General features: G+C 61.5%; 51 protein-coding genes (2 of these 51 only partly in view). 30 read left to right on the plus strand and 21 right to left on the minus strand.

Annotated elements, in window-relative coordinates; all coding sequences use genetic code 11:
• Positions 1–1,103, minus strand: partial view of an ATP-binding protein gene (locus AB1E42_RS03980; protein ID WP_368345708.1) — the 5' end (the start) only. Its footprint begins 1,510 nt before the window's first position; the window shows 1,103 of its 2,613 coding nt (coding positions 1–1,103); its start codon is at positions 1,101–1,103; its stop codon lies off the left edge, out of view.
• A gap of 60 nt (positions 1,104–1,163) precedes the next feature.
• Positions 1,164–1,697 (minus strand): oxidoreductase, encoded by a 534-nt coding sequence (locus tag AB1E42_RS03985; protein ID WP_368345709.1) that lies wholly within the window; start codon positions 1,695–1,697, stop codon positions 1,164–1,166.
• A 327-nt stretch (positions 1,698–2,024) separates the two neighbouring features.
• On the opposite strand from AB1E42_RS03985, the gene AB1E42_RS03990 reads away from it, so the two are divergent.
• Complete coding sequence (locus AB1E42_RS03990; protein WP_368345710.1) at positions 2,025–2,627, plus strand: response regulator; 603 nt, start codon at positions 2,025–2,027, stop codon at positions 2,625–2,627.
• A gap of 54 nt (positions 2,628–2,681) precedes the next feature.
• On the opposite strand, the gene AB1E42_RS03995 is transcribed toward AB1E42_RS03990, so the two are convergent.
• Positions 2,682–3,647: a hypothetical protein gene (locus tag AB1E42_RS03995; RefSeq protein ID WP_368345711.1), complete on the minus strand. Its 966-nt coding sequence runs from the start codon at positions 3,645–3,647 to the stop codon at positions 2,682–2,684.
• A 103-nt stretch (positions 3,648–3,750) separates the two neighbouring features.
• On the opposite strand from AB1E42_RS03995, the gene flgB reads away from it, so the two are divergent.
• From flgB to AB1E42_RS04055, 12 genes are all read left to right on the plus strand, one after another.
• Positions 3,751–4,125, plus strand: coding sequence for a flagellar basal body rod protein FlgB (gene flgB / locus AB1E42_RS04000; RefSeq protein ID WP_368346361.1), 375 nt, complete (start codon positions 3,751–3,753; stop codon positions 4,123–4,125).
• A 2-nt stretch (positions 4,126–4,127) separates the two neighbouring features.
• A complete protein-coding gene (gene flgC / locus AB1E42_RS04005; RefSeq protein ID WP_368345712.1) occupies positions 4,128–4,538 on the plus strand; it encodes a flagellar basal body rod protein FlgC in 411 nt (136 codons plus the stop codon).
• 11 nt (positions 4,539–4,549) lie between these two features.
• Positions 4,550–5,230: a flagellar hook assembly protein FlgD gene (locus AB1E42_RS04010; protein WP_368345713.1), complete on the plus strand. Its 681-nt coding sequence runs from the start codon at positions 4,550–4,552 to the stop codon at positions 5,228–5,230.
• A 24-nt stretch (positions 5,231–5,254) separates the two neighbouring features.
• Positions 5,255–6,535, plus strand: coding sequence for a flagellar hook protein FlgE (locus tag AB1E42_RS04015; protein ID WP_368345714.1), 1,281 nt, complete (start codon positions 5,255–5,257; stop codon positions 6,533–6,535).
• Positions 6,536–6,560: 25 nt separating this feature from the next.
• Positions 6,561–7,319, plus strand: coding sequence for a flagellar basal body rod C-terminal domain-containing protein (locus tag AB1E42_RS04020; RefSeq protein ID WP_368345715.1), 759 nt, complete (start codon positions 6,561–6,563; stop codon positions 7,317–7,319).
• 75 nt (positions 7,320–7,394) lie between these two features.
• Positions 7,395–8,183 carry a flagellar basal-body rod protein FlgG gene (gene flgG, locus AB1E42_RS04025; RefSeq protein WP_368345716.1) on the plus strand — a complete coding sequence of 263 codons (789 nt, stop codon included), beginning with the start codon at positions 7,395–7,397 and terminating at the stop codon, positions 8,181–8,183.
• 12 nt (positions 8,184–8,195) lie between these two features.
• Complete coding sequence (locus AB1E42_RS04030) at positions 8,196–8,873, plus strand: flagellar basal body L-ring protein FlgH (RefSeq protein WP_368345717.1); 678 nt, start codon at positions 8,196–8,198, stop codon at positions 8,871–8,873.
• A complete protein-coding gene (locus AB1E42_RS04035; RefSeq protein ID WP_368345718.1) occupies positions 8,870–9,991 on the plus strand; it encodes a flagellar basal body P-ring protein FlgI in 1,122 nt (373 codons plus the stop codon). The genes AB1E42_RS04030 and AB1E42_RS04035 overlap by 4 nt, the downstream gene beginning before the upstream one ends.
• Positions 9,992–10,000: 9 nt before the next feature.
• The gene (locus AB1E42_RS04040; protein WP_368345719.1) at positions 10,001–10,345 is read left to right on the plus strand and encodes a rod-binding protein; all 345 of its coding nucleotides are present in this window, start codon (positions 10,001–10,003) and stop codon (positions 10,343–10,345) included.
• Positions 10,345–14,451, plus strand: a complete 4,107-nt coding sequence (gene flgK / locus AB1E42_RS04045; RefSeq protein ID WP_368345720.1) for a flagellar hook-associated protein FlgK — start codon at positions 10,345–10,347, stop codon at positions 14,449–14,451. Before AB1E42_RS04040 ends, flgK begins: the two co-directional genes overlap by 1 nt.
• Before the next feature lie 7 nt (positions 14,452–14,458).
• Positions 14,459–15,724, plus strand: coding sequence for a flagellar hook-associated protein FlgL (gene flgL, locus AB1E42_RS04050; protein ID WP_368345721.1), 1,266 nt, complete (start codon positions 14,459–14,461; stop codon positions 15,722–15,724).
• Positions 15,725–15,751: 27 nt separating this feature from the next.
• Positions 15,752–16,522 carry a lytic transglycosylase domain-containing protein gene (locus AB1E42_RS04055; protein WP_368345722.1) on the plus strand — a complete coding sequence of 257 codons (771 nt, stop codon included), beginning with the start codon at positions 15,752–15,754 and terminating at the stop codon, positions 16,520–16,522.
• A 9-nt stretch (positions 16,523–16,531) separates the two neighbouring features.
• On the opposite strand, the gene AB1E42_RS04060 is transcribed toward AB1E42_RS04055, so the two are convergent.
• Positions 16,532–17,965, minus strand: a complete 1,434-nt coding sequence (locus AB1E42_RS04060; protein WP_368345723.1) for a cupin domain-containing protein — start codon at positions 17,963–17,965, stop codon at positions 16,532–16,534.
• A 295-nt stretch (positions 17,966–18,260) separates the two neighbouring features.
• Positions 18,261–19,820 (minus strand): 2-isopropylmalate synthase, encoded by a 1,560-nt coding sequence (locus tag AB1E42_RS04065; protein WP_368345724.1) that lies wholly within the window; start codon positions 19,818–19,820, stop codon positions 18,261–18,263.
• Positions 19,821–20,099: 279 nt separating this feature from the next.
• On the opposite strand from AB1E42_RS04065, the gene AB1E42_RS04070 reads away from it, so the two are divergent.
• Entirely contained in the window at positions 20,100–20,765 is a 666-nt protein-coding gene (locus AB1E42_RS04070) for an SDR family NAD(P)-dependent oxidoreductase (protein ID WP_368345725.1), read from the plus strand.
• On the plus strand, positions 20,762–22,288 hold the full coding sequence (locus AB1E42_RS04075) for a cryptochrome/photolyase family protein (protein ID WP_368345726.1): 1,527 nt from the start codon (positions 20,762–20,764) through the stop codon (positions 22,286–22,288). The genes AB1E42_RS04070 and AB1E42_RS04075 overlap by 4 nt, the downstream gene beginning before the upstream one ends.
• 136 nt (positions 22,289–22,424) lie before the next feature.
• Here AB1E42_RS04075 and AB1E42_RS04080 read toward each other — a convergent pair whose 3' ends face one another.
• Positions 22,425–23,789, minus strand: coding sequence for an MORN repeat-containing protein (locus tag AB1E42_RS04080; RefSeq protein WP_368346362.1), 1,365 nt, complete (start codon positions 23,787–23,789; stop codon positions 22,425–22,427).
• 252 nt (positions 23,790–24,041) lie between these two features.
• On the opposite strand from AB1E42_RS04080, the gene AB1E42_RS04085 reads away from it, so the two are divergent.
• The gene (locus AB1E42_RS04085; RefSeq protein WP_368345727.1) at positions 24,042–25,709 is read left to right on the plus strand and encodes an NAD+ synthase; all 1,668 of its coding nucleotides are present in this window, start codon (positions 24,042–24,044) and stop codon (positions 25,707–25,709) included.
• A 30-nt stretch (positions 25,710–25,739) separates the two neighbouring features.
• On the opposite strand, the gene AB1E42_RS04090 is transcribed toward AB1E42_RS04085, so the two are convergent.
• Positions 25,740–26,264, minus strand: coding sequence for a GNAT family N-acetyltransferase (locus AB1E42_RS04090; protein WP_368345728.1), 525 nt, complete (start codon positions 26,262–26,264; stop codon positions 25,740–25,742).
• Positions 26,265–26,413: 149 nt separating this feature from the next.
• Here AB1E42_RS04090 and AB1E42_RS04095 point away from each other — a divergent pair, with 149 nt between their 5' ends.
• Positions 26,414–26,965: a 2OG-Fe(II) oxygenase gene (locus AB1E42_RS04095; protein ID WP_368345729.1), complete on the plus strand. Its 552-nt coding sequence runs from the start codon at positions 26,414–26,416 to the stop codon at positions 26,963–26,965.
• Positions 26,966–27,028: 63 nt separating this feature from the next.
• The gene (locus tag AB1E42_RS04100; RefSeq protein WP_368345730.1) at positions 27,029–27,457 is read left to right on the plus strand and encodes a DUF1801 domain-containing protein; all 429 of its coding nucleotides are present in this window, start codon (positions 27,029–27,031) and stop codon (positions 27,455–27,457) included.
• A gap of 3 nt (positions 27,458–27,460) precedes the next feature.
• Here the strand turns inward: AB1E42_RS04100 and AB1E42_RS04105 are convergent, their stop codons facing one another.
• Positions 27,461–27,856, minus strand: a complete 396-nt coding sequence (locus tag AB1E42_RS04105) for a metallopeptidase family protein (protein WP_368345731.1) — start codon at positions 27,854–27,856, stop codon at positions 27,461–27,463.
• Between the two features lie 66 nt (positions 27,857–27,922).
• Between AB1E42_RS04105 and gltX the strand changes: the two genes are divergently transcribed.
• Positions 27,923–29,254 (plus strand): glutamate--tRNA ligase, encoded by a 1,332-nt coding sequence (gltX, locus tag AB1E42_RS04110; RefSeq protein ID WP_368345732.1) that lies wholly within the window; start codon positions 27,923–27,925, stop codon positions 29,252–29,254.
• A 161-nt stretch (positions 29,255–29,415) separates the two neighbouring features.
• Here the strand turns inward: gltX and AB1E42_RS04115 are convergent, their stop codons facing one another.
• From AB1E42_RS04115 to AB1E42_RS04125, 3 genes are read right to left on the minus strand one after another with little or no spacing between them, the layout of a single operon-like run.
• Positions 29,416–29,985 (minus strand): gamma-glutamylcyclotransferase family protein, encoded by a 570-nt coding sequence (locus AB1E42_RS04115; RefSeq protein ID WP_368345733.1) that lies wholly within the window; start codon positions 29,983–29,985, stop codon positions 29,416–29,418.
• A complete protein-coding gene (locus tag AB1E42_RS04120; RefSeq protein ID WP_368345734.1) occupies positions 29,982–32,510 on the minus strand; it encodes an ABC transporter permease in 2,529 nt (842 codons plus the stop codon). The genes AB1E42_RS04115 and AB1E42_RS04120 overlap by 4 nt, the downstream gene beginning before the upstream one ends.
• Positions 32,507–33,202, minus strand: coding sequence for an ABC transporter ATP-binding protein (locus tag AB1E42_RS04125; protein ID WP_368345735.1), 696 nt, complete (start codon positions 33,200–33,202; stop codon positions 32,507–32,509). The genes AB1E42_RS04120 and AB1E42_RS04125 overlap by 4 nt, the downstream gene beginning before the upstream one ends.
• A 52-nt stretch (positions 33,203–33,254) precedes the next feature.
• On the opposite strand from AB1E42_RS04125, the gene AB1E42_RS04130 reads away from it, so the two are divergent.
• Positions 33,255–33,911 (plus strand): arylesterase, encoded by a 657-nt coding sequence (locus AB1E42_RS04130; RefSeq protein ID WP_368346363.1) that lies wholly within the window; start codon positions 33,255–33,257, stop codon positions 33,909–33,911.
• 75 nt (positions 33,912–33,986) lie between these two features.
• Here the strand turns inward: AB1E42_RS04130 and AB1E42_RS04135 are convergent, their stop codons facing one another.
• Positions 33,987–34,193 (minus strand): cold-shock protein, encoded by a 207-nt coding sequence (locus AB1E42_RS04135; protein ID WP_368345736.1) that lies wholly within the window; start codon positions 34,191–34,193, stop codon positions 33,987–33,989.
• Positions 34,194–34,443: 250 nt separating this feature from the next.
• On the opposite strand from AB1E42_RS04135, the gene trxC reads away from it, so the two are divergent.
• Positions 34,444–34,869, plus strand: a complete 426-nt coding sequence (trxC, locus tag AB1E42_RS04140) for a thioredoxin TrxC (RefSeq protein ID WP_368345737.1) — start codon at positions 34,444–34,446, stop codon at positions 34,867–34,869.
• A gap of 20 nt (positions 34,870–34,889) precedes the next feature.
• Here trxC and AB1E42_RS04145 read toward each other — a convergent pair whose 3' ends face one another.
• Positions 34,890–35,276 carry a DUF302 domain-containing protein gene (locus AB1E42_RS04145; RefSeq protein ID WP_368345738.1) on the minus strand — a complete coding sequence of 129 codons (387 nt, stop codon included), beginning with the start codon at positions 35,274–35,276 and terminating at the stop codon, positions 34,890–34,892.
• A 116-nt stretch (positions 35,277–35,392) separates the two neighbouring features.
• Between AB1E42_RS04145 and AB1E42_RS04150 the strand changes: the two genes are divergently transcribed.
• Positions 35,393–35,869, plus strand: coding sequence for a DUF2938 domain-containing protein (locus tag AB1E42_RS04150; RefSeq protein WP_368345739.1), 477 nt, complete (start codon positions 35,393–35,395; stop codon positions 35,867–35,869).
• Positions 35,870–36,054: 185 nt separating this feature from the next.
• Here the strand turns inward: AB1E42_RS04150 and ettA are convergent, their stop codons facing one another.
• The gene (gene ettA, locus AB1E42_RS04155) at positions 36,055–37,710 is read right to left on the minus strand and encodes an energy-dependent translational throttle protein EttA (protein WP_368345740.1); all 1,656 of its coding nucleotides are present in this window, start codon (positions 37,708–37,710) and stop codon (positions 36,055–36,057) included.
• A gap of 148 nt (positions 37,711–37,858) precedes the next feature.
• On the opposite strand from ettA, the gene AB1E42_RS04160 reads away from it, so the two are divergent.
• Together AB1E42_RS04160 and dacB are read left to right on the plus strand one after the other, a co-directional pair.
• Positions 37,859–38,485: a nicotinate-nucleotide adenylyltransferase gene (locus AB1E42_RS04160; protein WP_368346364.1), complete on the plus strand. Its 627-nt coding sequence runs from the start codon at positions 37,859–37,861 to the stop codon at positions 38,483–38,485.
• Complete coding sequence (dacB, locus tag AB1E42_RS04165; protein WP_368345741.1) at positions 38,482–39,975, plus strand: D-alanyl-D-alanine carboxypeptidase/D-alanyl-D-alanine-endopeptidase; 1,494 nt, start codon at positions 38,482–38,484, stop codon at positions 39,973–39,975. Before AB1E42_RS04160 ends, dacB begins: the two co-directional genes overlap by 4 nt.
• A 10-nt stretch (positions 39,976–39,985) precedes the next feature.
• On the opposite strand, the gene AB1E42_RS04170 is transcribed toward dacB, so the two are convergent.
• Complete coding sequence (locus AB1E42_RS04170; RefSeq protein WP_368345742.1) at positions 39,986–40,405, minus strand: tellurite resistance TerB family protein; 420 nt, start codon at positions 40,403–40,405, stop codon at positions 39,986–39,988.
• A gap of 111 nt (positions 40,406–40,516) precedes the next feature.
• Between AB1E42_RS04170 and AB1E42_RS04175 the strand changes: the two genes are divergently transcribed.
• From AB1E42_RS04175 to AB1E42_RS04185, 3 genes are all read left to right on the plus strand, one after another.
• Complete coding sequence (locus AB1E42_RS04175) at positions 40,517–42,166, plus strand: lysine--tRNA ligase (protein ID WP_368345743.1); 1,650 nt, start codon at positions 40,517–40,519, stop codon at positions 42,164–42,166.
• A 68-nt stretch (positions 42,167–42,234) separates the two neighbouring features.
• The gene (locus tag AB1E42_RS04180; RefSeq protein ID WP_368345744.1) at positions 42,235–42,639 is read left to right on the plus strand and encodes a DUF4864 domain-containing protein; all 405 of its coding nucleotides are present in this window, start codon (positions 42,235–42,237) and stop codon (positions 42,637–42,639) included.
• Between the two features lie 96 nt (positions 42,640–42,735).
• Positions 42,736–45,021: a glycosyl hydrolase family 28-related protein gene (locus tag AB1E42_RS04185; RefSeq protein WP_368345745.1), complete on the plus strand. Its 2,286-nt coding sequence runs from the start codon at positions 42,736–42,738 to the stop codon at positions 45,019–45,021.
• Here the strand turns inward: AB1E42_RS04185 and AB1E42_RS04190 are convergent.
• Positions 45,018–46,223 (minus strand): CaiB/BaiF CoA transferase family protein, encoded by a 1,206-nt coding sequence (locus AB1E42_RS04190; protein WP_368345746.1) that lies wholly within the window; start codon positions 46,221–46,223, stop codon positions 45,018–45,020. The genes AB1E42_RS04185 and AB1E42_RS04190 overlap by 4 nt on opposite strands.
• 161 nt (positions 46,224–46,384) lie before the next feature.
• Between AB1E42_RS04190 and AB1E42_RS04195 the strand changes: the two genes are divergently transcribed.
• Positions 46,385–47,365 carry a LysR family transcriptional regulator gene (locus AB1E42_RS04195; protein ID WP_368345747.1) on the plus strand — a complete coding sequence of 327 codons (981 nt, stop codon included), beginning with the start codon at positions 46,385–46,387 and terminating at the stop codon, positions 47,363–47,365.
• A 7-nt stretch (positions 47,366–47,372) separates the two neighbouring features.
• Here the strand turns inward: AB1E42_RS04195 and AB1E42_RS04200 are convergent, their stop codons facing one another.
• Positions 47,373–48,902, minus strand: coding sequence for a trimethylamine methyltransferase family protein (locus AB1E42_RS04200; protein ID WP_368345748.1), 1,530 nt, complete (start codon positions 48,900–48,902; stop codon positions 47,373–47,375).
• Between the two features lie 174 nt (positions 48,903–49,076).
• Here AB1E42_RS04200 and AB1E42_RS04205 point away from each other — a divergent pair, with 174 nt between their 5' ends.
• Entirely contained in the window at positions 49,077–51,506 is a 2,430-nt protein-coding gene (locus AB1E42_RS04205; RefSeq protein ID WP_368345749.1) for an FAD-dependent oxidoreductase, read from the plus strand.
• 3 nt (positions 51,507–51,509) lie between these two features.
• Here the strand turns inward: AB1E42_RS04205 and AB1E42_RS04210 are convergent, their stop codons facing one another.
• Both AB1E42_RS04210 and AB1E42_RS04215 read right to left on the minus strand, forming a co-directional pair.
• Entirely contained in the window at positions 51,510–51,884 is a 375-nt protein-coding gene (locus AB1E42_RS04210) for a DUF3307 domain-containing protein (protein WP_368345750.1), read from the minus strand.
• A gap of 16 nt (positions 51,885–51,900) precedes the next feature.
• Entirely contained in the window at positions 51,901–52,611 is a 711-nt protein-coding gene (locus AB1E42_RS04215; protein ID WP_368345751.1) for a cyclic nucleotide-binding domain-containing protein, read from the minus strand.
• Positions 52,612–52,803: 192 nt separating this feature from the next.
• Here AB1E42_RS04215 and AB1E42_RS04220 point away from each other — a divergent pair, with 192 nt between their 5' ends.
• Complete coding sequence (locus AB1E42_RS04220) at positions 52,804–54,045, plus strand: glycosyltransferase family 4 protein (RefSeq protein WP_368345752.1); 1,242 nt, start codon at positions 52,804–52,806, stop codon at positions 54,043–54,045.
• Here AB1E42_RS04220 and xrtD read toward each other — a convergent pair.
• Both xrtD and AB1E42_RS04230 read right to left on the minus strand, forming a co-directional pair.
• Positions 54,042–55,655 carry a VPLPA-CTERM-specific exosortase XrtD gene (gene xrtD, locus AB1E42_RS04225; RefSeq protein WP_368345753.1) on the minus strand — a complete coding sequence of 538 codons (1,614 nt, stop codon included), beginning with the start codon at positions 55,653–55,655 and terminating at the stop codon, positions 54,042–54,044. The two genes, AB1E42_RS04220 and xrtD, sit on opposite strands and share 4 nt — an antisense overlap.
• Position 55,656: 1 nt before the next feature.
• On the minus strand, positions 55,657–56,018 hold the 3' end of the coding sequence (locus AB1E42_RS04230; protein WP_368345754.1) for a tetratricopeptide repeat protein. It continues 2,053 nt past the right edge of the window; the window shows 362 of its 2,415 coding nt (coding positions 2,054–2,415); its start codon lies beyond the right edge, outside the window; the stop codon is at positions 55,657–55,659.

The following is a 56,018-nucleotide window of genomic DNA, read 5'->3' on the forward strand; positions in this document are numbered from 1 at the left end:
GCGCGTTCGCTGGCAAGGGCTTCGTCGCGGGCTTTGAGGAGCTCTTTCTCCGCGTCCACTTGACTTGATATGTCACGAAGGAAGGACACGAACATTTCGTTTGGCCCTGTGCCGGTGGAGGAGATCGAAAATTCACACGGGAATTCGCTACCATCCTTGCGCAGCGCTTCGAGCTGGACGCGCCCTTTGTTGACGACCCTGCGGCGGCCCGTCGATTTAAAGCGCATCATCCCGTCTTCGTGCGCGCGGCGGTAGCGCGGGGGGATGATCAGGTCGGAAATCGGAGAGCCGACGGCCTCTTCTGCGGTATGGCCGAAGATATCCTCCGCTGCGCCGTTGAATTCGACAATGATACCGTCCCGATCCGCGACGATCACAGCGTCGAGCGTGGAAGATACCATAGCGGACAGGCGGGCGTTGGTTTCGGCTTTCTCTCCGGCGACTTGGGTTGCGATCCGGTAGAGGCGGAAAATCGCGTAAGACACGCTCAGCAGGGATACCACCAGAGCAACCGTCACCACTGCGAGGCGGATCAGGGTCATCTTGATTTCATTGCGCTTGTCCGCGGCGATAGCCCCAAAGTGGTCAACCCCGATCAATGACATATCGCGCACCTCGGGGAGCGTCGCATCAAGGGAAAGGCGCAGATCGGAAAGCCCCTCGGACAATTGCGCGTTGTTGCCGTCGATCAAAGGGATGTGGTCATCGAGCGTGTTGCGGATCAAGCGGGCGTGATCAACGAAATTCGGCTGTTCAGAGCGCAAATCCGCATAAATTTCGCCGTTCCAAAAGATCATCATGCGGCTGTAGAAGACGTCGAACCTGCGCCGGAGTTCGTCGAGGGTCGGACCGTCGTTAGGTTGCGCTGCGTCCGCTGCTTGTTGCAGGCGCAGGAACTCCACTTCCAGCTGCGAGAGGTTCCACTGCACGTTATCGGATGTTGCGGTGGAATGTTCCTCGATCTTGCTTTGAACGTCAAAACCCAGAAACCCGATCGTCCCGATGCAGAGAGACAAGACGACACCAAGGGCGGCCAGCTTAAGCCAGCTGCCGCTCTCGACTGAAAGAAATTGGCTCTCTAGGCGGTTCACTTTGGTACTCAATCTATCGTCTTCGGTTCGTCGGTATCTGTCGCGCTGCGCACCTGCGCAGGGCGTATTGGGTTATTCTACGATCTCGATCCGGTCCAACTGCCAGATGCTGCGCGAATAATATTCCTCGTTCTGGAATTTGGGCTCATCGTCGAAGGGGAAGATAAGCCAGACCGGGCCTTTGTCACGAACGGACATGGTTTCTCCGTTACGGAGATAGGCCAGTAGGGGGCCGTCTTCCAATCCGTCTGCGACGGGAAATTCGATTGCGTAATCGTTGATAGCAGTCGCGCGAAGCGTGCCGTCCTCGACCCCGAGAAACGCGAGAAAATCTTTTAGAGCGACGCCTGTGTATTCATTGATACCTTCGGTCCAGATCGTCGTCGTAGAGATGGTGAGATTCGGGAGAGCGGCAAGCATTTCCTGATCGAACGCTGCTGTGGCGCCGATGTTTGTCATCTCGATATCGCCAGACACCGTGAGCATGACGTCGCCAGCAGGTGCGGCAAGGCCTTCAGCTTGCGCGGAAAAGGGAAGTGCAACGGCGGCACTCATCACGAGACTAGCAACTACAGTGCGGACTTTGAGAAATGCCAATTGCAACATTTGTCTCCTTTATTAGGTATACTGTCATGCATAGTTGCATGCTGGGATTGTTAATCGGCTAATGTATTGCATCTTTTGGAATAGCGTTCATGAACTCATGAGGATGTAGAGCAATACTTTAGTATAGTATTTATAGCTAAAAGGGTTTCAAATTATGCCTCAGGTTGTCTGTTTTAGAGGTGTAATCACGTTTAACCCTTCTTCCGGTCCGAAAGATTCAACTTTTGTGATAGGCGAGTCGCTGGAGGGTGTCCGGGCCGCGAAAATTGATGCAAACTAGTCGCAATAGTGTGTAGGCTATATATACGAAATAGGGGTGATTACCGCATGAGAGTTCTAATCGCAGACGACCACGACCTGGTTAGGGAAACGATTGGCGCGTTTTTGTTGGCTGAAGGGATTTCAGAAGTAAAAACAGCAGCCTCGCTTGATGAGGCGCTGGTGATTGCGGACGAAACGGGGAGCTTTGACGTTGTATTGCTCGACTACAACATGCCGGGCATGAACGGGCTAGAGGGGCTCAAGCGCATGCGCGAAGCGAATGATGACCGCCCTGTTGCGATTATCTCCGGTACAGCGACCCGTGACGTGGCCGATGCGGCGTTGAGCGGTGGTGCGTCCGGCTTTGTACCCAAGACACTGGCATCCAAGTCGATGGTAACGGCGATCCGCTTCATGGCGGCGGGTGAAATTTATGCGCCGTTCGGCTTTATGCAGGAAACACCCGCAGCGGGTGACGGGCTGCTGACCAAGCGGGAAGTGGATGTGTTGCGCGGAATTTGCGAAGGGAAGTCCAACAAAGAGATCGCGCGCGATCTGGATTTGCAGGAAGTGACTGTTAAGCTGCATGTGAAGACGCTCAGCCGCAAGCTTGATGCACGCAACCGCACACATGCTGCGATGATCGCACGGGACCGCAACCTCGTCTAGCGACCAAATAACAGACTGATTTGAAAAGCGCGTTTCACGCGCTTTTTTTACGTCTCATGATTGGTTGTCGTCGTCTTCTTCGGCGGGTTGGGGTGTGCCAAGTTCGCCCAGAGCCGCGAATGCGCTTTCTAGTGAGGCATCTGGTTCGCTGGGTTCTGCCACCGTTGGATTTTCTTCCGACGAATTATCTAGCGTATCGAGTGCCGCATAGGCATCGGTGAGGGCGTTTTCGTTCTCACCTTGAGGCGTATCGGCTGAAGTGGAAGGTTCGCCTGCGCCTGCGCCTGCGCCTGCGTCTGCGTTAAGCGCGGTCAATTCCGCGAAGGCATCATCTAGCGCGTTCGCTGCGTTTTTGCCTTCTGGCTCTGGCAGGGTGTCCAACGTGGCAAATGCGTCAGATAGAGCCTCCTCGACGGCTGTATTCTCCGCTTCGGCACCCTCTGTAGCGGTGTCGTCGTCTGCGTCCGAGGCCGCGAATGCGGTGGACAGAGCGTCATCTTCCGGTTTGTCGGTGGGGGAAATCTCTGACGGCGCCGTCTCTTCGGGTTCTGCGTCGGGGAGGCTTTCAAGCTCCGCGAATGCGTTGGTCAGCGCTGCGGAACTGTCCTCCGCAGCCGTGGTTTCCTCTTCAGGCGTTTCGTCAGGGTCGCTGGAGGCGAACTGGAGCATCATCGCCGCATCGGACAGGTCCAACATGCGGGTGCGGGCTTCACGGGCCGGTTTTTTGGGTGGCGGCGGTGCTTCCTCGACGATCGGATCAGGCTCTGGTGGTGGGGTCGGATCGACTTTGCGGAAGGTTTTGGGCTTCTTGGTTTGGCCTTTCTCGGCGATCACTTGCAGCAATGTGGCGCGAATGGCGCGGCGTTCCAGCGGGGTGTTTGCGGCCTCGTAGCGAGAAAAAAGATGATCTTCGGGGTCGCCCTTTTTTGCGCGCCGAAATGCCGAGAACATGGCTTTCGACGCGGATGAGAGGCGCGTATCGCGCGGTTTGAGGCGCTGTTTTGAAGATGTTTTCGCCATTTTTGACCCACCGTTTGCAGTTGGCATCCAACTTGCAGAACTCAATTCCGCAAATGGAAGAACGGCGAAAAAACGGGAGCGTATAGTCGTGGCTGGCAATTTCATGGATAGCATAGGCGTACATGCCGAGGCTCTGAAACTTCGTGAGCAGCGCAACAACCTCCTATTGTCCAACATCGCGAATGCGGCGACGCCGAACTACAAGGCGCGGGATCTCGATTTTGAAACGGCGCTGAAATCTGCAACCGGAGGTGGCGCGATGCGGGTGTCGGACAGCAGGCACATTGCAACCGCTGCAACCGCTGGCGCGAGCGGGCCGGGCTATCGGGTGCCGGTGATGCCGTCGGCTGATGGCAATACGGTGGATATGGCAGTCGAGCAGATGGCCTTTGCGGAAAACAGCGTCCGTTATCAGGCCAGCTTGGACCTGATTAACCGGCGGATTTCTGGCCTGATGTCCGCAATCAAGGGTGAATAGGGATGAGTGACGTCAACAATATCTTCGATGTCGGGATGCGGGCGATGTCTGCGCAGATGGTGCGGATGAACACCGTCGCCAGTAACCTCGCCAATGTAGGGACTGTCTCCAGCTCGGCTGAGACGGCCTATCGGGCGATCCGTCCGGTATTCGAGACGGTCTATTCCAGCGAAGTCGATAGCCTTTCAACTGCGGCTGCGACGTCCATCCAGCAGCTCGACCGGGAGCCGGAAAAGATGTTCCGTCCTGATCACCCTGCCGCCGATGCGGAGGGGTTTGTCTATAAATCGACTGTCAATCCCGAAGAGGAGATGGTCGAGATGATGGAAGCCAGCCGACAGTATCAGAACACGCTCGAAGCGCTCTCGACCATGCGGGAGCTGATGGCGCGGACGATGAGCATGGGTAAATAGGGGCGATATGAATGACTGAGATCAGCACGGACTTTTCCCGCTTTGCGCCCGCGAGCACCGCGACGGATACCGGCAGTGCGGGCCGCGAGGGCGGGGTTCTGGCGCAGCAGGACTTTCTTGCGCTTCTGACGGCGCAGCTAAAGAACCAAGACCCATTGAAGCCGATGGATAACGGGCAGTTCCTTGCGCAGATGGCGCAGTTCTCGACCGTTGAAGGCATTGGCGAGATGAACGACACGCTGAAAGCCGTTGGTGAGGGCTTTTGGGCGAACCGCGTTTCCGCCGCCGCGAACCTGCTGGGGCATTCGGTACTGGTGCCGGGTGGCCTTGCGCGGCCTGATGCAGAAGGTGCGGTGCATGGCGCGATCGATCTGCCCGAGGGCGCGAAATCGGTGACAGTCTCTTATCTCGACCCGATGACTGACACGGTGCTGCATACCGAACGCTATGGCGCGCAGACAGCGGGCCAGATGACATTTAGCTGGACCGAAGTGCCTGAGAGCCTCGTCTCCGCGCGCGGACAAGTGCGGCTCTCGGTTCAGGCCGAGACCCTGGACGGCACCCAGATCATTCCCACATCCGTTTATGGCAAGGTGACATCCGCTCAAGGCGGGCCGACCAGCGACGGAATTACCCTAGAAATCGAAGATTACGGCACGATCGACAGTATCGAAGTGACGGCCTTCCGCTAATCCCTGCTTTGAAAGGAAAAACCCATGTCGATGAGCATCTCTCTTGGTGGCTTGAACGCGGCGCAGACCGATATTTCCACCACATCGAACAACATCGCCAACGTTGGTTCGACCGGCTTTCGTAAGAGCCGGACCGAATTTTCGGACGAATTTTACGCTGACCCGATGAAGGACACGAAAAAGACGGTCGGCGCCGGTGTGACCATTCAGCGGGTGGCCGCGCAGTTTTCGCAAGGCAACCTGCAGACGACCGGGAACCTGCTTGATCTGGCGATCGGTGGTCAGGGATTTTTCGCGGTAGCCCCTGCAGAAGGCTTCGAGACCGGCAATAGCGAAGTTACCTATACACGTGCAGGTGCATTCGGCCTCAACAAGGACGGGCGCGTAGTAAACGGGGCTGGGCAGGCGCTGATGTCATTCCCGGTTGCGGCCGATGGCTCAACCCGTAGCGGCACAACTGAAAGCCTGCAGCCGGTGGATGTGCCACAGGTTATGGGTCAACCCAGGGCGACGGAGACGGTGGAGCTTGATCTGCGGTTGCCGTCCGACTCTGCAATGTTGAACCAGCAGGACGCTGTCCCGCCAACCAATCCTTTCGATGCCGCCGATCCGACGACCTGGGCAACCCGGACGCCGGTTCCGCTGACGGATGAAAACGGCGCGCCGGTGGAAGGCGAAGCGTATTTCATCAAGACTGTCGAGCCGTCGGCAGGGTCGACGACGACCGTTTACGATATGCGTATTCTTGTTGATGGTGTGGAAGTTCCGGCAAACGGCGGCTTTGGCACCGCGACATTGAGCTTTGACGAACTTGGTCAGTTCATCCCCGGATCGGGGCCGTTGAACTTCCAGGACAACAGCACAAACCTGAATTTCGACGTCTCCGGCTCGGTCATGCGTGACGACACGTTCCAGGTGCTGCGCAGTGAGCACGACGGGCAGGTCCCCGCCGGCCTGAACAGTCTGCAAGTCGACTCATCTGGCACGATCTGGGCTGCCTATGGTGGCGATGATCCAATCGCATTGGGGCGCGTGGCTGTTGCCAATTTCACGAACCCGCAAGGGCTTCGTCCACTTGGCGGCGCAACATATGGCTATGCCAATGACGCAGGTGAAACCAATCTCGGCGTTGCCGGTATGGGCGGGATGGGTCTGATCCGCTCCGGTTCCCTTGAGCGGTCGAACGTGGACCTGACCGAAGAGCTGGTGAATCTGATCACCGCGCAGCGGAACTATCAGGCAAACGCCAAGGCGCTGGAGACTTCTGCGTCGCTGATGCAGACGGTGATGAACATTCGCGGCTAAACGTTAGGCTGACGGAGGGCAGAATATGGACCGTATGATCCACACGGTGATGAATTCCATCGCCAGTATGCAGGAGAAGCGCACGATTTCGGCGCAGAACCTTGCGAACCAGAACGTGCCGGGATTCCGGCGCGACCTGCCCACCGATGGCGAAGCGCGGTTTGTTACCGAGTTTGAATCGCTGGACGCGCGGGCCTTTCAGACCGTGCGTGCGGCGGCGCAGTTTTCTGATGCGCAGGGATTTCTTGATGCGACCGGCAATCCGTTCGATCTGGCGATTGCGGAAGAGGGCTATTTTTACGCGCAACGCGAAGGCGGCGCGCCGGGATTGAGTCGCCGTGGTGATATGCGCGTTGGGTCAGATGGCACGCTGCGCGATGGCGCGGGGCAGATGATGCTGGATGCCGATCTGCAACCGATCGTCCTGCCGCCAAACCAAGGGTTTCAGGTATCTGAAGTGGGGCAGATCTTTATCGAGCCGCTTGGCGCGCAGCCCGGTGAGCGGTTGGAGGTCGCTCTGCTCGCCACGATGGTGCCTGCCGACGGGCTGCGGCTCGAAAAGGGCTTGGACGGTTTGATCCGCCCCGTGGATGCAGAGATGCCGCCACCCGATCAGGGGGCCAAGATCCTGCAAGGCTCTCTTGAAGGCAGCAATGTGAATGCCACCGAGGAATTGATTACCTCTATCGAGATGCAGCGCGAGTTCGAGCTGAACATCCGGTTGATCGCGCAGGCGAAGGAACTGGACGAGGCGGGCGCGTCTTTGATGCGGTTGCCGACCTAAAACCGCCCCCGTCCCAAAAGTTGGCATGGGGGTTGCAGGTGAATTGCGAACGGAAATTCCGAGGAGCAATCCGCCATGTCGACCAACTCAATGCATGTGGCAAAGACCGGCCTGAACGCGCAGCAAACGCGGATGCAGGTGATCGCCAACAACCTTGCCAACGTGAACACCACCGGTTTCAAGCGGGATCGGGCGAATTTCGAAACGCTGCTGTATCAGGTTTCACGCCCCGGCGGAGAACAGACATCCGAAGGCACGACGCTGACCTCTCCGCTGGCGGTGGGCACGGGCGTGCGGGTGGTGAGCACCGACAAGATGCACACCCAAGGCACGTTGGCCGAGACGGGCAATCCGCTTGACGTGGGTATCAATGGGCAGGGCTTTTTCCAAGTGCTGCTGCCGGACGGACGGATTGGCTACACCCGCGACGGGACGTTCTCGATGGCGCCGGATGGGACGCTGACGACGACCTCGGGTTATGTATTGCAGCCGCAGATCACGGTGCCGCAGGGCGCGAGCAGCGTTGGGATTTCGGCGGATGGGATCGTTTCGGTGATGATGCCGGGGCAGACCGATCCGCAGGAAATCGGGCAGATCACATTGGCCAATTTCTCCAATCCGCGCGGGCTTCAGCCGATTGGGGAGAACTTCCTCGTCGAAACACCGGCGAGCGGCGAGGCGATTGTATCGGCGCCGCAGAACAATGGTGCGGGGCAGTTGGCGCAAGGGACGTTGGAAGGCTCTAACGTCAACGTGGTGCAGGAACTGGTCGATATGATCGAGACGCAGCGCGCCTATGAAATCAATTCGAAGTCGATCTCGGCCTCTGACGAGATGCTGCGCTTCCTCTCCAACAAGCTGTAAAGGGGTCTGCAAATGAAACGTATGATCGCAAGTGCTGCGTTGTTGGCCGGATTGTCGGCCTGTTCGTCTTATGTGCAGAATCAGGCATCGCGCGCATACGATCCGGTTTATCCGGTCGCCTCGGAGTTTACGGTAGAGGCGCCGAACAACGGTGGAATTTATTCGACCTCGAACCGTGGGCTGTTCGTCAGTGATCGCCGTGCGGCGCAGGTGGGTGATGTGCTGACCGTGGAGCTGGACGAGCAGTTTTCGGCCTCCAAATCGCAATCGGCAAGTGGGTCGCGCTCCAATGCGTTTGACGTGGATCTGCCGCTGGTCATGACCTCGCGGATGACGGATGCCGGATTTGACGATGCGCGGCTGGGCAGCGGCACGGACCAGTCCTTTAACGGGCAAGGCGCGGCGCAGCAGTCCAACACGCTGAGCGGACGGATGACGGTGACGGTCGTACGGGTGCTGCCCGGTGGCAACCTCGAAATCATGGGCCAGAAGCGGCTGCGGCTGAACAATGGCGACGAATATGTGCGGCTGACGGGCGTTGTGCGCTCCGAGGACATCAGCGCGGATAATGTGGTGACATCGGACCGGATTGCCAATGCGGATATCCATTATATCGGCGCGGGTGACGTGGCCGATACCGCGCGGCCCGGCTGGTGGTTCCGCGCGCTCAGCTCGGTGTCGCCGCTATGATTGGACGGGTGTTCATCTCGCTGCTTGTCGGCCTCGTGATGGCGGGGAGTGCGCAGGCGGACAGGTTGAAGGATCTGGCCTCTGTCGCCGGTGTGCGTTCGAACCCTTTGGTGGGCTATGGCGTGGTGGTCGGGCTTTCGGGCACGGGCGATGGCAATTCGGGGCTGACGCTGCAATCCATGCAGTCGCTCCTGTCGCGGATGGGATTGTCGGTCGATACGGGCGACATCAACGCGCGTAACGCTGCGGCGGTCATGGTGACGGCGGAGCTGTCGCCGTTCATGAAAACGGGCCAGGAATTCGATGTCACGGTTTCGACCGTTGGGCAGGCGAAATCGCTTCAGGGCGGGACGCTATTGATGACGCCCTTAATGGGTGCCGATGGCGAGATTTATGCAATTGCGCAAGGTAATCTGGTTGTTGGCGGTATGGGTGTCGAGGGGGCGGATGGTTCCTCGATCACGATCAACCTACCGACCGTTGGGCGGGTGCCGAATGGCGCCACGGTTGAGCGGATGGTGGATTCGCCCTTCCTTGATACCGAATACATGGTGGTCAACCTCAATCGCGCGGATTTTTCAACGGCCGCGCGGACGGCCGAAGCGATCAACGAGGTGTTCGGCCCCGATGTGGCTGTTCCTATTGACGGTGCGTCGGTGCGGGTCCGAGGGCCGGCCGACCCTGCGCAGCGCGTCGCATTCATGGGGCTTTTGGAAAACGTGGAAGTGACCCCTGACCGCCCTGCGGCGAAGGTCGTGGTGAACTCGCGCACCGGCACGGTGGTGATCGGTGGTGACGTGAAAGTGACGCCAGCGGCGGTGACGCATGGGCGGCTGACGGTGCGGGTGAATGAGGATTTCAACGTCGACCAGGGCGCAACGGTGGTGAATGGCGCGGATGGTGCCGTTGTCGTGCCGGGTGAAGCGACCGTGACGCCGGACAGTGGTATCTCGGTCGAGGAACAGAACGCGCGGGCGTTCCTGTTTGACCCGGGCGTGTCTTTGTCGTCGCTTGTAGATGCGATCAACGGTGTGGGCGCAAGCCCCGGCGATCTGGTGGCGATCCTTGAGGCGCTGCGCGAAGCGGGCGCCCTGCGCGCTGATCTCGTGATCATCTAGGAGAGCGTGATGGATTCTGCGGGCCTGAGCCAAACTGCAATGTTAAACCTGATGCCCGGCCAGACGCGGCTGCGCGAGGGGGCGGCGACAGAAACAGCTTCCGCCAATGATGACGCCGCGAAGCTGCGGCAGGCGGCGGAAGGGTTCGAGGCGTTGTTCCTCAACACCATGCTCAAGACAGCGCGGCAGACTAAGCTGGGCGAGGATATTCTGGGCGGTAAGGGCGTTGAGTCGATGCAGGCGATGCTCGACACCGAGCTGGCGCAGATGTCCGCCGCGCGGTCGCGGCTGGGGATCGCGGACGCTATCGAACGGCAATTCAGCGGATTTGTCCGCAATGACGGGAGTGAGTGATGTCGAATATTCTGGATATCGCCTCCTCAGCCCTGTTGACCTACCGCGCGGGGTTGGCCGCGACGGGTGAGAATATTGCCAATGTGGATACCGAAGGCTACCGCCGCCGTGATCTGACGACCTCGACCTTGGGTGGCGCGCAGATGACGCCCACTTCGCTGCCGACCGGCGCGCAGGGGGTGCAGATCGACGAAGTCAGACGGTCGTTTGACAGCTTTCTGGCGCAGAAGGTGTCAACCACCACATCGGACAAGACATCGGCAGAGACATTTGCGCAGGCAGTGAGCCGGATGGAGGATCTCTTCGTTCCTGAATCCGGCGGGATCGCCGCGAATATGGATGATTTCTTTGCGTCAGCTGGCCGTTTGGCGACGAACCCGACCGATATTGCGCTGCGGCGGGTGATGATGGAGTCGGGCAAGGCGCTCGCTGCAGGGGTTGCGGATACGGCGCTTTCTCTACAATCGCTTGGCAACGACCTTCAGGCGCAGGCCACGACCGCGACGCGTCAGGTTACGAATTGGCTGAGTGATCTGGCGACGCTCAACGAGCGGATCATTGATACGCCAAACCTGCTCGGCACCCAGCATGCGCTGCTGGATGAGCGCGACAGGCTGATCAATAAGATTGGTGAAATGGTCGCCATTCGGGCCAATTACGATGAACGCGGCACCGCGAAGGTGACGCTGGGTGATCTGGAAGGTGGGCCGGTCCTTGTTGATCGTGGGCGGTTTGCGCAAGTCGAGGTGAATACCGACGGCGCGATGCAGTTGCGGCTCAGTCGCGACGGGGCGACCTCCACCAGCACCCAGATCACCGGAGGGGTAATGGAAGGGCTTGCCCGCGCCATTGATGCGGTGCGGGACACCACTGCGCAGTTCGATGCGCTGGCGCGCCGTTTGGTCACTGACATGAACTTCGTGCATGCGCAGGGGCTGGATATGAACGGCGAGCAAGGGGGCGACATGTTCTCGCTCGACGGTTGGCGCGCGGTGCCGTTGATGACCAATCGCGGCAGCGCACAGGTATTGGCCGAGACGATTGACCCAGCGCAGGCGGACTCGCTCGGCGATGTGACGCTGGTACACGATCAGGTGCGCGGCGTTTGGATGGCGCAAGATGCGGACGGCGTGACGCTCGATGAAGGGGCATCCGTTCTTGAGTTCAACGGCGTGCGCATGACGCTTACCGGCGCGGCAGCAAATGGCGACCGCATCGTCATGCGGCAGACCGATACCGAGGCGCGGCACATGCGCTTTGTCCTTGATACTCCGCAGGATATCGCGGCGGCGGCTGCGAGCCTTGTTACAGCGAGCGCCAGCAACGCGGGCAGCGGCGCGGCGCAGATGAACGCGCTGCCCTACGCGCCGCCCGCATTGACCCCAATTGGCGATTTCATCGGCACCGGCGATGGCGCGGCGGATGCCGTGGACCTGCTGAAAAGCGGCGTGGTTGGCTACATTCCGGCTGGCACCGAGGAGGCCAGCTTTGCGGCGCTTGGGCGGCAGGCGACATTGCGTTTTGCGCAAGCCGATACGACAGCCGGTGCGCGCGCGACCGCGCTTGACTTTCAGATCGGGACCGAGGCGCATCGGTTCGATCTGAGCGCAAGCGGTGCGGCGACATTGAGTGAACTGGCGGATGCGCTGAATTCAGGAGCGCTGCTGTCGGCTGAGGGTGACAGTCTTGCTGCCTTGGGCGTGTCTGCCGTGGCCGATGGCGACGGGCTTACCCTCGCGCTGGGGCAGGGGGATTTTGCCACGAGCGGGAGCTTTGCCGGAACGGATTTCAGCGTTGCGGGGGTGCCAACCGCATCGCAACCCGCAGGCGGGGCAATCCAGATATTCACCCGAGAAGGGGTGCAGATTTCAGGCCCGATGTTCGATGCGGCTTCGGCGGCAGCTTTGCTGACCGAGGAAAACGGGTTCTGGCAAGGGGCGACCTATGACCCGAGCCAGCTATCGCTTAGCGGAACAGACGGTTATCGCGGCTTAAACATTGACCGTACAATTGCGGCGGGGCCGGAGGTGATCCGCTTCGGCGCAATCGATCCGATTAAATGGACGGGTACTGGTCCGGCACCGGCGGCAGATGCCTATTCGGTCGTCGTCAGTGATGCGTTCGGTCTGGCGACGGAAGTGACCGTGCCGGAAGGGGGATCGGCACGTCAAGCGGCCGCGCTGATGACGGATGCGCTGGACGGGAGCGACGTGACGGCGCGAACTGATCTCATGCTTTCCAACGTCGCGGATGGGGGGGTGTCTTTCCGCATCGTTGGGCAAAATGCGGAGCCGGTGCTGATCAATGCGCAGGTTGTGGGTGGACGGCTTGATGCGCTGGCGCAGGCGGTGAATGCGAAATCCGCAGCAACTGGTGTGACGGCGGGCCTGTCCGGTGATGGCAAGCGGGTGATGCTGACCCATGCGACGGGTGAAACGATAGAGTTGCGCGATCTGGTGCATGTTGCAGGCGGCACCATTGATGCGCAAGCGGTCGATCGCAACGGAACGGCGCTTGGTGCCGTGAACAGCCTGAGCACCGGAGAGAATTTGCGGGTAACAGGGCAGGTACAACTTGCGTCGGAAACCAGCTTTGGCGTGATCTCCGACGGGGTATCTTATATTTCTGCCAATGAACCGGAGTTGGGAGGGTTGTTTACGCGCACTCCCAGCGCTGCGGGCAGTGCTCAAACGGTACGCTTTTCACTAGATGCCGCGTTGGATGGCGCCGATCTGAGCGCGGACGGCACCGAAGCTGCTGGACCGGGCGCAGTGGTGTCGCTCCAGTTCGAGGGGGAGACTTTCACGGCGCCGCTGTCGCGGACCGGCGCAGCAGATGCCGCGATTGCCGCGGCGGCTGCTTTGCGTGACGGGCTTGTTCAGCCTGCGATGAGCGGTACGGCTTTGGGCAGTATCCCACCGGACGGTGCCTCAACGAGCGTGATGCTGGGTGATGAAACTTATGTGCTGACCATGGTAAGTGGCGCGGTGCAGGTAAGCGGCCCCGAGACGGGACGCCTGAGCGCCAGCTTTGACGCCAGCAACCAGCTTCAGGTCACGGTGAATGGCGGCGGCACTGGCGACGGTGCGGCGTTGAGAATCCCCGCAGGAACAGCAGGCCGCGAGCTTTTTGGTTTGGGCGCAGGCGCGACGACGACCCTTACCGGCCAGGAGTTTGATCCGGCTGATCTGCCCGCGAGCTTCAACGTTTCGGTGGGCGGGACAGACCACTCAGTGACCCTAACCAGCGGGGGCGTGACGACGGCAACGGGCTTTCCGGGCGATGCGCGGGTCATCGACGGCAAGTTGGAGCTGTCTTTTGCCAGTGACACTGGGCCCGTTACCGTTGCGGCGCAAGAGGGTGCCGCGCAGGCAGGAATGGTGACGCGCGATGCCACGATCAGCGCGGCGACCGGCGCCCTGACGCTGCGTGCAGCAGACGGCCGCGTGTTGGATCTGACGGTAGAGGTGGCGGCCCATGCGGCGGACCGCGTGACGCTCAGCAACTTGCCAAACGAGGATCTGATCATCGTCATGCAGGGTGAAGGGGCGTTGCGGCTGACAGGGCAAACGGTCGAAGGGGCGCGCGATCTTGCGGTTCCTGCAGTGGAAGCGCGTGTTGAAAATGCCGAATCCGGCGAAGTGGCGCTCTATGACACGCTGAGTGGCGACCGCATTGGCAGCAGCATTCTGGACGCCCAAGGGCGCGCGACGATCGGGGGGGTGCAGTTTTCGATCACCGGCCAGTTTGTCACTGGCGATGCTTTCCGACTGTCGCCGAACAGCGCAGGTCGTGGTGACAGCCGCAACCTTGATGCGCTGACGGCCTTGCGCGTGGCTGACACCTCAACCGGCAAGGGCGGGTTCGCGGAAATATTCGCGGCGCTCCAAAGCGAAAAGGGCGCACAGGTCGCGGCGGCGAAATCCCGTGTCAATGTGGCCGATGCGGCGCAGGAAGCGGCGATGCGGGTATGGTCGGAGCAGGGGGAGGTCGATCTGGACCGTGAAGCTGCCCGACTGTTGGAACAACAGCAAGCCTATCAAGCCAACGCGCAGGTTCTCTCAACCGCGTCGCGCTTGTTTGATACGCTTCTAAATTCATTGTGAGGCTGATATGACTATTGGAACATCCTACTTTGGTGATCTTGCGATCCGCTCATTCAGCCGGTTGCAAGGCGATGTGGCGGATATTCAAGGACAGATTTCATCTGGTAAGAATGATCCGCGCCCGTCGGCCGACCCGCTCCGCGCGGCGCAGCTTTCGGCGCTGGCCGAGCAGCGCGGATCATTGAAAATGTTCCAAGCCAATGCGGAAGAAGCGGCAAATAAGCTGGCGCTGACCGATCAGGCGCTGGGCGCGGCGAATGATATCATGCAGCAGATGCAAGAGATCGCCCTACAAGCGGCCAACGATATCTTGCCCGCCGAAGGTTATGCGGGTTTGCGCGCCAAGGCAGTAGCGCTGCGCGACGCGATGATCGAAACGGCGAACCGCCGCGACTCGCTCGGGCAGCCGCTGTTTTCGGGCTATGGCGACGAGGCGTTCCGCACCATTGACGGCAAGACGACCTATGTGGGCGATGAAGGTCATAATGTGCTGAAGCTTTCGGAGACGCTGAACCAGCAGGTCAGCCTGAACGGGGCAGAAGTGTTTGGCGTTGTGAAAACCCCGAAAGGCCCGATCTCGGCATTCGAGGCTATCGATAACCTGATCGCCTCTTTGCAGCCGGCGCTTGCGGGGGCGAATGAGGCATGGGCGTCGGAGGGTGGGATGGAGCTGACCCTAAACACCACGCGGCAGGCGCAGCCGTTTTCGATGCAGCTAAAGGGGCCGTTGGGCGTGGCGGAGATCAGCGCCGATGTTGTGCGCGACGTGCCGGGGCCGTTGGTTGACGCTGTGAATGCCGTATCTGAGCGAACCGGCGTTACGGCGCGAATTGCGGACGACGGTGTTGGTGTGATCCTTGAAACCATTCGTGGCAGCGATGTGGTTGTCTCTGATCTGAAGCTGGATGTGCAGCCGGGGCAATTGGCAGGGTATGCGCGTGATCTCGATGAATCGGGCGCGCCGAAAAGTGATATTCATACGTTGCTGCCGGTCGCTTACAGCAATGCAAATGTGTTGGAAGGTATTCAAGCCACGACGGGCCATATGGCGGTGCAACGAGCAACCGCCGGTTCGCTGGCGGCGGCTGTTGACAGTCAGGCGGAAGCGCTGGAGTTCCGTTCGATCCAGATTGAGAAGGCGGTTGCCGGATTGGAGGATTTGGACATAGCCGCGGCGGTGACGCGCTTGCAGGAACTGCTGTTGTCCCAAGAGGCAAGCCAGCAAACATTCGTGCGGATCACCCAGACAAGTCTCTTCGATTATATCCGGTAACTGGCGCGATGCTTGCAGAACTGCGGCATGGGATTTTGGAAGAACATAGTCTTGACGGCCGCGCTATGCAGCGGCGCGACGATGGTTGCGGCAAGCACCGTTGATTGTGAGGCCTTGGCCGAGGCGGCTGCCGCCGAAGTGGGTGTGCCGGCAGGTGTACTTTCGGCAATTGCGCGGATGGAATCGGGGCATGCGCCAAATGGCGGTGCACGGCGGGCTTGGCCCTGGACGATCAACCTTGCGGGCGATGGCAGTTACCATGAAACGCCTGAAGATGCGCTCCGGCGTGCCCGTACGGCGATTGCCGACGGGCGCAGTAATATCGATCTTGGATGTATGCAGATCAATTACCGTTGGCACGGAGATGCGTTTGCCTCGCTAGAGGCGATCATCGAGCCGCGCGCCAATACGCGCTATGCGGCCCGTTTTTTGCGTGACCTATACCAGCGTCACGGAAGCTGGGCCGAGGCAGTGGCGCATTATCATTCGGCAGACCCCGAGCGCGGGGCGTGGTATCTTGCAAAAGTGCGGGAGACAATGGCGCAAGTCGCGGCTGGTGCGCCATCGGAGAGCGTGGCATCCGCTGCCGATAATGCAGCCTCAGAGCCACAAGCCAACCCAGATCAGAGAATAGACGGACTATTGGCGGGAGCGGCGAGGCCGTTGATCGCGGCGACGGGGGCGGCCCCACAGGCAACCGGCGATGCCGAATTTACCGCGCGCATTGCCCGCTTGCCCGAAGGACGGATGCCTGATTTGGAACGCGCGCGGGCGCGGTCGCAACCGCGCCGACGCTAGGGCGAGAGCTTAGTGATTTGTGAAAACCGGCTCTTCCTGTGTGATCGCTTCCTGATCGTCGTCACCGAGGTAAGACCCGACGATAACCTGCAAGAGCCGCGCTGGAACCTTGCCGGGGTTTTCGAGGGTATGGGCCTCGCCGGGGCGGACGAAACCGGATTCCCCTTCTGTCAGGTAAATAAGCTCGCCGCCCGTGACCAGGCGCGCGGTGCCTTCGAGCACCTGATAGCTTTCGGTCCGGTTGGCGTGCCGCTCCAGGGGGATGCTCTTGCCGGGTTTCAGCTCGATCATGCGCAGTTTGTGCCGCTTGCCGCGATCAATGGTTTCGTGCCGGCCCCAAGAATGGGTCTGGGTTGGCATCTCAGTTACTTGGCTGAGATTCAGACCTGCCAGCTGGTCAACAGTGGCGGGTAAATCGTCAACCGCGTTCATATCAGCGATCAGAACAGCATCGGGCGTGACGACGCCGACGATGTTCTCTAGCCCGAGGCCAACGAGCTGAATGCCGGGGGCCGTGTTGTGCAGAAGGCTGTTTCGGCTGCTGTTGGCAACCGCTGCGCCCTTGATCGCGACACCTGAATCGTCTTGCTCGGCTTCGCGCCAGAAATCCCGCCACGAATTCATGTTGCGGGAGGTTTGCTCGATCGGTACGACCATGCCTTCTTCGTGCTGCAGAACTGCTTGGGTGAAGGAAGACGCATCGCAGCCGGTGAAGCTGTTGCCGAGGCTGTAGATACCGCGATCGCTGTTCCCTTCGCGCAGGGAACGACGCACCGCGGCGCGGGTGCTGCCCGCGTGGCGGCCAAATGCGGCGCGGAGTGTCTTGGCCGAAGCCAGCACCAGATCCGCGCTCCACAGGTAGCGGTTGGTTTCGTGCATGGCCGCGAGCGCTTGCGGGTCGGGCTGCTGGATGAAGTGTGTGAAGGCTTGGGCAACTGGTGTATCAGCCGCGCCGTGCAGAAGCTCGATATAGTCGCGGCTTGCGTCTTCTTCGATTGGATGCTGGCCGAAGAGGACCAACTGACCTTCAAGCGCGGGTCCGCGCGCGATGGAGAGGGCGCTGCGGAAGCTTTCCTGATCAAATCTGAGGTTTTCTGAAAGGATGATCAGCAACAGCGCATCAGGTTCTTTCTGGGCGACCAGCTCTGTCGCGGCACAAATGGATGCAGCCCCTCCACGATGGAGCGGCTCCAGAATGGTTGCACGCGAGGGCATCGCGATTTCGCGCAGTTGTTCTTCGATCAGGAAGAGGCTCTCGTTCTCGGCCACCAAGACAGGTTCTGCCATCCGCAGGTCACGCGATCCTTGGAGGAAGATCTGAAACGGGCTGCGGCCATTGCTCAAGCGAGACAGCTGACGAGGGAACGCTTTGCGTGAAACGGGCCAGAACGAACGCCCTTGTCCTGACAGGCAAATGACGGGGTAAACATCCCTGAGTTGCATAACGGCTCCAGCTTTGTACGGATTACCCGAAATACATTGCCAAAAAAGAAGGAAAAGTCAGACCGCACCGACGCATAGCGCAGAAGGATTTCGCCTATAAGTTTATACGAAAGGATATTTTTGGAGTAAAAATAATACTTTATATGTAAATCAATATCCCTTTGGCGGCGAGGGTGTGGCTGCGGCACAGAGGCAACGCGGAGCAGTCGATTGATCCTGGGCGACGCTGCAATCTGGCCAAAGAAAAAACCCCCGAAACGGGTTCGGGGGTTTTGATTTACTGGTGCCGCAAAACTCAGTTTGCGTCGGTGTAGCGAATCTCTTTCGTATCCTCCCCCGGCGCGGAACGTTCGCGGCGAATGATGAGACGGTTGAGCGCGTTCAGGTAGGCTTTGACGCTGGCCACAACGGTGTCAGTGTCAGCCGACTGGCCCGTCGCAATGCGGCCGTCCTCTTCGAGCCGGACGGACACGGTGGCCTGAGCATCGGTGCCTTCGGTGACGGCATGCACTTGGTAGAGCTGCAAGCGTGCCTGATGGGCGAAAAGCGCTTTCACGGCGTTGAAGGCCGAGTCCACTGGGCCGTCACCTGTGGCGGTGATGTTCGCCTCGGTGCCATCGATGATCAAGGTCATGTCCGCCGTGGCGGGGCCGCCGGTACCGCAGACGACTTTCAGCTCTTGCAAGCGGAGGTGATCTTCGATCGTATCGGACTGACGGACCAACGCCAGAACGTCCTCGTCGAAGACTTCCTTTTTGCGATCAGCCAGATCTTTAAAGCGGACGAAGATGTCATTGAGCTGGTTGTCGGCCAGTTCATATCCCAAGTCTTTCAGCTTTGCCCGCAGCGCTGCGCGGCCGGAGTGCTTGCCTAAGGGCAGGCTGGAGGCCGAGAGGCCGATGTCTGCTGGGCGCATGATCTCGAAGGTTTCGGCGTTCTTCAGCATGCCGTCCTGATGGATGCCGCTTTCGTGGGCAAAAGCATTCTTGCCGACAATCGCCTTGTTAAACTGGACGGGGAAGCCCGAAACAGTAGCGACGCGACGGGAGATGTGCATGATCTTCGTGGTGTCGATCTGCGTCTCGAAAGGCATGATGTCGCCGCGCACCTTGAGGGCCATGACGACCTCTTCCAGAGCGGTGTTGCCGGCACGCTCGCCGAGGCCGTTGATAGTACATTCGATCTGGCGTGCGCCACCTTCAACAGCGGCCAGAGCATTGGCCGTGGCCATGCCGAGATCGTTGTGGCAGTGGGTGGCGAAGATCACGTCATCGGCACCCGGAACCTCGGCAATCAGGCGCTCGATCAGCCTCGCGCTTTCGCGCGGCGCTGTGTAGCCAACCGTGTCAGGGATATTGATCGTGGTAGCACCTGCCTTAATCGCAATCTCGACGACGCGGGCGAGGTAATCCCATTCGGTGCGGGTGGCATCCATTGGCGACCACTGGACGTTATCACAGAGGTTACGCGCGTGGGTGACGGTGTCGTGAATGCGCTCGGCCATCTCATCCATCGTCATGTTCGGGATTGCGCGGTGCAGTGGCGACGTGCCGATAAACGTATGAATTCGTGGCGATTTCGCGTTTTTTACAGCCTCCCAGCAGCGGTCGATGTCCTTGTAGTTTGCGCGAGCGAGGCCACAGATCGTTGAGGTCTTTGCCAGCTTCGCAATCTCGGACACGGCGCGGAAGTCGCCCTCGGAGGCGATGGGGAAACCGGCTTCAATAATATCGACGCCCATTTCATCGAGCAGCTGGGCGATTTCCAGCTTTTCTTCGTGGGTCATCGTGGCGCCGGGGGATTGCTCACCGTCGCGCAGGGTTGTGTCGAAGATCAACACGCGGTCTTTGGTCATGGGTCTGTTCCTTGTCTGTCCTTAGCTTTGAAAATCCGGCGCTGGTTCCCCCTGAGCGGTCGCGCCGAATGGCACGCTCAGAGGCGGCTAAGGAGTAGGCTAAGGCCGAGCAGGCGCAGGCCGTTGCCGGCGCGGGAAATGATATGTGCCTGTCTCGTCATGGGAGCGGACTATATCGGCGTTTTCGGCCGTGAAAAGAGGAAATTAGCCGATTTATGCAATAAAATTCAGTCGCTGTGTGGGGTGGTCAGCAGTGGGAGGTGGATTAGATCGGGGCTTATGGAACATGCATTGATCATTGGGGCATCCGGCGGGATCGGCGCGGCAGTGGCTGCGGCGTTGGAGGACGAGGGCGTGAATGTGCGGCGCGTGTCGCGGCGGGATGATGGGCTGGAGGTCACTGATCCGGCATCTGTGGCGCAGGTGATGGGCGCAATAGAAGGGGAATTTGACCTTATTTTTATAGCGATTGGTGTTTTGAGCGCTGATGGAGGTGCGCCGGAAAAGATGCTCTCCGCGATAACGGCGGATGCGATGGCGGGGGCGATGGCGGTGAACGCGATTGGGCCTGCGCTGATCCTCCAGCATGTGCCGCGCCTGTTGCGGCGGCGGGGGCCATCCGTTTGCGCGGTGCTGTCGGCGCGAGTGGGGTCGATCGGCGATAACCGTTTGGGAGGTTGGTATTCCTATCGGGCCAGCAAGGCGGCGCTGAACCAGATCGTGCATGGCGCGGCGATCGAGATCGGTCGCAAACGGAAGGAAGCGGCGGTCGTGGCGCTGCATCCGGGAACGGTGGCGACGCCGTTTACAGAGGACTATGCCGCGCGGCACAAGACCGTGCCACCGGAGGAGGCGGCGCGGAATTTGATCACTGTTATCAAGGGGCTAACCCCTGAGCAGAACGGCGGATTTTACGATTATGCCGGACGGGAGATCGTCTGGTGACGCGGCTTGTCCTGATCCTTGGCGATCAGCTTTCACCAAATATTAACGCTTTGCAGACCGCCGATCGCGCGGGGGATGTGATCGTGATGGCGGAGGTGATGGATGAGGCGGGGTATGTGCATCATCATCCGAAAAAGATCGCGTTCCTCTTTGCTGCGATGCGGAAATTTGCCACGCGGTTGGAAGCTGACGGGTGGCGCGTGGCCTATAGCCGGCTTGATGATGAGGATAACCCGCAAGCGATTGACAAAATCCTACTGCAAAGGGCCGCCGAACACGGTGCGGACGCGGTTATCGTCACCGAACCGGGGGAGTGGCGGCTGATCCGGTTGTTGCAGGAGGTGCCGCTCACGGTGCGGATGCTGCCGGATACCCGCTTCATTGCCTCACATCAGGAATTTGAAAGTTGGGCCAAGGGGCGCAAGCAGTTGCGGATGGAGTATTTCTACCGTGACATGCGCCGCAAGACTGAGTTGCTGATGGAGGGAGATGCCCCTGCTGGCGGGCAGTGGAACTACGACCATGAGAACCGTAAACCGGCACCGGATACGGTGACATTCGCGGGGCCGCGCCATTTTGTGCCAGATGCGGAAACGGAGGCCGTTCTGGCGCTGGTGGAGGCGCGGTTCGGGCAGCATTTTGGGGACGTGCGCCCGTTCTGGTTTGCCACAGATGCGGAGCAAGCGCAGGCGCATCTGGAAGCATGGATTGCGGAAGGGTTGCCGCTCTTTGGGGATTATCAGGACGCGATGCTGGAGGGGCAGAAGTTCCTCTATCATGCGGTGATCGGGCTATACCTCAATGCGGGGTTGTTGGACCCGTTGGAGACTTGCAAAGCCGTTGAAACCGCATGGAAAAACGGCCATGCGCCGCTCAATGCGGTGGAAGGGTTCATCCGGCAGATCATCGGTTGGCGGGAATATGTGCGGGGGATTTATTTCCGCGAAGGGCCGGAATACACGCAGCGCAATGTGCTCGGCCATCATCGCCCGCTGCCAGCACTGTATTGGGGCGCAGACACCAAGATGAATTGCATGCAGGCGACGGTGGAACAGACCCGCACCGAAGCCTATGCGCATCACATCCAACGGCTGATGGTGACGGGCAATTTCGCGCTGTTGGCGGGCATTGACCCCGCGCAGGTGCATGAATGGTATCTGGCGGTTTATGCGGACGCCTATGAGTGGGTCGAAGCGCCGAATGTGATTGGCATGAGCCAGTTCGCGGATGGCGGGATCGTGGCCTCAAAGCCCTATGTTTCGAGCGGCAACTACATCGACCGGATGTCGGATTATTGCAAGAACTGCGCCTACAAGGTGAAAGAGAAAACTGGCGAAAAAGCCTGCCCGTTTAACCTGCTTTACTGGCATTTCCTAATCCGGCACCGTGAGCGCTTTGCTGGCAATCCGCGCATGGCGCAGATGTACCGGACATGGGATAGAATGGCCGAGGAACGGCGCGAAACCGTGCTGAACGATGCGGAAAAATGGCTCGAAAAGCTGGATGAAGGCGCGGTGGTTTAGGTGGTTTGTAGGTGCAGAAAAACGCGCTGAAATCGCCAAAAAGCGCGATGCACAATCCATGCACAACTGATGCACATCTTATGCATATCGCACCTGCAGCAAAGTTAACGGAACGTTACCAAAACCGAGAGAAGGCTCACTGGCTCTCGCTGTTTGCGTCTCCGCCGACATAGGTGCCGTCTTCCCACGCGCCATCTTCGACCGCGCCGTCGGCGTAGCGCATGGTGCCTTCGCCCTGACGCTGGCCGTTGCGGAAGGTGCCTTCGTAGACGTCACCATTGGCGTAAGTGGCGGTGCCGCGACCGGAGATTTCGCCGCTGTCCCATTCGCCATCGTAGCTGAAACCGCCGGGCATGGTGATTTTGCCGGTGCCGTGGCGCTGGCCGTTGCGGAAGCCGCCGACATAGATGGTCCCGTCGGCATAGGTGGCGGTGCCTTGGCCGTTGCGCTGGCCGTCGGACCAATCGCCTTCGTAGCTGTAGCCGTCGGCATAGGTCATTTTGCCGGTGCCGTGGTTCTTGTTGTTCTTGAACTCGCCCTCATAGACGAGGCCGTTGGAATAACGCGCGATGCCGCTGCCCTCGATCACGCCATCGACCCAGTCGCCCTCGTAAGTGGAGCCGTCTGTATAGGTGATCTTGCCGGTGCCATGTGCCAAATCGTTACGGAAGCTGCCCGCGTAGACGGAGCCATCGGCATAGGTGACGCGGCCTTCGCCCTCGATCTTGCCCTCGACCCATTCACCGACATAAGTGTAGCCGTTGGCGGCGCGGAAGGTGCCTTGGCCGTGGCGGAGATCATTGGCGAAGCTGCCCTGATAGACATCGCCATTGGCGTAGGTAACGGTGCCTTCGCCCTGTCGCTTGCCGGCGATGAGCGTGCCCTCGTAGATGTCGCCATTGGCCTGCACGAGACGGCCTTCGCCTTCGATCTTACCGTTGACCCATGTGCCCTCGTAGGTGAGGCCATCGGGCATGGTGAGCGTGCCTTCGCCATCGCGCTCGCCATTGACAAGCATCCCGTCGTAAACGGCGCCATCGGGGTAGGTAACGCGGCCCTGACCTTCTTTCACGCCATTGATCCACGGGCCTTCGTAGATATAGCCGGAGGGGGCTGTCATCGTGCCTTGACCGTGGTGCATGGCGTTGCGGAATTCGCCTTCGTAAACGATGCCGTTGGCGTAGCGGGCGATGCCGGAGCCGGTGATCTGCCCATCGACCCAAGTACCCTCATAGGTGCCGCCATCGGCAAAGGTGATCTTGCCGGTGCCGTTAGGCTTGCCAGCGGCAAACGCGCCCTCATAGACGGAGCCATTGGGGAAGCGGGCGCGACCCTCGCCGCGAATCTCGCCTTCGAACCATTCGCCGGTGTATTCGTAACCATTGGGCAGGCGGTAGGTGCCGATGCCGTGCTGCTTGCCATTGAGGAAGCTGCCCTCGTAGACGCCGCCATCTTCGTATTGCTTTGTCTGCACCGATTGCGCGGCGGCTGGAAGCGCCATTGCAGCGGCCAGAGCGGTGGCCAATGCGGTGGACAGGAGGAGACTGCTCTGCGGTGCCCGTTTCCGAGTCATGTTGTGAATACCCTTCTATCAGCGAGGGCGAGACTAGTTGCTGGGGGCCGACCTGACAACGGCTTTGCAGGGGCAGGGGCAGGGTTTTGGCCGATTTCCACCCATGCGGAGGGCTGCAAGACGGCTTCCCCTTGCCGGTTGATCTGGTAAACGGGGCTGAACCGCCTATTTGGGGACATCATGACAGATCGTTTTCGCCTCAGCCTCGCACAACTGAACCCGACGGTGGGTGACCTTGAAGGCAATGCCGCCCGCGCCTATGCGGCTTGGGCCACGGCCAAGGATGCCGGTGCCGATATGGTGGCGCTGCCGGAGATGTTTATCACCGGCTATCAGGCGCAAGACCTGATCGTGAAGCCTGCCTTTTATCGTGAGGCGATGGCGGCGGTCGAGACGCTGGCGCGGGACTGCGCGGATGGGCCGGTGCTGGCGATTGGTGGGCCGTATGCCGAGGACGGCAAGCTGTACAACGCCTATTTCATTTGCAAGGGTGGCGCTGTGGTGGCGCGGATGCTCAAGCACCATCTGCCGAATTACGACGTGTTCGACGAGCGCCGCCATTTCAGCCGTGGGCCGATACAGGGGCCATATAGCGTTGGGCCAGTGCGGATCGGCTCGCCGATCTGCGAGGACTCGTGGTTCCCCGATGTGTGCGAAACAATGGTGGAGAGCGGCGCGGAGATCCTTCTGGTGCCGAACGGCTCGCCCTATTTCCGTGGGAAATACGCGGTGCGGATGAACCAGATGGTGGCGCGGGTCGTGGAGAATGACGTGCCGCTCGTCTACCTCAACATGGTTGGCGGGCAGGACGATCAGGTGTTTGACGGTGGCTCCTTCGTGTTGAACCCCGGCGGGCAATTGGCGGTGGCGTTGCAGGTGTTCGACAGCGCCGTCGTGCATGTGGATTTCCAGCGGACGGAAGAGGGCTGGCGCGCGCTGGAAGGTGAACGCGCCGTTTACCCCAAGACGATCGAGCAGGATTATCGCGCGATGGTCGAGGGCCTGCGCGATTATGTGGGCAAGAGCGGCTTCAAGAAAGTTCTGCTTGGCCTCTCGGGCGGGATCGACAGTGCGCTGGTCGCGGCGATTGCGGTGGATGCGCTGGGGCGCGAAGCAGTGCGCTGTGTGATGCTGCCCTCGGACTATACCTCGCCTGAATCGCTCGAAGACGCGGCGGGCGTGGCGCGGGCGCTTGGCTGCCGCTTGGACGAGGTGAAAATCGGCGGGCCGAAAGCGGCGGTGGAGAAGGTGCTCAAGCCCCTGTTCGCGGGGTTGGAGCCGGACCTGACGGAAGAAAACATCCAGTCGCGGTTGCGGGGGCTGCTGCTGATGGCGCAGTCCAACAAGCTGGGCGAGATGCTGCTGACCACCGGCAACAAATCCGAGGTCGCAGTGGGCTATGCGACGATCTATGGCGATATGGCGGGGGGCTATAACCCGATCAAAGACCTTTACAAAACGCGGGTTTTCGCAACTTCGGCGTGGCGCAACGAGCACCACCGCCAGTGGATGCGCGGCCCTGCGGGGATGGTGATGCCGCAGCGGGTGATCGACAAGCCACCATCGGCCGAGTTGCGCCCCGACCAGAAGGACGAGGACAGCCTGCCGCCCTATGACGTGCTGGATGGCATTCTGGAGATGCTGGTGGATGATGATGCCAGCGTCGCTGATTGCGTGGCGAAGGGCTATGATCGGGACACGGTCAAGAAGATCGAGAGCCTGCTTTATACCAGCGAATACAAGCGCTTCCAGTCGGCCCCGGGTGTGCGGTTGACGCGGCAGGCATTCTGGCTGGACCGGCGTTATCCGATCGTCAATCGCTGGCGGGATCGTTCCGGCGCGGAGTAGACATCGCGCTTGGCTTAGTGGGTCACCGTGTCAGGGCAGGGTGCGTTCGTAGAGGGCTGTTTCCATATCGGAGAGGTCATCGCGCCGCGTGAAGCCGCATTTTTTGAGAACGCGGGCGGAGGCTGGATTGGCAGTATCGACGCCGCCGCGCAAGGTGAGTGCGGTGTCGCGGCTTTGCGCTGAAATAAAACCGCCTACGATCTCTGTTGCATAGCCTTGCCCCCACGCGGTTTCGCGCAGGAGATAGCCCAGATGCAGCACCGGCGGCTGCGTTGCCGCGGGGCTGGGGGCGAGGATCATCAGGCCAATCAACATCCCGTCCTGCTGCTGGCTGACGGTGAGGACATCGCTTTCGGCGTCACGGGCGGTGATCCAATCGGTAAGGCTGTCCTTGCGGTTTAGGAGTTGGAGCGAGGGTGGCAAATGCGCGAGGACCGGTGGTGTCAGGAGGTCCAGAAGTGCGTTTTCCAACGCCTTGCGTTCGGTTTGGATGGCACGCGCAGTGCGCCAATGGGCGATCCGCAGGCGCGGGGTGGTGAACTCGGTTTGGACCATTCTTGCAGTGTATAACGGTGCCTTTGCCGAGGCAAAGCGGAGATGCGGTGCGCGCGGAATATAGTCGCTTTCGGGCGGGGCTGTCGAAAATGCGATAGCGGGCGCTTGCCTGTGCGCTATGGCTGATGCCTTGGCGCATGGAGAGGCAGATGATCACGGTTCATACGGAGGCGCAGGCCTTCAGCACGACGGAATGCGAGACGATCATCGACATCATGCGCAATGCAGAGGCGCGGGATGCGGGGCTGGTCGGGCAGAACAGGGATCACAACCTGCGGCGGGCGGATGTTGTCTGGCTGGACGATGTGCCTGAGGCCAGTTGGGTGATGGACCGGATCGTTGATATCGTACGGGTGGCGAACCGGAATGTCTTTGATTTCGATCTGAGGGAATTCGCGGAAAGCCCGCAGGTGGCCCGCTATGGGGCGGAGCGGCAGGGGCACTTTGGCTGGCATTCGGACATTGGCGAAGGGTCTGCCGCTGGCAAGCGCAAGCTGACGATGGTGGCGCAGTTGTCGCCGCCAGAGGCGTATCATGGCGGGGCGTTGGAGGTGCAGCCTTCGGCGAATGTTACCACTGCGCCGCGCACTCAGGGCAGCGTGACGTTTTTTCCCAGCTTTTTGTTGCATCGCGTGACCCCTGTGACCGAGGGCGAGCGCTATTCGCTGACGATCTGGGCGCATGGGCCGGTGTTCCGCTAGCGCTTTGGAAACGCGAAAGCTGTGTTAGAGTTCCCCTGATCGCAGAGCGTGAGGGGAGGGGGCATGGCTGAGAACAAGACACAAGCGACGGGTGCGGATGTTGCTGCCTACATCGCGGCAATCGACCATCCAGTGCGGCGGGCGGATGCGGAACGGTTGGTGCAGATTTTCCAAGAGGTGACGGGGTTCGCCCCGACCATGTGGGGCGGGTCGATCATCGGCTTTGGGCGGTATCATTACCGCTACGCGAGCGGACGGGAGGGGGAATTCCTTGCCACCGGCTTTGCGCCGCGCAAGGCTAATCAGGTAATTTACATCCTGCCCGGGTATGCGGAATTTGGCCCGATCCTTGACCGGCTCGGCAAGTGGAAGAAGGGCAAAAGCTGCCTTTACATCAACAAGTTGACGGATGTGGATGAGGGCGTACTGCGGGAACTGATCCGCGCGGGGCTGGATGATCTGGCAACGCGCTGGGAAGTGCGGCCTGCGTGACGGCTACTCCCACCAGCGGTCGATCTGGGCGATGTCGTCATCGGACCAGCCGAAGTGGTGCGCGAATTCGTGGATCGTGACGTGGGCCACGAGGGCGCTGAAGGAGACATCGCCGCGTTCGGCCCATTCATCGAGCAGCGGACGGCGAAACAGCAAGACGGTATCGGGGGCCATTGGCACGTCCATCACCGATTTCATGGTCAGCGGCACGCCATCATAGAGGCCGGTGAGCGCGAAAGGGTCGCTCTCTTCCATGTCGCGGAGGATGTCTTCGGGTGGGAACTCGACCACGCGCAGGGCGACAGCCTCTGCGCCTGCACGGAAGGCGGGCGGCAGGGCGTTGACGGTGGCGCGGGCGATCTCTTCGATTTCGTCACAGGTGGGGGCGATGTGGTCCATGGAGATGATATGGACAATTGCGGGCGGTTGTGAAAGAGGCAGAGCCCGAACCAGGAGGCCAAATCCATGACCACGACACGCTTTGCCCCTTCGCCCACGGGATGGCTGCATATCGGTAACTTGCGCGCGGCGCTTTTCAACTATGCCATTGCCCGCCAGCAGGGAGGCACCTTCATCCTGCGGATCGACGACACCGATCAGGAGCGGTCGAAGGAGGAGTATGTTGAGGGCGTCAAGGAAGACCTCACATGGCTGGGGATTTCGTGGGACCGGATCGAGCGGCAGTCCGAGCGGCTGGACCGTTATGAGGCGGCGAAGCAGAAGCTGATCGAGATGGGGCGGCTTTACGAGTGTTTCGAGACGCCGGGCGAGCTGGACCTGAAGCGCAAGAAGCAGCTGAACATGGGCAAGCCGCCGGTTTATGACCGTGCGGCGCTGGCGCTGTCGGAAGCGGAGAAGGATGCGCTGCGGGCGGAGCGCGGCTCGCATTGGCGGTTCAGGCTGGATCAGGAGCGGATCGAGTGGGAGGATGGTATCCTCGGCCCGATCAGCATTGATGCGGCGAGTGTGTCCGATCCGGTTCTGATCAAGGAGAGCGGGCAGATCCTTTATACCATGGCATCTGTGGTGGATGATACGGAGATGGGCATCACGGATGTGGTGCGCGGGTCGGATCATGTGACCAACACGGCGACGCAGATCCAGATCATTCAGGCGCTGGGCGGCACGGTGCCGCGTTTCGCGCATCACTCGCTGTTGACCGGCCCGCAGGGGGAGGCGCTGTCGAAGCGGCTTGGCACGCTGGCGCTGCGCGATCTGCGTGAGAAGGGTATTCAGCCGATGGCGATCCTGTCGCTGATGGCGCGGCTCGGGTCGAGCGATCCGGTGGAGCTGCGCGGCAGCATTGACGAGGTTGTGGACGGGTTCGACATTGGCAAGTTCGGTTCGGCGCCGACAAAGTTTGACGCTGCTGATCTGGAGCCGCTGACGGCGCGGTATCTGGCGGGGCTGCCCTATGCGGCGGTGGCGGAGCATGTGGCGGCGGCGGGTGTGCCGGAGGAACTCCGTGAGTTGTTTTGGGATGTGGTGCGCGAGAATATCAATGTCCTCGATGACTTGAATGCTTGGTGGAACCTATTCCAAAGCGGACCGGAGCAAATGGAAGCGGTTGTTTTGGTCGATGAGGATTGGGAGTTCGTGAAAGAAGCTCTCAAGTTGCTTCCAGAGCCGCCTTACAGTCCAGACACTTGGATGACTTGGACAAATGAGGTCAAAGAAGCGACAGGTCGAAAAGGGAAATCCCTGTTCATGCCCTTGAGGCAAGCGATTACTGGGCGAGCTCGTGGTCCCGAAATGGCAGATGTTATGCGCTTAATGCAGGTTAAGCCGCGCGTCTAAGTGGAGAGATCGTGCCTGTCACGAGGGTGGGCGCGGTTTGATTCCGCGCGGCGGTGGGCTTTGGGGGTTCGCTTCTCAGATTGAGTGACGGCCGAACTATTTCGCGCCCGCCCTGGGGGCGGGGCAGGCGCGAACGGGCTGCTTGGCAGCCCGTTATTCGGCTAGCTGATGATATTGGCTCGGAGGCGTGACAGGGCGGCGTCGACTGTCGCGGTTTCGTCCGGCGTCAGGGTTTGTGCGCGGGGGTAGCGCGGCGCGGCGCGGTCATCGAGGATCGGGGCATCCCAGCCGTGGGTGGTGGCGAAGAAGCGGGTGGCCCCATCAGGCCCAAAAACCCGCAGGAAGCCTTGCACCACCACATCGAGATAACTCAGAAGGATCGGATGCGCGGTGGATGGCGGGGCGAGCACGCCGCCATCGACCTCGTAAACGGCTGTTTCCGCGCGGGGGCCATCGTGGGCCACGGCATCGGTCACGATCCGGCGGAGATAGGCAAACTCGCGTTCGTCGAGCGCGGCCCAGTCGGCATTGGGGACATCGGCGATGATGCCGTCGATCACCGTGCCTTGGGCGCAGCGCTCAACCGAGAGAAATGCCACATCGCGCAAGGTGGAGTGCCGCCAGACCCGCCGCCAGCCCGCGAGCTGCGCGGGGCGGGGGTTGTGGTAGGCATGGGTGGCAAGGTTCACCAGCGAGCCATAGCCGAAGAAGCGCGGATCGGGTGCGCTCATTCCTGTGCCCTCAGGATGCGGGCGGGGCGGACATTGAGCGCGCGCAGCGCGAAGGCGAGGCCTGCGAGGAGGCTCGCCAAAATGCCGCCGAAGATGATCCAGAGTGCGGAGGACCAAATCAGGACATAGTCGCCTTCCATTACGAAGGTGATGACGGACCAGCCGCCGAGCACGCCCGCAATTAGGGCGACGGTGCCTGCGGTGGCACCGAGGAGGGCTGCACGCAGGGTGAAGGACCACAGGATGCGGCCCCGTGCTGCGCCGAGGGTTTTCAGCACTGCGGCCTCGAAGGTGCGGGCGCGGTCGCCTGCGGCGGCGGCCCCGATCAGCACCAGAAAGCCAGTGACAAGCGTGGCCAACGCGCCGTAGCGGGTGGCGGTGGAGATATCGCCCACCAAATCGAGTGCTTGGTCGATCGCGTCGCGGATGCGGATGGCGGTGATGTTGGGGTAAGCGCCTGCCAGATCGCGCAAGATCGCGGCTTCGGCCTCTGGCTCAGAATAGACGGTGGAGATCCAGCTATGGGGCGCACCGGCGAGGGCGGCGGGGTTCATCGAGAGGACGAAACCGATGCCGGCGTTCTCGAAATTCACCTCGCGGAAGCTGGTGACGGTGCCGGTGATATCGCGGCCCAGAATGTTGACGGTGATGGTATCGCCGAGCTGGAGGCCGATCTCGCGGGCCTCTGCATCGGAGAAGGAGATTTGTGGCGGGCCGGTGTAATCTTCGGGCCACCATGTGCCTTCGGTGATGGTGGTGCCATCGGGGATGGCGGCGGAATAGGTGACGCCGCGATCACCGCGCACGACCCAGTGACCTTGGGCGACCTCCTCTGCGGGGCGGTCGTTGATGCGGGTGATGATGCCGCGCAGCATTGGCGCTGCGTCGAAGCTGGAGACTTGCGGATCAGAGGCGAGGCGGGAGCGGAAGCCCTCGATCTGATCTGGCTGGATGTCGATAAAGAAGTAAGACGGCGCGACTTCGGGCAGTTCCTCTGAGAAGGCGGTGCGGAGGTTGCCGTCGATCTGGCCCACCGCAGAGAGCACCGCAAGGCCGAGACCAAGGGAGAGGGTGACGGAGGTGGTTTCGCCCCTGTTCGCGCCTATGGCCCCTAGTGCGAGGCGCAGGGCGGGGCGGCCACGGGCGAGGCGGGAGGTGCGGCGGGCAAGCCATGATGCCGCCCGTGCGGCGAGCGCGAGGATCACCAGCGCACCGGCGATGCCGCCCGCCGTCCAGAGGGTGAGCCAGAGGTTGCCGGAGAACAGGATCGCCGCTCCGAGGAGCATGATCACAAGGCCCAGCGTCATCACCAGATAGCGCGGGGCGGGGAGGCCGTGGCCGGAGGTGACGGATTCGCGGAATAGCGCTGCGGCGCGGATTTCTTCGGTGCGGGCGAGGGGCCAGAGGGTGAAGATCAGCGCGGCGAGGAGGCCATAGAGCGCGGCCTCGATCAGCGGAGCGGGGTAGAGGAGAATATCGGCGGGGAGGGGGAGGCTTTCTTCGATCAGCGGGGCAAGCAGGAGGGGAATGCCACCGCCGAGCACGATCCCGATGGCGATGCCGAGGAGCGTTAGCGCGCCGATTTGCAGGAAATAGGTTAGGAAGATCGTGCCGCGCGTTGCGCCGAGGGTCTTCAGCGTGGCGATGGTGCCGGTTTTACCCGCGAGATAGGCGCGGACGGCAGCGGAGACGCCAACGCCGCCAACCGCAAGGCCGGAGAGGCCGATCAGAACGAGGAAGGAGCCGAGCCGCTCGATAAAGGTTTCGGTGCCGCCTGCGCCACGTCGGCTGTCGCGCCAGCGGAGGCCGTTTTCCTTGAAGCGGTTTTTGGCTTGCTGGCCGATCTGGTCGAGATCGGCGTTGGCGGGTAGGTCGAGCCGGTATTGGGTGGAAAAGAGCGTGCCTTCGGTGATCAGGCCGGAATTGGCGAGATCGCGCGTCAGCACAATCGTGCGGGGGCCAAGGCCGAAACCTGCGGAGGCGTTATCGGGGTAGCGCTCAAGCGTGGCGGAAAACACAAACTCTTGCGCCCCGAGGCGGAAAATATCGCCGGGGGACAGGGCGAGGCGGTCTGCGAGCACGCGCTCCATCACCGCGCCGGGGTGGGTGGCGGTGCCAGCGAGCGCGTCAGACAAGGGCATGGGCGGGTCGAGGGTGACGCTGCCGATCAGCGGGTAGGCGGTATCAACCGCGCGGATTTGGGTGAGGGCACGCTCGGGCGTTGCGTCACGGTGCACCACCGCCATGGAGCGGAAATCCACGGTTTCGGAAAGCTGCTCGGAGATGCTTTCGAGATAGGCGCGTTCTTCATCGCGTGCGAAGCGGTAGGTGAACTCGGCCTCGGCATCGCCACCAAGGATCGATGCGCCTTCGCGCTGGAGGCCTTCCTGAATGGCGGATTGAACGGTGCCGACGGCGGCGATGGCCGCGACGCCAAGGGCGAGGCAGGCGAGGAACACACGGAAGCCGCGCAGCCCCCCGCGCAGTTCCCGCCGTGCGAAGCGGGTGGCGAGGGCGAGGCTCATTCGGCGGCCCTCGTCTCGGCATTCGGTTCGATCCGGCCATCGCGGAGGCGGATAACGCGGTCGCAGCGGGCGGCCAGTTCGGGCGCGTGCGTGACCATGATCAGCGTCGCGCCGTGGCGGTCCTGAAGGCCGAACAGGAGATCCATGATCGCCTTGCCGGTCGTTTCGTCGAGGTTGCCTGTCGGTTCATCGGCCAGCAGGATGCGCGGGCGCGGCGCGGAGGCGCGGGCGAGTGCGACGCGCTGTTGCTCGCCGCCCGAGAGCTGCGCGGGGTAGTGACCGGCACGCTGGGCGAGGCCAACGGCGGCCAGCTCGGCCTCCGCCCGTTCGAAAGCGTCCTTGTGACCGGCCAGCTCCAGCGGGGTCGCGACATTTTCCAGCGCGGTCATGGTGGGAATGAGGTGGAAGGATTGGAACACAACCCCCATATTACCCCTGCGGAAGCGGGCGAGCGCGTCTTCGTCCATCGCGGTGATGTCTTGACCCAAGGCGGTGATGCGGCCCGCGGAGGCGGTTTCCAGCCCGCCCATGAGCATGAGGAGCGAGGATTTGCCCGACCCACTGGGACCAATCAGGCCAAGCGAGGAGCCAGCGGCGATGTCGAGGGAGATGTCATGCAGGATATCGACCGGACCGGCATTGCCCATCAACGACAGCGACACACCGGACAGGGACAGGACAGGATCAGACATGACATACCTTTCACGCATTCGGGTTGCCTTTGCATATGGGGCAAAGCGGCTGATGCGCAACCTCACGATTGCGGGAGCGGGGCTGTTTGCCGTGGCGGGCGTCCTGCGGGCGGAGCCGGTGACGGTGGTGGCGTTGGGCGACAGCCTGACCCAAGGTTATGGTTTGCCGCAGGCCGAGGGCTTTGTGCCGCAGATGCAGGCATGGCTCGATGCGCAGGGCCATGACGTGGTGATGATCAACGCCGGTGTTTCGGGTGATACCACGGCGGGGGGGCTTTCCCGCGTGGGGTGGAGCCTGACGCCGGAGGTGGATGCGATGATCGTGGCGCTGGGTGGCAATGACCTCTTGCGGGGGCTGCCACCGGAGGCGAGCCGCGCCAATCTGGACGGGATATTGGCTGAGGCCGCCGCGCGGGAATTGCCCGTTTTGGTGGTGGGGATGCAGGCCACGAGCAATTACGGGCCAGACTACAAGGACGCCTTTGATGCGATGTATCCCGAACTGGCCAGCGCATATGACGCGCTTTATTACGAAAGCTTCTTTCGCGGATTAACCGCAGAGGAAGGCGACGTGGGCGCGGCGCGGGCGCGGTTCATGCAGGCGGATGGCATTCACCCGAATGCGGATGGCGTTGCGGCGATCGTGGCCGATATGGGGCCGGTGGTCGCGGAATTGGTCGAGCAAGCGGCGGAAGGCGGCGCCCAATAGGCGCGCGACGCGGCACTGCCAACAAAAAAGGCCGCCCGACATGCGGACGGCCTTCCAAACCAAAGCTTTAAAGGCTTAGGCGATTGCGATGTTGATCGCGGATTCGCGACCATCGCGGCCGGGCTGGATGTCGAAGGTGACCTTCTGATCTTCCTGCAGGCCGGTGAGGCCGGAACGCTCTACAGCGGAAATGTGAACGAATACGTCCTTGCTGCCGCCCTCGGGGGCGATGAAGCCGTAGCCTTTGGTGGTGTTGAACCATTTTACGGTGCCGTTAGCCATCCGTAGTCTCCTTGTATTAACCGCTCACGGAATTGTAGCGGGTCGGCTCGTCAGTGCTAATCGAAGTACTGGGCCGTAGAAGGAGACAGTGGTCGATAGAGTAACTTGCACGGCGCATATGGGGGCGACGCCAAAATAAATCAAGGGGAATGTCATGGAATGACGCTGCGCTGCCATCAAGTGCAACATGGCTTGAACGAGGCGGCAAGACTACATATTATAATTTCAGCATATATTTTTGGAGGCGATCATGGCCGGATTGAAAATCACCTGTCTGGACTGCATGCAGGTTAACCGTGTGCCGGAGGAAAAGCTCGGCGCGGGTCCGAAATGCGCGGCCTGTGGCGCGAAACTGGTCTCCGAAAAAGCGGTGGAGATCGACTTCCAGACCTTGCAAAAAGCGGCGCGCAATGACGACCTGCCACTGGTGGTGGATTTCTGGGCGCCGTGGTGCGGGCCGTGCCGGATGATGGCGCCGGAATTCTCGAAGGCGGCGGGGATGTTGAAGGGCCGTGCGCGGCTGGTGAAGGTGAACACCGAAGCCGAGCCGAAAGCGGGCCAGAGCTACAATATTCGCGGTATTCCGACGATGGTGAAGTTCGAGAAGGGCCGCGAGGCGAAGCGGCAGGCCGGTGCGATGCCAATGGCGGGGATCGTGCAATGGGCGGGGCAATAGCCGCCGCCCATGCGCTTGGATCAGACTTCCGCGACCACCGCTTCGAGCATGGTGCGGACTTGACCGGCGACGGATTTTAGCCCGTCATTGTCAATCGCGGACATGGAGGCTTGCGGGTCGATCGCGGAGACGGTGACGCCGCCATTCTCGGCCCGCAGGATAACGTTACAGGGCAGCATGGCGCCGACCTTTGGCTCCATGCCGATGGCCTCCCATGCCATGGACGGGTTGCAGGCGCCGAGGATGCGGTAGCCGTCCATATCCTTGTCGATTTTCTTTTTCATCGTGGCTTGAACGTCGATCTCTGTCAGGACGCCGAAGCCGTGCGCGCCAAGTGCGCTGCGGGTGCGGGCATCGACCTCGTCAATCGTCGCGTCGGGGATGTGGCGGTCAATCGTATAGGACATGGGAACTCCTGCGTTTAAATACATTTCATAAGTGGAATGTTTTGGTGCGGAATTCAAGAGGGTGCTTGCGAGATTGGACGCCTGCGGCGATGCTGGGGCAAAACGGGAGGGACAGAATGGACAACCTTTGGATTGCGGGCATCCTGATCGGGCTGGGTGGCACGGTGGCGATGGACCTTTGGGCGCTGGTGCTGAACCGGCTTGCGGGACAACCGCTGCCGAACTGGGCGATGGTGGGCCGGTGGTTCGGCTATTTGCCGCGCGGTGTGGTGATGCATGAGGATATCGGCGCCACCGCTCCGCTGGAGGGAGAGCTGCGGCTGGGCTGGATCATGCATTACGCAGTGGGCGTGGCCTATGGTGTGATCTGGGTGCTGATCGCGGGGCCGCAATGGCTGGCGGTGCCGAGCTTCCTGCCGGTGTGGATTTTCGCGCTGCTGACGATCGCGGCGGGGTGGTTCCTGTTGCAGCCCGGGATGGGGCTGGGAATGGGTGCATCAAAGACCGACGCGCCATGGAAGGGCCGCGCGATGGGCCTCGTGGCGCACACGGCCTTCGGGCTGGGCATGTGGGCGGTGGCGCTGGTGCTGTGAGGTGGCGGGCGGGATAGCAGCCGTTTCGGCTGCCCGCCCATCGCTGGGCCGCCCGCTCGGCACAGCGATTTGGCTGGGCTGGGCGCGCGGCTTGGAGGGTGTGCGGATGTGAGAGGATAAAGTGCGTTTGCAGGAGGGTGGAACGCTGCGCCGCGGCCCAGTGATGGGCGGCGGCGCTTGGTGTTTTAGCGGGTGAACTTCTTGTATTTGATCCGCTTCGGTTCCATCGCATCGGGGCCGAGGCGGCGCTTTTTGTCTTCTTCGTAATCTTCGAAGTTGCCTTGGAACCACTCCACATGTGCCTCGCCTTCGAAGGCGAGGATGTGGGTGCAGATACGGTCGAGGAAGAAGCGGTCGTGCGAGATCACCACGGCGCAGCCAGCGAAATCGACAAGCGCATCCTCAAGCGCGCGGAGGGTTTCCACGTCGAGGTCGTTGGTCGGTTCGTCGAGCAGCAGCACGTTGCCGCCTGACTTCAGCAGTTTGGCCATATGCACGCGGTTGCGTTCACCGCCCGACAGCAGGCCGACCTTCTTTTGCTGGTCACCGCCTTTGAAGTTGAATGAGCCGCAATAGGCGCGGGAGTTCACCTCGGCATCGCCCAGTTTGATCAGCTCGGCGCCGCCGGAAATCTCTTCCCACACCGTCTTATTCGGGTCGAGCGAGTCGCGGCTCTGGTCCACATAGGAAAGCTGCACGGTGTCGCCCAGCTCGACGGAGCCTTCATCGGGGTTTTCTTGCCCGGTGAGCATCTTGAAGAGCGTCGATTTACCCGCGCCGTTGGGGCCGATGACGCCGACGATGCCGCCGGGCGGCAGCGAGAAGCTGAGATCTTCGATCAGGAGCTTGTCGCCCATTGCCTTCTTGAGGCCTTCGACCTCGATCACTTTCCCACCAAGGCGCTGGCCGTTGGGGATGACGATCTGGGCGCGGCCGACCTTTTCGCGCTCGGATTGCTCGGCAAGCTCGTTATAGGCGTTGATGCGGGCCTTTTGCTTGGCCTGACGGGCCTTGGCACCAGCGCGCATCCACTCAAGCTCTCGCTCGAGCGTCTTTTGCTTGGCCTTGTCCTCGCGGGCCTCGTGCTCAAGCCGCTTGGCTTTTTGCTCCAGCCAGCTGGAATAGTTGCCCTCGTAGGGGATGCCACGGCCACGGTCGAGTTCGAGAATCCAGCCGGTGATATCGTCGAGGAAGTAACGGTCGTGGGTGACGATGAGGATCGTGCCTTTGTAGTCGATCAGGTGCTGCTGGAGCCATGCGATAGTTTCGGCATCGAGGTGGTTGGTCGGTTCGTCGAGGAGCAGCATGTCGGGCGCTTCGAGCAGCAGCTTGCAAAGGGCGACGCGGCGGCGTTCACCGCCCGAGAGGGTGGCGACATCGGCATCATCGGCGGGGCAGCGCAGGGCTTCCATCGCGATGTCGATCTGGCTGTCGAGATCCCAGAGGTTTTCGGCGTCGATCTGGTCCTGCAACTGGGCCATTTCATCGGCGGTTTCGTCGCTGTAGTTCATCGCCAGCTCGTTATAGCGGTCGAGCTTGGCTTTTTTCTCGGCAACGCCGAGCATGACGTTATCGCGGACGTTGAGGCTCTCTTCGAGATGCGGCTCCTGCGGCAGGTAGCCGACCTTGGCGCCCTCGGCCGCCCAAGCCTCACCAGAGAAGTCTTTGTCGAGACCGGCCATGATCTTCAGCAGCGAGGATTTACCCGCGCCGTTGACGCCGACGACGCCGATCTTCACGCCGGGCAGGAAGTTGAGGCGGATGTTTTCGAACACCTTCTTGCCGCCGGGGTAGGTCTTGGACACGCCGTCCATGAAATAAACGAACTGATATTTGGACATCGGGGCTTTCTTCCTCCGCTAATCGCGATTTGGCCCTAGATAGCGATGCTGACGGGCGGGGGAAAGGGGCGGTGTGGCAAAACGGGCTTTACATTCCGGCAGGTGGACGCAATTTCTGGCGGGCATGACGGGAGAGGCAACAGCAACGATGCGGGCAGGATGGCCAGTGGCGCGTGCGGGGCAGGTCGTGGGCCTGCTGGGCGGATCGTTTGATCCGGCGCATGGCGGGCATGTGCATCTGTCGAAAGTGGCGCTGCGGCGGTTCGGTCTGGACCAACTGTGGTGGCTGGTGAGCCCCGCCAACCCGCTGAAAGATGCAGGGCCAGCGCCGCTGGACGCGCGGCTGGCGCAGGCGCGGGCCGAAATGGCGCATCCGATGGTCACTGTGACCGATCTGGAGACGAAATTGGGCACCCGCTACACCGCCGAAACGATCGCGGCCCTTCAGGAACGGTATCGGGGTGTGCGGTTTGTCTGGCTAATGGGCGCGGATAATCTGGCGCAGTTTCATCGCTGGAAAGCCGCAGACGAGATCATGGCGCGGGTGCCCGTGGGCGTGATGGCGCGGCCGGAGACGCGGATGGCGGCGCGGCAGTCGCGGACGGCGCGGATTTACCGCGCAGCGCGGTTGCCGGATGCGGCGGCGGGGCTGTTGGCCGCGGGGCCAGCGCCGCGCTGGTGTTTTGTGAATATGCCGATGCGGCCTGACAGCTCGACCGCGTTGCGGCAGGCGGGCGCATGGGCGGCAAAAGAAGACCGGAGCAACGCAGAATGAGCAGAGGCCTGACGCGCAGAGCAGCATTGGCCGGAATGGCGGGGTGGATCGGCAGCGCGGCTTTGGCGGATGCCCCGGTTAGCACGCGCCTTCCGCGACAACGCCCTGCGCGGCTGGAGAGCTATCTTGAAAGCCCCGAGGCGGGCTGGGTCCGCGAAGCGCGTTTGGGTGGGCCGGTGAGCTTTGCCCTTGCAGAAGCGAGGCCGGAGGGGGCGCTCTTGAGCCAAGGGAACGTCGCGACAGGGCTGCCGCCAGCGAGCGTCGCCAAGACCGCGACGGCGCTTTATGCGCTCGATACATTGGGGCCGCAGCACCGTTTCCTGACGCAGATTTTGGCGTCAGGCCCGATTGAAGATGGGGTCTTGCAAGGCAACCTGATCATTGCCGGTGGTGGTGATCCGACCTTGCAGACCGACGAGCTGGGCCGGTTGATGGAGCGGTTGGTCACGCAAGGCCTGCGCGAGGTACGCGGCGGGGTGCAGGCATGGGGCGGGGCGCTGCCCTACAGCTTCCAGATCGACGGGGACCAGATGGCACATTTCGGCTACAACCCCTCTATCTCGGGGTTGAGCCTGAATTATAACCGCGTGTTCTTTGAATGGATGCCCAATGCGGGCAAGATCGACCTGACGCTGGATGCGCGTGGGCGCTATTACCGGCCGGGGGTGACCGTCGCGCAGATTGCAGCCGAGGATCGTGGCGCGCCGGTGTTCGATTTTGACGAGGCCGCCGGGCGGGATGTGTGGAGCGTGGCGCAGAGCGCGCTCAGGGACCATGGCGGCCGCTGGTTGCCGGTGCGTTTTCCGCCGCTTTACGTCGCGGATGTGGCGCATGTGTTGCTGAGCGGGATGGACGTCAAGATCGGCAGGCCGCCCAGTGCACTTGACGCCTTGCCGCCCGCGCATGGTGTTGCCTTGTTGACGCTGCACGAAAGCGCGGGGCTGGCCGATATCGTGCGCGATACATTGGAAAGTTCGAATAACCTGATGGCCGAAATGATCGGGCTGTCGGCCTCGAAAGCGCGGGCGGATGGGATCCCCAGCTTGGAGGCATCGGGCCGCGAGATGGGGCGTTGGATGCTGGACACCACCGGCAGCGCGGCGCGGTTTGTGGATCATTCGGGGCTGGGCGACCGCTCGCGGGTGTCGGCGCGGGCTTTGGTGCGGATGCTGGCCAGCGAGAAGGCGCATGACCTCCTCAAGCCTTTGATGCCGGAGCGGGCATTGCGCAACAATCAGGGCGGGCCGGTGCAGCATCCGGTGGCGGGGATGTTGGCGAAAACGGGCACGCTGAATTTTGTTGCGGGTTTGGGCGGCTATCTGACGGATGTGGCAGGCAAGGAGCATGTCTTTACCATTTTCACCGCCGATCTGGAAACCCGCGAAGCCAGCAAGGGCAGCGGCATGGAGCGTCCGCGCGGGGCGCGGAGCTGGAATGGCCGCTCGGTACGGATGCGCCAGAGGATGCTGGCGCATTGGGCGGGGATTTAGCGCCAGCCGCTTAAAGCACCATGTGACGCGCCCGCGCGCCGCGCTCGATGGCGGCGGCATGCAGGCGGTCGATGTTCAGCTCGTGGCGGATTTCTTCGAGCATGCGCGCCTCGGGGCCGTAGATCCGGCCATCGGCGGCGGCCACGTCACAGGCGAAAGCGTAGGCCGTTTCAAACAGGCGTTCGGGCAGGACATCGCGGATCATGTCGAAAAGCTGATCGAGGCCGTCTTCTTTTTCCAGCATATCAAAGACGATATGCGAGACTTGTGGCAGGTGCTCGACCGCGTAATCGGCGAATATCGGCAGGTGATTGACGACGTTATTGATGCGCACCAGCTCGGCTGTGCGGATGTCTTCGTCTGAGGCCGAGACGGAGATCATCAGCGCGACAAGCGCGTCTTGGGGGGTCAGTGCGGCAACGTCGTTCATGGGGGTTTTCCTTTTCGATTTGGTTCACATTTATTGACGCCGACGCCCCCCCGCAATAGGGAGACGCCGGAATGCGCCCATCGGGGGCGCGTGCAACAAACGAGAAACACTATGGCAAATCTGCGCGACGCGGCGATGACAAGCAAGGCCTGGCCCTTTGAAGAAGCCCGCGCCCTGCTGAAACGCTACGAAAAGGCGCCGCCCGAGAAGGGCCATGTGTTGTTCGAGACAGGCTATGGCCCCTCGGGCCTGCCGCATATCGGGACGTTTGGCGAAGTGTTGCGCACGACGATGATTCGCCGTGCCTTTGAGGTGATTTCGGATATTCCGACGCGGTTGATCTGTTTCTCGGACGATCTCGACGGGATGCGCAAGGTACCGGACAATGTGCCGAACCAAGAGCTGCTGCATGCCAATGTGCAAAAGCCGCTGACCAGCGTGCCGGACCCGTTTGGCGAGTTTGAGAGCTTTGGCCATCATAACAACGCGATGCTGCGCCGGTTCCTCGATACGTTTGGCTTTGAATACGAGTTTTACTCTGCCACCGAGTTCTACGGCGACGGGCGCTTTGACGAGACTCTGATGCGGGCGTGTGAGTGCTACGACGACATCATGGCGGTGATGCTGAAATCGCTGCGCGAGGAGCGCCAGCAGACCTATTCGATCTTCCTGCCGATCCATCCGGAGACGGGCCGTGTGCTCTATGTGCCGATCAAGCATGTGGATGCGAAGGAAGGCACCATCACCTTTGATGACGAGACGGGCCGCGAATGGACGCTGCCGGTCACGGGCGGCAATGTGAAGTTCCAGTGGAAGCCCGATTTCGGCGCGCGCTGGGCGGCGCTGGATGTGGACTTCGAGATGTATGGCAAGGACCACTCGACCAATACGCCGATCTATGACCGGATTTGCGAGATTTTGGGCGGGCGGAAGCCGAACCACTTCACCTATGAGCTGTTCCTTGATGAAGAGGGTCAGAAGATCTCGAAATCCAAGGGCAACGGGCTGACGATTGACGAGTGGCTGAGCTATGCCGCGACTGAGAGCCTGAGCTACTTCATGTATCAAAAGCCCAAGACCGCGAAGCGGATGCACTGGGATGTGATCCCGAAGATGGTGGACGAATATCACCAACAGTTGCGGGCCTATCCCGATCAGGACGAGAAGGCGAAGCTGAACAACCCCGTCTATCACATTCACGGGCATGATGTGCCGGCCTCGACGCTGACTGTGCCGTTTGCGATGCTCTTGAACCTTGCCAGTGTATCGGGCGCGGAGGATCGCGCGGCGATGTGGGGCTTTATCAACCGCTATGCGCCGGATGCGAGCCCCGAGGCGAACCCTGATCTGGATGCGGCGGCGGGCTTTGCCGTGCGCTATTATCAGGACCATGTGAAGCCGACGCGCCAGTTCCGCCTGCCGACGGATCAGGAGCGCGCAGCGCTGGAGAACCTGATCGCGGCGCTGAAGGACGAGAAAGTCGCGCTCGACGCCATCGCGCAGAAGAACGCGGATGCGGGCAAGGCCGATGAGCCGTTGCCGGAGGTTAATTACGCTGACGACGAGTTCCTGCAATCGGTGGTGTTTGCGATTGGCAAGAACCACGGGTTCGAGCCGCTGAGGGCGTGGTTCTCTTGCCTTTATGAAGTGCTGCTGGGCGCCACCCAAGGGCCGCGTTTTGGCGGATTTATCGCGCTTTATGGCGTCGAAGAAACCATCGCCCTGATCGAGGCGGCCCTGAAGGGCGAGCTGGCCACCTGACCCAGAAGTGATCTGGGCGGGCCTGTTCTGCGTATCAGTGACGATACCGCAGGACAGGAGAGTGACCGATGATCCGAATTCTGGCGGCTGGCGCGCTTGCAGCGTGCCTTGCATTGCCGTTGCAGGCACAAGACCGCGGCGCGATTGAAAGCACCATTCGCGCCCAGATGGAGGCCTTTCTCGCGCGAGACGTAGACGAGGCCTTTACTTATGCAAGTCCGACGATCCGGCAGCTTTTTGGCACGCCGGAAAACTTTGGCCGGATGGTTCAGCAGGGCTATCCGATGGTGTGGGATAACCGTGAATTGCGGTTCCTGGGCATCAGGCCGGAAGCGGGCGGCTATGTGCAATCGCTGATCTTGCGCGACCCGCAAGGCGTAACCCATGTGCTGGATTACCTGATGATCGAAACCGATGCTGGTTGGCAGATCAACGGCGTGAGCATTGTGCCGGCGCCCGGTGTGGGGGTCTAGCGCCCGCAGAATGCACCGTGACGGAGGGGCGAGGCGCGGTTAACGCGCGTGCCCCCATGCTGCCCCGCGAACGCAAAGCGAGTGGAGGCGGCATCGATGAACAAGGCGGTAACGGACGGGCTGGCGCTGATGCCGCCCCAGTTTGAGGATGGGCTGGATGTGTGGTCGGCGGGCGATGGCACCCCCGGCTCGGATACCTATGCCGGATCAGGGCCGGGGGCTTTCGTGCCAGCGGATCAGGATTTTGGCGGGTGCCTTGAGATCCTCGCCAGCGCCAACCCGACCAAGCTGCGCTACATGGGGCGGACGCCGATCCTACCCGGCTGTTATCTGGAGGTTCGGGTGCGGGTGAAGGCTGTCGCGGGGCCACTGCCCGCGGTGCGGATCGCGGGGTGGGCCGCTGATCAGTCTGGTCATGTGACGGGCATGACCGAGGCGGCGACGGCGGTACAGTTGACGGGCTACGGGCAGGTGGTGGAGTTGCGCGCGATCATCGGCACCGGCGCGCGGCAGGGTGTGGACCTTGTCTGGCAGGGGGCTGATTACGGGCATATCGGCATTGATATCCTTGGTGGTGGCGGCGCGGCGGTGCGGGTCGATGACCTGACGATCACCGATGTCACGGGGTATTTCCTGCGCGACATGATGGGCGTCGTTGACGTGCGCGACTATGGCGCGGCAGGCGATGGGGTGACGGATGACAGCGCCGCATTCGAGGCTGCTGACGCGGATGCCAATGGCCGTGAAGTGCTTGTCTCGGCGGGCGAATATTATCTGGCTCAAGACGTGACATTGGACAATCAGGTGCACTTCGTCGGGACCGTGACGCAGCCTGCCGACCGGCATTTGATCCTGCGCAAGAATTTTGATTTTGTGACTTATGCGGATGCATTTGGCGATGAAGAATTGGCTTTTAAGAAAGCTTTTCAGGCACTGCTTTCATTTTCTGATTATGAGAGCCTTGACCTGAACGGGAGGAGCATCTCCCTCACCTCGCCGGTGGACATGCAGGCGGCAGTTCCGGACCGCACAAGCTTTGCCATCCGCAGGGTGATCCGTAACGGCCAGTTGGAGCCGGTGAACGGGGCGGCGTGGGATCCGCAGGTGGTGACATCGCAGGCGAGCTATGCGCCTGCTGCGCCACTCACCCTCAGCAATGTGCTCAATGCGGCGGCGGTGCCGGTGGGCGCGTTGGTGACGGGCACAGGGGTCGGGCGCGAGGTCTATGTGCAGGCGGTTGATACGGTTGGACAGACGATCACCCTGTCGCAACCGCTCTACGACGCGGAAGGGACACAGATTTTCACCTTCACGCGGTTTCGCTACTTGCTGGATTTCTCAGGCTTCGACTCGCTATCGAAATTCAGTTTCGAGGATGTGGAGTTCCAATGCGAGGGCGTTGCCAGCGGCATCATGCTGGCGCCGGGGGGCTTGGCGTTTAACTTGCGGGACTGCTTTCTGACCAAGCCGCGCGACCGTGGGCTGACCTCGATCGGCACCGGCTGCCAAGGGATGCTGATCGATCGCTGTCAGTTCCTCTCGGACGAGCAGGCGCTGCCGGTGTCGCAGCGCAAGACCATCGGATTCAACGTCAACGGTAACGACATCAAGATCCGCGACACGCGGGTGGTGCGGTTCAAGCATTTCTGCATTCTGCACGGGACAGGGCATCTGATCACCGGCAATCACTGGTTCCACGGGGATAACGAGGTGAACGGTGTGCGCTTGGGCGGGATCGTCCTGACTTCGGCCAATTGCATGAGCGTGATTACCGGCAACTATATCGACAACAACTATATCGAATGGACCAACGAACACGAGGCCGACCCCGCGCTGGGCGCGCAGTATTCATTCGGCGGGCTAACGATCACCGGCAATATCTTTACCGCCAGTGATGTGGCGCCCTATTTTAACTGGATCGTGGTGAAGCCGTACGGGCCGGACCATTACATTCATGGGCTTTCGGTGGTGTCGAACGTGTTCCGCACGCTGAATGGCAATGTGGTGCGGATCGAGAAGGTGGATACCAGTTTCGCGGATCTCAACTACACGCGGATGCGTAATCTGACGTTTGCGGCGAATACGTTCAACGCGGTTGATGAACCGGCGATCAACCCTGTGACGCTGGACCATACGCAAGCGAGCAATGCGCAGACATGGGTTATTTCTGCCGCGCCGTACCTGCCGTTTGGTGGGCGGGCGCGGGTGGTGGAGGCGGTCGCGCCGCAGGGCAAGATCAGCGATGCCAGTAATGCAGCCGTCTATGCCGCGCCCTATGCCAAGGCGGCGGAGGGATTGGCGAAGGACGAGGTGCATCTGGTCTGGCCCACGGCGTGCCGAGGCAATGTGCGCGTGGTGGCGCGGGTTGATCAGCCGCTCTAGTCCTTGGGTGGCGTGATCCCCAGTTCGGCGAGCACCTCATCGGTATGTTCGCCGAAGCTAGGCGGCGCGTGGCGATAGCTGACCGGCGTGCGCGACATCTTGATCGGGTTGCCGAGCATTGGAACGGTGCCGCCGCTGGCGGGGTGGGTCATCTCAACGACCATCTCGCGGGCGATGGCCTGATCGGAGGAAAACACCTGATCGAGCGTGTGGACGGGGCCAGCGGGGACGCCTGCTCCCTCCATCATCGTGATGATATCCGCTGCGTTGCGGCTTGCCAGAACGGGGCCGAGCACCGCGTTCAGCGCGTCGCGGTTGGCGACGCGGGCGGGGTTGGTGGCAAAGCGCTGGTCATCGGGGAGCGCGCCCAAGGTCAGCGCATCGCAGAAGCGGCGGAACTGCCCGTCATTGCCGACGGCGATGATCACATGCCCATCTGCCGCGGCATAGACTTGATAGGGCGCGATATTGGGGTGCCCGTTGCCGCGCCGCACCGGAACCTTGCCGCTGGTGAGGTAATTGGTGCCTTGGTTGATGAGCCACGCCATTTGCGTGTCCACAAGGCCGAGGTCGATATGCTGACCTTCACCTGTCGCGTCGCGGTGGCGCAGGGCCGCGAGGATGGCGACGGTCGCATACATGCCGCACATGACATCGGCGATGGCGACGCCGACCTTCATCGGCTCGCCCTCGGCCTCGCCAGTGAGGCTCATGATGCCGCCATAGCCTTGCGCCAGAAGATCGTAGCCGGGTTTGTTGCTGTTCGGCCCTGTCTGGCCGAAGCCGGAGATCGAGCAGCAGACAAGCGCGGGGTGGGCGGTGAGCAGGCTTTCGTGATCCAGCCCGTATTTCGCGAGCGCGCCGGGCTTGAAGTTCTCGATCACCACATCGCATTGCGCGGCGATCTGGCGGATGATGGATTGCCCCTCGGGCGTGGCGAGATCAACAGAAACCGAGCGTTTGTTGCGGTTGGCGCTGTTGAAATAGGCGCTGAGATCGGTTGCGGCGCCATCGGCGCCGGTGACGTAGGGCGGCCCCCAAGCGCGGGTGTCGTCGCCTTTGGTCTTCGGGTTTTCGATCTTGATCACATCAGCGCCAAGATCACCCAGAAGCTGCGTCGCGGTCGGCCCTGCCAGCACGCGGCTGAGATCGAGGATACGCAGGCCGGTGAGCGCGCCGGGGGCGGGGTGCCCAATTGTCATGTCAGTCTCCGACTCAAGCTGAAAAGCAGCAATTTGATCATATTCATGGGGCATGGGCGGCGGGGCGTCCAGCCATTTGCGCTTTTTGCAGGGGTGTCAGGAGCCTTGCAAGAGTGATCTGCGGCGGCGTAACTTCGAAAATATCGAAACTATGAGGCGCTATGGAACGCACGCAGTTGAGCCTGAAATGGCTGGAGGTCTTTCAAGCGGTGGCGCGGGGCGGCTCCGTGCAAGAGGCGGCGCGGCGCTTGGGCATATCCACCAGCACGGTATCGCACCATCTGACCTGCCTCGAAGCAGCGGTGGGTGTTGCGCTGGTGGATCACGGTAAGCGGCCAATGGCGCTGACGCAGGAGGGGGCGATCCTGATCCGGCGTGCGGACGAGGCTTTGGGGCAGTTGCGCAAAGGGGTTTCGGAGATTTGGTCGCGCGATCCGGGGGCATTGGTGCGAGTGTTAAGGATTGCGGCGATCGAGGAACTGGACAGGGAGGTCACGCCGACGGTTGCCGCGCAATTGGTGCGGGATTTGCGCTCTTGTGATTTGTCGTTCCTGACACGGCCCAGCCATGACATTCTGGCACTGTTGGAGGGTGAGGATATCGACATCGGCATCGCAGCCGCGCTTGACGGGCGCGGCGGGCGGGTGATCGAGACGCCGCTTTTGCGTGATCCCTATATCATCCTCGCGCCACGGGCGGGGACGGCGCAGCCAGATGCCTACCTGACGGGAGAGGCAGGGCTACCCTTCTTGCGGTACAGTAAGACGATGATGATCGGGCGGCGGATCGAGCTGCAATTCCGCCGGATGCGGCGGGTGGTGCCTTCGCGGATGGAGTTTGAAAGCACGCCCGCGATGCTGCCGTTGATTGCGGCAGGGCAGGCTTGGACCGTCACAACAGCGCTGACATTGGCGGCCTGTAGCGAGGCGGATCATGCGCAAATCGCGGCGCTGCCCTTTCCGGGCGCAGGTTTCGCGCGGCAGCTATCGCTGTTCCGGCAGGAGACATTGCCGGAAGCCTTGGCTGAGATGGTGGAAGCACCTGTCCGGCGGCTGATCGAGACGCAGTTGATCGCGCCGGTTCTGGCGCGGGCGCCGTGGCTGACGCCGGACTTTCGCTTGCTGGAAGCGAGTGATGGCTAGCGTGGTATCAGCGCGGCGGTGTCAGGATCGTGAAATGGCGGCGGATGTCGGCGTCTTGTTCATCTGACAGGTAGGCGGGGTGATGATCGCGCAGGATCGCGCGGGCGCGCTCGCGGGCGCGGCCCCAGATATCGGGCGTGCCTTTCTCGTGCCATGTGATCGGTGGGTCGCGGTCGGCCAGAACGGGGTAGTGATAGTCCCGCTCCATCGCGGCATAGGTTTGCGGGCTGCCGAGGAAGTGCCCCTCGCCAAGGATGGCGGCGCAGATGGCGTCGTAGCCGAGGGTTTCTTCGGTCACTTCGATGCCGCGCAGGCTGCGATAGATCGCGCCAAGCATATCATTGTCGATCACGAACGCCTCGAAGCTGGCGCCGAGGAGGGAGGCGGTCATGCCGGAGCTTTCGTAGATCAGGTTGCCCCCCGCGAGGCCAGCGGCGAGGGCGGTGATGCCTTTCTCCAGACCATATTGGGCATCGATCGCCTTGGCATCGGTCATCGATGAAGCGACGCCAGAGGGCAGGCCGAGCCAGTTGGAGATTTGTGCGGAGGCGGCATTGAGCACCGCGATCTCCCCGCCGCCGCCGGCGAAAGCGCCTGTGCGGAGGTCGATCACCAAGGGCCAGTTGGAAAAGATCATCGGATGGCCGCGCTTGATCGCGTGGACACAGACGAGGCTGCCGAGCGTTTCGGCCAGCGACTGTGCGAGGAAACCCGCGAGCGTGGCGGGGGCGGTGGCGCCCGACTGCGCGGCGGTGATGCAGGAAACGGGGATGTTGTGATCGAGGCAGGCATAGAGCACGTCGATCGCGTCCTCACCAAAGCGCATGGGCGAGATCACGGGGCTGATATGGGCCTTAAGGAACGGGCGTGCTGCGAAAGCGCCCGTGCCGCCCGCGGCGATATCGAGCATGGCGACGATGGGGGCGACGCTTTCGGCCACGGTGAAGGACGTGGCGACGGGCTTTGTGGTGTTGGTGATCAGCGCATAGGCGGTGTTGACATCAAGGGCAGTGACATCGGGCACGTCGGTGGCGACGCAGCAGCGGGTGAACCAGCTCACATTTTCGAGCCGGTCTTGCAGGCGGGTGAAATCATGCAAGTCGCCCAGCGTTGAGGGGCGGTAGTGGGCGGTATCGAGATCAAGCGTTTGTACCGCAGCGCCGCCGGTGCCGAAATGGACCGCATCGCCGCCGACCTCGATACTGCGCGATGGATCGCGCCCGTGCAGCGGGAAGCGTTTGGCGGCGGCTGCGATGGCGTCCTCTACCAGTGCGGAGGGGAAACGGATGCGCCCGTCGCCGTGATCCACCGCGCCGGCTTTCAACAGGTCGTTACGGAGGCGGGCGGGCACCTCGCCCATGCCCAGTTCCGCCAAGAGCCGGAGGGCGGTGTCGTAGATTGCGCGGATCTCTGGCGGGGCAAGCGGCTGGTACTGGCCGCCGCGCTGACCGGGAGGGGCGGGGTTGACCGGCGGCGCCTGTCGCTGGCGGCGCTTTTCGATGCGGCCACCGCTACGAATGGTCTTTGCCTCGGACATGGGCCCCCTCTGCCAGCTTTCAGGCATCAAACCGCGCGGTTGGGCCTGCTGGCAAGTGGCATGGCCGTTATGCGCTAAAAATGGAAACGGAGTTTCGAATTTTTCGAAACTCTTGCGCGGTGCTTGATCGGAGTACGGGCAAGAGGGAGGGTCAGGAAAATTGGGGAGGCGTGCATGAAGACGCAGGTAAAAGTTGTGGTGATCGGTGGCGGAATCGCCGGATGCTCGACGCTCTATCATCTGACGCAGGAAGGCTGGACGGATGTGATGCTGCTTGAGCGCGACGAGCTGACCTCTGGCACCACATGGCATTCGGCGGCGCAGGTGACGAATTTTGGCATGAACCAGACGATGGTCGGGCTGAAGAGCCATTCCATCGCGCTGTACAAGGAACTGGCCGACGACCCCGATTACCCGATCAACTACCACCACGGCGATGGCGGCATCAGGCTTGCCAATACACAAGCGCAAATGGACGGTTATCGGCATTTTGCCTCGATGGCGCGGGGCATGGATGTGCATTTCGAAATCCTCGATGCGGAGGAATGCGCGCGGCGGCATCCGCTGATTTCGACCGAGAACCTTGTGGGCGGGCTGTGGGATCCGCTGGACGGTGACATTGACCCCGCGCAACTGTGCCAAGCGCTGGCGCGGCGGGCGCGGAAGGCGGGTGCGGAGGTCCACCGCCACACGCCAGTGACCGCGCTGCGGCAGTTGAAAGACGATACATGGATCGTCAGCACGCCGAAGGGCGAGGTGCATGCCGATATCGTGGTCAACGCCTGCGGCTACCGCGTGAATGAAGTGGGCGCGATGATGGGGGTGCATCACCCCGTGATGTCGATGGAGCATCAGTATTTCATCACCGAGGAAATACCGGCGATCCGCGAGGCGGGGCACCGGATGCCGCTGATCCGCTGCCCGATCAGCGATTTTTATTCGCGGCAGGAGAAGTTTGGCCTGTTGGTGGGGTTTTATGAGCAAGGCTGCCGGACATGGGGGATGGACGGGATCGACCCGCATTTCGTCAATGATCTTTGCCCTGACGATCTCGACCGGATCACGGATGTGCTGGAGGGTGCGTTTGCGCGGATGCCGGCGCTGACGGAAGTTGGGATAAAATCGGTGGTAAACGGGCCGATCACCTATTCGATTGACGGAGCGCCGTTGGTTGGCCCGATCCCCGGTAAGCGCAATGCGTTTTGCATCATCGGGCTGCGGGCCGGATTGGGTGAAGGCGGCGGGCATGGCTGGCTGTTGGCGCAGCAGATCGTGCATGGGGAGGCTTGCTACGATACATGGCCGCTCGATCCGCGCCGGTTCACGGGGCATGGCAATGTCGAGCTGTGTGCGCTGAAGGCGATTGAGGAATATCAAAACGAGTTCCGCTTCGAGTTCCCGCATGAGCATCGCCCTGCGGGGCGACCGATCAAGACTACGCCGCTGACGCCGGTTCTGGCGGCGGAGGGCGCGCATTTCACGGTCGTCAACGGCTGGGAGCGGGCGGATTACTTCATGCCGACGCCGGAGTTTGAGGAGGAACACGGCTTCCGGCGGAGCAACGTTGAGGATGTGATCGCCGAGGAGATTGCAGCGGTGCATGGCGCTGTTGGTCTGGCCGAGGTGAACGGCTTTACGCGCTACGAGATTACAGGAGCCGACGCGGAGGCGTTCCTCGACCGGATGGTGTGCGGGCGGGTGCCGCGCCGCGCTGGGCGGGTGGGGCTGACTTATCTGCTCAATCATCACGGTATGATCAAGGCCGAGGCGACGCTGGCGCGTTTGCCCGACAGTACGCGCGGGCAGGGGCGCATTTGGTATGGGGCGGCGGCGGCGGCTGAGCAACATGACATGGACTGGCTTCAGGCGCATGTGGGGGCGGGGGAGGACTTGCAGATCCGCTGCCTGACCAATGACATGACCATTCTGATCGTTGCAGGGCCGAAGGCGCGGGCGGTCATGCAGGCGGTATCGCGGGAGGATTGGTCGGCGGAGGCGTTCCCGTGGCTTTCGGTCAGGGAGGCGTTTGTTGGGATCGCGCCAGCGGTGGTGATGGCGGTGAGCTTCTCGGGCGAATTGGCCTATGAGATTCATGTGCTGAATAACCAGCTGTATGCCGCATATTCGGCGCTGCGGGCAGCAGGCAAAGAGCATGGGATGCGGCTTTTCGGGGCGCGGGCGGTTGAGTCGATGCGGCTGGAGAAGGACTTCCTGCATTGGAAATCTGACCTGTTGACAGAGTTTGACCCGATCGAGACGGGGCTGGGCCGCTTTGTGAACTGGCAGAAGGATGATTTCGTCGGGCGGGCAGCATTGGAGGCGCGGCGCGATACGGGGCCGGTGAAGCGGCGCGTGTTGATGGAGGTTCTGTGCGCGGATCGGGTGGCGCACGGTGGTGCATCGCTGATGCAAGACGGCAAGGTCGTTGGCACCGTAACATCGGGCGCGTGGGGGCATCGGACGGGGATGAACCTTGCCATTGCCTTTGTCTCACCAGAGGCACTGGACGCGCCGATGGCGGTTGACCTGATTGGCGACGAAATACCTGTGCGGGTGCTCGACAAATCGCCGTTTGACCCCGAGATGACGCGCTTACGCGGCTGACGGCTAGCTGGCGATAAAGGCGATCATCACAAGATAGGTGAGTTGATGCAGGAGTTGATCGAGGCCTGTGAGAATCCAGAATATCTGGCTCGTTGGGGAGAATCCGCCAAGGCTGACGAGGCGGTCCTTTGCCCAGTCGAGGTGATAATGCACGACGCCCTCCCCCGCGAGGAGGGCGAGCATCGGGAGCGGCGAGACGGTAAAAAAGACCAAAACCGCCGCGCTGCCGAGGACATGAAGGCCGGCATGCACCACGCCGCCGATATGGCCGTATTGCCCCTTGGTGCGGACCATCCAGCCGGTTTGGAGAGCGAAATCTGCGATGAAATGTTTGATGAAAAACAGCGTAAATAAGGCGTAAAGGGAAGGGTCGGGCATCCTGGCTCCTTTGTGTCTAGAGGGCGTGGGACGGGCTGTTCTGTGCGACGAGCTTGGCATTGGCAGCGACGAGTTTGCGGCCGGTATCCCTGTTAATGGTGCTGTCGAAGGTACGGCGGAAATCGGTATTCGCGTCGCGCAAGCGGCGCAGCGCGCTGCCGGAGATCGCGAACACCCGCAAAGGCCCTTCGGCAACCACGGTGGCGGAGGCTGGTGTGGTGCTCAGGACATTGATTTCGCCCAGAAATCCGCTGTTTACCTGCGCGAGGCTTTTGCCACCGGATGTGACGTGGGCAGCGCCGCTTGAGATGTAGTAAAGGCTGGTAACGGGGGCGTTCTCGGTCAGGAGTTCGTAGCCGTCGGGGAGGTCGAGCCAGCTGCCGGCATCAAGAAAAAGCCGCGCGGCGGGAAGCGGCAGATCAGCGAACTGGTCATCAAGGAAGCGCCGCTCTTCCGTCGAGAACCGCAGGCGACGGTTTAACAGCCACATGCGGGTCAGGCCGGTGATGCTGATCACGATCCACGATATCTGGATCAAGGCGGAGGCGAGGTTGAACTCGGTCAGTAGGCTAATAAGCACGAAGCTGGCGGCGGAAAGGTTGAGCAGAGTATAGATGTGACGGTCGCCACGGATCAGCCCAAGTTGCAGCCCCGCATAGGAGCCGAGGTACAGGACAACGCCGAGGAGGCCGGAATATTCATAGAAGGCGGGTGGCAGAACACTCATAAATTGAAATCCGTAACATAATTCCCCCGAGAGATGCTAACAGGGAAAGGCTGGTTTCGAAACTGTTTTGCAGGGCCATCCAGTGAATCATGGGCTTTGAGCGCTGTGCCGCGCGGTTGTTGGTGATGGCAATGGTATTTGGCATCGGCTAAGGTTTTGAGAAACAGGTGCAATGAACGGAATGCGGGCGGTATGGCGATGACGGGCGAGACGGGGCAAGAACTCCCCGCGCAGGGGGACGGGCGGCGTGTACTAATCCTGGTGGAGAACCTGCCCGTGCCGCTGGATCGCCGTGTGTGGATGGAAGCGACGACACTCCATGCCGCGGGGTATCAGGTGAGCGTGATCTGCCCGATGGGGCGCGGCTGGGATGCCGCCTATGAGGAGATCGACGGTATCCACATTTACCGCTTTCCGCTGCCGCCCGAGGCGCATGAAGGGGCCATAGCCTATGCGCGGGAATGGGGTGGTGCGCTTTGGCATATGTTCCGACTGGCGCGGCAGGTGCGGGCGGAGCGGGGGTTTGACGTCATTCACGGGTGCAATCCGCCAGATTTGCTGTTCCTTTTAGGGATGCGGTACCGGCTGGCGGGGGTGCGGTTTCTGTTTGACCATCACGATGTGGCGCCGGAGCTGTTTGAGGCGAAGTTTGGCAAGCGGGGGCTGATTTACAAGATCTTGCGCCTGTGGGAGCGAATGACGTTCCGCGCGGCGGATGTCTCGATCGCGACCAATGAGAGCTTCCGCCAGATAGCCATCACGCGCGGCTGGATGGCGCCGGAGGATGTGTTTATAGTGCGGTCCGCGCCGCAGGTGGGCAAGTTTGAAATTCAGCCGCCGGACCCTGCCGTGCGCAAGGGCGCTGGCACGGTGATCGGCTATGTGGGGGTGATCGGGCAGCAGGAGGGGATGGATTTGCTGGTCGCCGCCGCCGATCACCTGATCAGCCGGCTGGGCAAAAGTGATGTGCGCTTTGTGATCATCGGGTTTGGGCCGCATGTGCCGGTGGTGCAGGCAGATGTCGCGGCGCGGGGGCTGGAGGGGTATTTCGACTTCCCAGGCGCGCTTTATGGCGAGGAGATGCTGCGGGTGTTGTGCAGCGCGGATATTGGCGTTTGCCCCGATCCGAAGAACGCGATGAACGACATCTCCACCATGAACAAGATCATGGAATATATGCTTCTGGAGAAGCCCTCGGTGCAGTTTGATCTGAAGGAAGGGCGCGTTTCGGCGCAGGGGGCATCGCTTTACGCAAAGCCAAACGTGCCGGAGGATTTTGCCGAGAAGATCGCGTGGTTGATTGACCACCCCGAGGAGGGGCGCGAGATGGGCGTTGCGGGGCGCAAGCGAGTGTTGGAAGGGCTGAGCTGGGAAAGCTCGGTCGCCCCGCTTTTGGCGGCTTACGACAGGATATTCGCTAAAGCGGGACGTTAATCTGGTACGAAACGGGGCAGGCGCGGCAGGCTTTCGCGCATGAAGCCTTCGAGCCGGTCGGCGGCGGCGGCTTCGCTTTCGCCTGTGAGGATTGGTGTGGAGTAGCGGACAAGCGCGCCATGTGTGCGGCCGGTGCGGAGGCTGTCCCAGACGACCATGATCTTCGCGAGGTAATCATTGGTCATGCGGCGGCCGCGTTGGTCGAACCAGTAATAGACAAGCTGGTCATTGGTGCCTTTGCGGATGATCGCGCGGAGAACCTCGAAATTGCCGTAGGGCGTGGCGCTCATGTCGATCTCATGCGGGGCGATGGTGACGATTTCCCATCCGCCACCGGGGAGGCAGACCTCGGGCGAGTGGATGCCGTCGCCTTCTGTCTGCACATCGTAATAGGCGGAAAAGAAGCCAACAGGCGCCGCGACACCAGCGGCGGAATAGCTGGCGTTGAGGTAGTCATCGGCGCCGAGCACTTCCTCGACTTCGGCCTCAAGCGGGAGGAGCTGCGCCGACCAACCTGAGATGCTGCGCGGAAAGAGGAGGAACGGATCCCGCGCGGGTGGGGTGCGCTCTTGAGCGGGGGCCAGCAGGAAGGCCAGCGCCACGGCGAGGCTGAGAAGAGCTGCGCTGATCAGGCCACGGGTGGGGCGCAGGGCGAGGATGCGGGCGGCTTCTTGGCCGAAGCCGGTGAAATCCACGTCGATGGTGGCGGAGAGCGGTAGTCGATCGCGCGTGGTGAAGCGCTGAAGCGCGACGGCGAGGCCGAAGAGGATGGCGACACAGGCGATGAAGATGACCCAGCCTTCGAAGAAGTGCAGGAAGCCCTCGGCATGTTCGATGCCGTAGCTGTTGACCAAGACGCCGATGACCCCGATGCGGAAGCTGTTCATCAGCACGGTGAGCGGTGCGGCAGCGAGTAGGAGGATGGCTTTGTGCCAGAGCGGGCCGCGATAGAGGATCGCGAAGAGATAGGAAAAGCTGAGGATCGGGAAGAGGTAGCGCAGGCCGGAACAGGCCTCGGCCACTTGCAGCTTGTAGACGCCGAGGTCGATGATGTTGCCTTCGAGATAGACCGGCACGCCGAGCGCGGCGACGACCCAGACGCCGATTTCAGAGGAGATGCTTTGTAGGAAGATGGTCAGCTTCCAGTAAACGAATTGCGGCAGCGGCAGCATGAAGACCAAATGCAGGACCGGCGCCCAGTGCCGGCGGCCCTCGGACCAGCCAAGCGTGATCAGCACAACGGCGCCAACCCAGAGGATCAGCGCATAGGTGACGAGATCAGGGATGCGGACGAGATTGCCCGCAACGCCAAGGGCGAGGGCGAAAACGAGGAGCGCCAAGCCGGGCCTGCGGCTGGCGCTGGCTTGCGCGGGTAAGGGCGCGGCTTGGCGGCGTTCTCGCATGAAGAGATAGAGCGACACCAGCGGGATGATCGGCCCGTGGCTGTATTCAGGTGTGGCCCATGCGGTGAAGAGTGAGCTGATGCCGAACCAAAAGACCGGCAGGGCTGCCACCAGCAGGAGCGCCCCCCAAAAGAGGCCAGCGAAATTGATGTCGCGGGGTGCCGTGCCGCCGGAGTTGGGCGCGAGGGTCTGCGACGCGCGGGACACCTTATTCAACGCCCCCTTCGGGCAAGGTGGCGAGGATATCTTGCGCGGCGGCGGTTTGGGGCAGGACGCGATCACCGGCGCTGGTGAGGGCGGTTTCAAGCAATGTTCGTGCCTCTGCGGAGCGGCCCAAGGCGGCGTAGACAAGGCCGAGCCGCATCTGCACCAAGTTATCCCCGCTTAGCGCCTGTGCGGCTTGTTCGAGATAGGTCACGGCCTCTTCATAATCGCCGCGCTGGTAAGCGATCCAGCCATATGTGTCCTGAAAGGCGGGAATGGTGCTGCCGCGGAGGCGGCGGGCGATGGCGTAAGCACGTTCGATTGCGGCGGGGTCGCCTTTGTGTGTTGAGAGCAGATTGGCAAGAT

This window comes from Pelagovum sp. HNIBRBA483 (assembly GCF_040931995.1).
GTDB lineage: Bacteria > Pseudomonadota > Alphaproteobacteria > Rhodobacterales > Rhodobacteraceae > JAEPMR01.

What these genes read in the sequence shown, in the direction of transcription:
- AB1E42_RS03985 (WP_368345709.1), bottom strand. Translation starts at nt 1,697, where the DNA reads ATGTTGCAATTGGCATTTCTCAAAGTCCGCACTGTAGTTGCTAGTCTC.
- AB1E42_RS03990 (WP_368345710.1), top strand. Translation starts at nt 2,025, where the DNA reads ATGAGAGTTCTAATCGCAGACGACCACGACCTGGTTAGGGAAACGATT.
- AB1E42_RS03995 (WP_368345711.1), bottom strand. Translation starts at nt 3,647, where the DNA reads ATGGCGAAAACATCTTCAAAACAGCGCCTCAAACCGCGCGATACGCGC.
- flgB (WP_368346361.1), top strand. Translation starts at nt 3,751, where the DNA reads ATGGATAGCATAGGCGTACATGCCGAGGCTCTGAAACTTCGTGAGCAG.
- flgC (WP_368345712.1), top strand. Translation starts at nt 4,128, where the DNA reads ATGAGTGACGTCAACAATATCTTCGATGTCGGGATGCGGGCGATGTCT.
- AB1E42_RS04010 (WP_368345713.1), top strand. Translation starts at nt 4,550, where the DNA reads ATGACTGAGATCAGCACGGACTTTTCCCGCTTTGCGCCCGCGAGCACC.
- AB1E42_RS04015 (WP_368345714.1), top strand. Translation starts at nt 5,255, where the DNA reads ATGTCGATGAGCATCTCTCTTGGTGGCTTGAACGCGGCGCAGACCGAT.
- AB1E42_RS04020 (WP_368345715.1), top strand. Translation starts at nt 6,561, where the DNA reads ATGGACCGTATGATCCACACGGTGATGAATTCCATCGCCAGTATGCAG.
- flgG (WP_368345716.1), top strand. Translation starts at nt 7,395, where the DNA reads ATGTCGACCAACTCAATGCATGTGGCAAAGACCGGCCTGAACGCGCAG.
- AB1E42_RS04030 (WP_368345717.1), top strand. Translation starts at nt 8,196, where the DNA reads ATGAAACGTATGATCGCAAGTGCTGCGTTGTTGGCCGGATTGTCGGCC.
- AB1E42_RS04035 (WP_368345718.1), top strand. Translation starts at nt 8,870, where the DNA reads ATGATTGGACGGGTGTTCATCTCGCTGCTTGTCGGCCTCGTGATGGCG.
- AB1E42_RS04040 (WP_368345719.1), top strand. Translation starts at nt 10,001, where the DNA reads ATGGATTCTGCGGGCCTGAGCCAAACTGCAATGTTAAACCTGATGCCC.
- flgK (WP_368345720.1), top strand. Translation starts at nt 10,345, where the DNA reads ATGTCGAATATTCTGGATATCGCCTCCTCAGCCCTGTTGACCTACCGC.
- flgL (WP_368345721.1), top strand. Translation starts at nt 14,459, where the DNA reads ATGACTATTGGAACATCCTACTTTGGTGATCTTGCGATCCGCTCATTC.
- AB1E42_RS04055 (WP_368345722.1), top strand. Translation starts at nt 15,752, where the DNA reads ATGGGATTTTGGAAGAACATAGTCTTGACGGCCGCGCTATGCAGCGGC.
- AB1E42_RS04060 (WP_368345723.1), bottom strand. Translation starts at nt 17,965, where the DNA reads ATGCAACTCAGGGATGTTTACCCCGTCATTTGCCTGTCAGGACAAGGG.
- AB1E42_RS04065 (WP_368345724.1), bottom strand. Translation starts at nt 19,820, where the DNA reads ATGACCAAAGACCGCGTGTTGATCTTCGACACAACCCTGCGCGACGGT.
- AB1E42_RS04070 (WP_368345725.1), top strand. Translation starts at nt 20,100, where the DNA reads ATGGAACATGCATTGATCATTGGGGCATCCGGCGGGATCGGCGCGGCA.
- AB1E42_RS04080 (WP_368346362.1), bottom strand. Translation starts at nt 23,789, where the DNA reads ATGGCGCTTCCAGCCGCCGCGCAATCGGTGCAGACAAAGCAATACGAA.
- AB1E42_RS04085 (WP_368345727.1), top strand. Translation starts at nt 24,042, where the DNA reads ATGACAGATCGTTTTCGCCTCAGCCTCGCACAACTGAACCCGACGGTG.
- AB1E42_RS04090 (WP_368345728.1), bottom strand. Translation starts at nt 26,264, where the DNA reads ATGGTCCAAACCGAGTTCACCACCCCGCGCCTGCGGATCGCCCATTGG.
- AB1E42_RS04095 (WP_368345729.1), top strand. Translation starts at nt 26,414, where the DNA reads ATGATCACGGTTCATACGGAGGCGCAGGCCTTCAGCACGACGGAATGC.
- AB1E42_RS04100 (WP_368345730.1), top strand. Translation starts at nt 27,029, where the DNA reads ATGGCTGAGAACAAGACACAAGCGACGGGTGCGGATGTTGCTGCCTAC.
- AB1E42_RS04105 (WP_368345731.1), bottom strand. Translation starts at nt 27,856, where the DNA reads ATGGACCACATCGCCCCCACCTGTGACGAAATCGAAGAGATCGCCCGC.
- gltX (WP_368345732.1), top strand. Translation starts at nt 27,923, where the DNA reads ATGACCACGACACGCTTTGCCCCTTCGCCCACGGGATGGCTGCATATC.
- AB1E42_RS04115 (WP_368345733.1), bottom strand. Translation starts at nt 29,985, where the DNA reads ATGAGCGCACCCGATCCGCGCTTCTTCGGCTATGGCTCGCTGGTGAAC.
- AB1E42_RS04120 (WP_368345734.1), bottom strand. Translation starts at nt 32,510, where the DNA reads ATGAGCCTCGCCCTCGCCACCCGCTTCGCACGGCGGGAACTGCGCGGG.
- AB1E42_RS04125 (WP_368345735.1), bottom strand. Translation starts at nt 33,202, where the DNA reads ATGTCTGATCCTGTCCTGTCCCTGTCCGGTGTGTCGCTGTCGTTGATG.
- AB1E42_RS04130 (WP_368346363.1), top strand. Translation starts at nt 33,255, where the DNA reads ATGCGCAACCTCACGATTGCGGGAGCGGGGCTGTTTGCCGTGGCGGGC.
- AB1E42_RS04135 (WP_368345736.1), bottom strand. Translation starts at nt 34,193, where the DNA reads ATGGCTAACGGCACCGTAAAATGGTTCAACACCACCAAAGGCTACGGC.
- trxC (WP_368345737.1), top strand. Translation starts at nt 34,444, where the DNA reads ATGGCCGGATTGAAAATCACCTGTCTGGACTGCATGCAGGTTAACCGT.
- AB1E42_RS04145 (WP_368345738.1), bottom strand. Translation starts at nt 35,276, where the DNA reads ATGTCCTATACGATTGACCGCCACATCCCCGACGCGACGATTGACGAG.
- AB1E42_RS04150 (WP_368345739.1), top strand. Translation starts at nt 35,393, where the DNA reads ATGGACAACCTTTGGATTGCGGGCATCCTGATCGGGCTGGGTGGCACG.
- ettA (WP_368345740.1), bottom strand. Translation starts at nt 37,710, where the DNA reads ATGTCCAAATATCAGTTCGTTTATTTCATGGACGGCGTGTCCAAGACC.
- AB1E42_RS04160 (WP_368346364.1), top strand. Translation starts at nt 37,859, where the DNA reads ATGCGGGCAGGATGGCCAGTGGCGCGTGCGGGGCAGGTCGTGGGCCTG.
- dacB (WP_368345741.1), top strand. Translation starts at nt 38,482, where the DNA reads ATGAGCAGAGGCCTGACGCGCAGAGCAGCATTGGCCGGAATGGCGGGG.
- AB1E42_RS04170 (WP_368345742.1), bottom strand. Translation starts at nt 40,405, where the DNA reads ATGAACGACGTTGCCGCACTGACCCCCCAAGACGCGCTTGTCGCGCTG.
- AB1E42_RS04175 (WP_368345743.1), top strand. Translation starts at nt 40,517, where the DNA reads ATGGCAAATCTGCGCGACGCGGCGATGACAAGCAAGGCCTGGCCCTTT.
- AB1E42_RS04180 (WP_368345744.1), top strand. Translation starts at nt 42,235, where the DNA reads ATGATCCGAATTCTGGCGGCTGGCGCGCTTGCAGCGTGCCTTGCATTG.
- AB1E42_RS04185 (WP_368345745.1), top strand. Translation starts at nt 42,736, where the DNA reads ATGAACAAGGCGGTAACGGACGGGCTGGCGCTGATGCCGCCCCAGTTT.
- AB1E42_RS04190 (WP_368345746.1), bottom strand. Translation starts at nt 46,223, where the DNA reads ATGACAATTGGGCACCCCGCCCCCGGCGCGCTCACCGGCCTGCGTATC.
- AB1E42_RS04195 (WP_368345747.1), top strand. Translation starts at nt 46,385, where the DNA reads ATGGAACGCACGCAGTTGAGCCTGAAATGGCTGGAGGTCTTTCAAGCG.
- AB1E42_RS04200 (WP_368345748.1), bottom strand. Translation starts at nt 48,902, where the DNA reads ATGTCCGAGGCAAAGACCATTCGTAGCGGTGGCCGCATCGAAAAGCGC.
- AB1E42_RS04205 (WP_368345749.1), top strand. Translation starts at nt 49,077, where the DNA reads ATGAAGACGCAGGTAAAAGTTGTGGTGATCGGTGGCGGAATCGCCGGA.
- AB1E42_RS04210 (WP_368345750.1), bottom strand. Translation starts at nt 51,884, where the DNA reads ATGCCCGACCCTTCCCTTTACGCCTTATTTACGCTGTTTTTCATCAAA.
- AB1E42_RS04215 (WP_368345751.1), bottom strand. Translation starts at nt 52,611, where the DNA reads ATGAGTGTTCTGCCACCCGCCTTCTATGAATATTCCGGCCTCCTCGGC.
- AB1E42_RS04220 (WP_368345752.1), top strand. Translation starts at nt 52,804, where the DNA reads ATGGCGATGACGGGCGAGACGGGGCAAGAACTCCCCGCGCAGGGGGAC.